At 63.7% G+C, this 54755-nt stretch carries 59 protein-coding genes (2 of these 59 only partly in view); 31 read left to right on the top strand and 28 right to left on the bottom strand.

Annotated features, from left to right (window positions below):
- Positions 1-2045: the 3' portion of an NADP-dependent malic enzyme gene (locus EN869_RS13440; RefSeq protein WP_127226148.1), read on the top strand. Its footprint begins 277 nt before the window's first position; the window shows 2045 of its 2322 coding nt (coding positions 278-2322); the start codon falls outside the window, past its left edge; it ends in the stop codon at positions 2043-2045.
- 9 nt (positions 2046-2054) lie between these two features.
- On the opposite strand, the gene EN869_RS13435 is transcribed toward EN869_RS13440, so the two are convergent.
- On the bottom strand, positions 2055-2609 hold the full coding sequence (locus tag EN869_RS13435) for a DUF1287 domain-containing protein (protein WP_245489425.1): 555 nt from the start codon (positions 2607-2609) through the stop codon (positions 2055-2057).
- A 316-nt stretch (positions 2610-2925) separates the two neighbouring features.
- Here EN869_RS13435 and EN869_RS13430 point away from each other — a divergent pair, with 316 nt between their 5' ends.
- On the top strand, positions 2926-4161 hold the full coding sequence (locus EN869_RS13430) for a DUF2865 domain-containing protein (RefSeq protein ID WP_127226147.1): 1236 nt from the start codon (positions 2926-2928) through the stop codon (positions 4159-4161).
- Here the strand turns inward: EN869_RS13430 and gltX are convergent.
- Positions 4079-5452: a glutamate--tRNA ligase gene (gltX, locus tag EN869_RS13425; RefSeq protein ID WP_127226146.1), complete on the bottom strand. Its 1374-nt coding sequence runs from the start codon at positions 5450-5452 to the stop codon at positions 4079-4081. The genes EN869_RS13430 and gltX overlap by 83 nt on opposite strands.
- 712 nt (positions 5453-6164) lie before the next feature.
- Between gltX and EN869_RS13420 the strand changes: the two genes are divergently transcribed.
- The 3 genes from EN869_RS13420 to EN869_RS13410 all read left to right on the top strand — a co-directional run bounded on the left by EN869_RS13420 (position 6165) and on the right by EN869_RS13410 (position 10643).
- On the top strand, positions 6165-9941 hold the full coding sequence (locus tag EN869_RS13420) for a vitamin B12-dependent ribonucleotide reductase (protein ID WP_127226145.1): 3777 nt from the start codon (positions 6165-6167) through the stop codon (positions 9939-9941).
- A 78-nt stretch (positions 9942-10019) separates the two neighbouring features.
- On the top strand, positions 10020-10400 hold the full coding sequence (locus EN869_RS13415; RefSeq protein ID WP_127226144.1) for a VOC family protein: 381 nt from the start codon (positions 10020-10022) through the stop codon (positions 10398-10400).
- Between the two features lie 30 nt (positions 10401-10430).
- Positions 10431-10643, top strand: coding sequence for a type II toxin-antitoxin system HicB family antitoxin (locus EN869_RS13410; protein ID WP_127226143.1), 213 nt, complete (start codon positions 10431-10433; stop codon positions 10641-10643).
- A 207-nt stretch (positions 10644-10850) separates the two neighbouring features.
- On the opposite strand, the gene EN869_RS13405 is transcribed toward EN869_RS13410, so the two are convergent.
- The 3 genes from EN869_RS13405 to EN869_RS13395 all read right to left on the bottom strand — a co-directional run bounded on the left by EN869_RS13405 (position 10851) and on the right by EN869_RS13395 (position 13867).
- Positions 10851-12005 (bottom strand): GH25 family lysozyme, encoded by a 1155-nt coding sequence (locus EN869_RS13405; RefSeq protein ID WP_127226142.1) that lies wholly within the window; start codon positions 12003-12005, stop codon positions 10851-10853.
- A gap of 155 nt (positions 12006-12160) precedes the next feature.
- Complete coding sequence (locus tag EN869_RS13400; RefSeq protein ID WP_127226141.1) at positions 12161-12946, bottom strand: phosphodiester glycosidase family protein; 786 nt, start codon at positions 12944-12946, stop codon at positions 12161-12163.
- A 48-nt stretch (positions 12947-12994) separates the two neighbouring features.
- Positions 12995-13867, bottom strand: a complete 873-nt coding sequence (locus EN869_RS13395) for an undecaprenyl-diphosphate phosphatase (RefSeq protein ID WP_127226140.1) — start codon at positions 13865-13867, stop codon at positions 12995-12997.
- 202 nt (positions 13868-14069) lie between these two features.
- On the opposite strand from EN869_RS13395, the gene EN869_RS13390 reads away from it, so the two are divergent.
- A complete protein-coding gene (locus EN869_RS13390) occupies positions 14070-15002 on the top strand; it encodes a hypothetical protein (protein ID WP_127226139.1) in 933 nt (310 codons plus the stop codon).
- Between the two features lie 119 nt (positions 15003-15121).
- Here the strand turns inward: EN869_RS13390 and EN869_RS13385 are convergent, their stop codons facing one another.
- The 3 genes from EN869_RS13385 to EN869_RS13375 all read right to left on the bottom strand — a co-directional run bounded on the left by EN869_RS13385 (position 15122) and on the right by EN869_RS13375 (position 16365).
- Positions 15122-15334, bottom strand: coding sequence for a hypothetical protein (locus EN869_RS13385; RefSeq protein ID WP_127226138.1), 213 nt, complete (start codon positions 15332-15334; stop codon positions 15122-15124).
- Between the two features lie 276 nt (positions 15335-15610).
- Positions 15611-16006: a GFA family protein gene (locus EN869_RS13380; protein ID WP_127226137.1), complete on the bottom strand. Its 396-nt coding sequence runs from the start codon at positions 16004-16006 to the stop codon at positions 15611-15613.
- A gap of 110 nt (positions 16007-16116) precedes the next feature.
- Positions 16117-16365 carry a ParB N-terminal domain-containing protein gene (locus EN869_RS13375; protein WP_042644583.1) on the bottom strand — a complete coding sequence of 83 codons (249 nt, stop codon included), beginning with the start codon at positions 16363-16365 and terminating at the stop codon, positions 16117-16119.
- Positions 16366-16515: 150 nt separating this feature from the next.
- On the opposite strand from EN869_RS13375, the gene EN869_RS13370 reads away from it, so the two are divergent.
- From EN869_RS13370 to EN869_RS13350, 5 genes are read left to right on the top strand one after another with little or no spacing between them, the layout of a single operon-like run.
- Positions 16516-18168, top strand: coding sequence for a N,N-dimethylformamidase beta subunit family domain-containing protein (locus EN869_RS13370; RefSeq protein ID WP_127226136.1), 1653 nt, complete (start codon positions 16516-16518; stop codon positions 18166-18168).
- Positions 18165-19532 (top strand): aspartate aminotransferase family protein, encoded by a 1368-nt coding sequence (locus tag EN869_RS13365; RefSeq protein WP_127226135.1) that lies wholly within the window; start codon positions 18165-18167, stop codon positions 19530-19532. Before EN869_RS13370 ends, EN869_RS13365 begins: the two co-directional genes overlap by 4 nt.
- Before the next feature lie 23 nt (positions 19533-19555).
- On the top strand, positions 19556-20065 hold the full coding sequence (locus EN869_RS13360) for a DUF523 domain-containing protein (RefSeq protein ID WP_127226134.1): 510 nt from the start codon (positions 19556-19558) through the stop codon (positions 20063-20065).
- A gap of 3 nt (positions 20066-20068) precedes the next feature.
- Positions 20069-20569, top strand: coding sequence for a GNAT family N-acetyltransferase (locus EN869_RS13355; protein ID WP_127226133.1), 501 nt, complete (start codon positions 20069-20071; stop codon positions 20567-20569).
- 2 nt (positions 20570-20571) lie between these two features.
- A complete protein-coding gene (locus EN869_RS13350) occupies positions 20572-21600 on the top strand; it encodes a histone deacetylase family protein (RefSeq protein WP_127226132.1) in 1029 nt (342 codons plus the stop codon).
- A gap of 1 nt (position 21601) precedes the next feature.
- Here the strand turns inward: EN869_RS13350 and EN869_RS13345 are convergent, their stop codons facing one another.
- The 3 genes from EN869_RS13345 to EN869_RS13335 form a co-directional block, all read right to left on the bottom strand.
- Positions 21602-22870, bottom strand: a complete 1269-nt coding sequence (locus EN869_RS13345; protein WP_127226131.1) for a cysteine desulfurase-like protein — start codon at positions 22868-22870, stop codon at positions 21602-21604.
- Between the two features lie 37 nt (positions 22871-22907).
- The gene (locus EN869_RS13340; RefSeq protein ID WP_127226130.1) at positions 22908-23975 is read right to left on the bottom strand and encodes an aldo/keto reductase; all 1068 of its coding nucleotides are present in this window, start codon (positions 23973-23975) and stop codon (positions 22908-22910) included.
- A 108-nt stretch (positions 23976-24083) separates the two neighbouring features.
- Entirely contained in the window at positions 24084-24602 is a 519-nt protein-coding gene (locus EN869_RS13335) for a hypothetical protein (protein WP_167507032.1), read from the bottom strand.
- A gap of 338 nt (positions 24603-24940) precedes the next feature.
- Between EN869_RS13335 and EN869_RS13330 the strand changes: the two genes are divergently transcribed.
- Entirely contained in the window at positions 24941-25105 is a 165-nt protein-coding gene (locus EN869_RS13330) for a DUF1127 domain-containing protein (protein ID WP_112098519.1), read from the top strand.
- A gap of 59 nt (positions 25106-25164) precedes the next feature.
- On the opposite strand, the gene EN869_RS13325 is transcribed toward EN869_RS13330, so the two are convergent.
- Positions 25165-25671 carry a DUF1993 family protein gene (locus EN869_RS13325; RefSeq protein WP_127226129.1) on the bottom strand — a complete coding sequence of 169 codons (507 nt, stop codon included), beginning with the start codon at positions 25669-25671 and terminating at the stop codon, positions 25165-25167.
- Positions 25672-25813: 142 nt separating this feature from the next.
- Here EN869_RS13325 and EN869_RS13320 point away from each other — a divergent pair, with 142 nt between their 5' ends.
- A complete protein-coding gene (locus EN869_RS13320) occupies positions 25814-26863 on the top strand; it encodes a DUF1176 domain-containing protein (RefSeq protein WP_127226128.1) in 1050 nt (349 codons plus the stop codon).
- A 57-nt stretch (positions 26864-26920) separates the two neighbouring features.
- Here EN869_RS13320 and EN869_RS13315 read toward each other — a convergent pair whose 3' ends face one another.
- The 7 genes from EN869_RS13315 to EN869_RS13285 all read right to left on the bottom strand — a co-directional run bounded on the left by EN869_RS13315 (position 26921) and on the right by EN869_RS13285 (position 33272).
- Positions 26921-27802, bottom strand: a complete 882-nt coding sequence (locus tag EN869_RS13315) for an alpha/beta fold hydrolase (protein ID WP_127226548.1) — start codon at positions 27800-27802, stop codon at positions 26921-26923.
- A gap of 33 nt (positions 27803-27835) precedes the next feature.
- Positions 27836-29452: a molybdopterin-binding/glycosyltransferase family 2 protein gene (locus EN869_RS13310; RefSeq protein WP_127226127.1), complete on the bottom strand. Its 1617-nt coding sequence runs from the start codon at positions 29450-29452 to the stop codon at positions 27836-27838.
- Positions 29449-30153, bottom strand: a complete 705-nt coding sequence (locus EN869_RS13305) for an XdhC family protein (protein ID WP_127226126.1) — start codon at positions 30151-30153, stop codon at positions 29449-29451. Before EN869_RS13305 ends, EN869_RS13310 begins: the two co-directional genes overlap by 4 nt.
- A gap of 6 nt (positions 30154-30159) precedes the next feature.
- A complete protein-coding gene (locus EN869_RS13300; protein ID WP_127226125.1) occupies positions 30160-30498 on the bottom strand; it encodes an XdhC family protein in 339 nt (112 codons plus the stop codon).
- 70 nt (positions 30499-30568) lie between these two features.
- Entirely contained in the window at positions 30569-31819 is a 1251-nt protein-coding gene (locus EN869_RS13295; protein ID WP_167507031.1) for a VWA domain-containing protein, read from the bottom strand.
- Positions 31820-31824: 5 nt separating this feature from the next.
- A complete protein-coding gene (locus tag EN869_RS13290; protein ID WP_095818559.1) occupies positions 31825-32748 on the bottom strand; it encodes a MoxR family ATPase in 924 nt (307 codons plus the stop codon).
- A 29-nt stretch (positions 32749-32777) separates the two neighbouring features.
- On the bottom strand, positions 32778-33272 hold the full coding sequence (locus EN869_RS13285; protein ID WP_127226124.1) for a flavin reductase: 495 nt from the start codon (positions 33270-33272) through the stop codon (positions 32778-32780).
- 192 nt (positions 33273-33464) lie between these two features.
- Here EN869_RS13285 and EN869_RS13280 point away from each other — a divergent pair, with 192 nt between their 5' ends.
- Entirely contained in the window at positions 33465-34535 is a 1071-nt protein-coding gene (locus EN869_RS13280; protein ID WP_127226123.1) for a branched-chain amino acid ABC transporter substrate-binding protein, read from the top strand.
- Positions 34535-35551 carry a P1 family peptidase gene (locus tag EN869_RS13275; protein ID WP_127226122.1) on the top strand — a complete coding sequence of 339 codons (1017 nt, stop codon included), beginning with the start codon at positions 34535-34537 and terminating at the stop codon, positions 35549-35551. Before EN869_RS13280 ends, EN869_RS13275 begins: the two co-directional genes overlap by 1 nt.
- A 53-nt stretch (positions 35552-35604) precedes the next feature.
- On the opposite strand, the gene EN869_RS13270 is transcribed toward EN869_RS13275, so the two are convergent.
- Complete coding sequence (locus EN869_RS13270) at positions 35605-35862, bottom strand: DUF2171 domain-containing protein (protein WP_127226121.1); 258 nt, start codon at positions 35860-35862, stop codon at positions 35605-35607.
- 277 nt (positions 35863-36139) lie between these two features.
- Between EN869_RS13270 and purB the strand changes: the two genes are divergently transcribed.
- The gene (gene purB / locus EN869_RS13265) at positions 36140-37447 is read left to right on the top strand and encodes an adenylosuccinate lyase (RefSeq protein WP_127226120.1); all 1308 of its coding nucleotides are present in this window, start codon (positions 36140-36142) and stop codon (positions 37445-37447) included.
- 191 nt (positions 37448-37638) lie between these two features.
- Here the strand turns inward: purB and EN869_RS13260 are convergent, their stop codons facing one another.
- Complete coding sequence (locus EN869_RS13260) at positions 37639-38451, bottom strand: VOC family protein (RefSeq protein WP_127226119.1); 813 nt, start codon at positions 38449-38451, stop codon at positions 37639-37641.
- Between the two features lie 198 nt (positions 38452-38649).
- Here EN869_RS13260 and EN869_RS13255 point away from each other — a divergent pair, with 198 nt between their 5' ends.
- Complete coding sequence (locus EN869_RS13255; protein ID WP_127226118.1) at positions 38650-39207, top strand: alpha/beta hydrolase; 558 nt, start codon at positions 38650-38652, stop codon at positions 39205-39207.
- Positions 39208-39220: 13 nt separating this feature from the next.
- On the opposite strand, the gene EN869_RS13250 is transcribed toward EN869_RS13255, so the two are convergent.
- Together EN869_RS13250 and EN869_RS13245 are read right to left on the bottom strand one after the other, a co-directional pair.
- On the bottom strand, positions 39221-39994 hold the full coding sequence (locus EN869_RS13250) for an HpcH/HpaI aldolase/citrate lyase family protein (RefSeq protein WP_127226117.1): 774 nt from the start codon (positions 39992-39994) through the stop codon (positions 39221-39223).
- Positions 39995-40213: 219 nt separating this feature from the next.
- Entirely contained in the window at positions 40214-40534 is a 321-nt protein-coding gene (locus EN869_RS13245) for a DUF1476 domain-containing protein (protein ID WP_127226116.1), read from the bottom strand.
- A 274-nt stretch (positions 40535-40808) separates the two neighbouring features.
- Between EN869_RS13245 and purC the strand changes: the two genes are divergently transcribed.
- The 5 genes from purC to EN869_RS13220 all read left to right on the top strand — a co-directional run bounded on the left by purC (position 40809) and on the right by EN869_RS13220 (position 43696).
- The gene (gene purC / locus EN869_RS13240) at positions 40809-41603 is read left to right on the top strand and encodes a phosphoribosylaminoimidazolesuccinocarboxamide synthase (RefSeq protein WP_040995384.1); all 795 of its coding nucleotides are present in this window, start codon (positions 40809-40811) and stop codon (positions 41601-41603) included.
- Between the two features lie 66 nt (positions 41604-41669).
- Positions 41670-41909 carry a phosphoribosylformylglycinamidine synthase subunit PurS gene (gene purS / locus EN869_RS13235; protein ID WP_040995386.1) on the top strand — a complete coding sequence of 80 codons (240 nt, stop codon included), beginning with the start codon at positions 41670-41672 and terminating at the stop codon, positions 41907-41909.
- Between the two features lie 2 nt (positions 41910-41911).
- The gene (gene purQ / locus EN869_RS13230) at positions 41912-42580 is read left to right on the top strand and encodes a phosphoribosylformylglycinamidine synthase subunit PurQ (RefSeq protein ID WP_127226115.1); all 669 of its coding nucleotides are present in this window, start codon (positions 41912-41914) and stop codon (positions 42578-42580) included.
- A 38-nt stretch (positions 42581-42618) separates the two neighbouring features.
- Entirely contained in the window at positions 42619-43026 is a 408-nt protein-coding gene (locus EN869_RS13225) for a hypothetical protein (RefSeq protein WP_127226114.1), read from the top strand.
- Between the two features lie 7 nt (positions 43027-43033).
- On the top strand, positions 43034-43696 hold the full coding sequence (locus tag EN869_RS13220) for a Pr6Pr family membrane protein (RefSeq protein WP_127226113.1): 663 nt from the start codon (positions 43034-43036) through the stop codon (positions 43694-43696).
- A gap of 3 nt (positions 43697-43699) precedes the next feature.
- Here the strand turns inward: EN869_RS13220 and EN869_RS13215 are convergent, their stop codons facing one another.
- Positions 43700-43948: a DUF1127 domain-containing protein gene (locus EN869_RS13215; protein ID WP_127226112.1), complete on the bottom strand. Its 249-nt coding sequence runs from the start codon at positions 43946-43948 to the stop codon at positions 43700-43702.
- Positions 43949-44038: 90 nt separating this feature from the next.
- Between EN869_RS13215 and EN869_RS13210 the strand changes: the two genes are divergently transcribed.
- From EN869_RS13210 to EN869_RS34385, 7 genes are all read left to right on the top strand, one after another.
- Positions 44039-45448, top strand: a complete 1410-nt coding sequence (locus EN869_RS13210) for a PLP-dependent aminotransferase family protein (protein ID WP_127226111.1) — start codon at positions 44039-44041, stop codon at positions 45446-45448.
- Between the two features lie 145 nt (positions 45449-45593).
- On the top strand, positions 45594-47825 hold the full coding sequence (gene purL, locus EN869_RS13205) for a phosphoribosylformylglycinamidine synthase subunit PurL (RefSeq protein ID WP_127226110.1): 2232 nt from the start codon (positions 45594-45596) through the stop codon (positions 47823-47825).
- Entirely contained in the window at positions 47822-48346 is a 525-nt protein-coding gene (locus tag EN869_RS13200; RefSeq protein WP_127226109.1) for a hypothetical protein, read from the top strand. Before purL ends, EN869_RS13200 begins: the two co-directional genes overlap by 4 nt.
- A 75-nt stretch (positions 48347-48421) precedes the next feature.
- A complete protein-coding gene (locus EN869_RS13195; protein ID WP_006206026.1) occupies positions 48422-48655 on the top strand; it encodes a BolA family transcriptional regulator in 234 nt (77 codons plus the stop codon).
- A 151-nt stretch (positions 48656-48806) separates the two neighbouring features.
- Positions 48807-49142, top strand: a complete 336-nt coding sequence (gene grxD / locus EN869_RS13190) for a Grx4 family monothiol glutaredoxin (protein WP_059185116.1) — start codon at positions 48807-48809, stop codon at positions 49140-49142.
- Between the two features lie 205 nt (positions 49143-49347).
- Complete coding sequence (locus EN869_RS13185) at positions 49348-50547, top strand: multidrug effflux MFS transporter (RefSeq protein WP_167498566.1); 1200 nt, start codon at positions 49348-49350, stop codon at positions 50545-50547.
- 290 nt (positions 50548-50837) lie between these two features.
- Positions 50838-50996: a hypothetical protein gene (locus EN869_RS34385; protein WP_167498552.1), complete on the top strand. Its 159-nt coding sequence runs from the start codon at positions 50838-50840 to the stop codon at positions 50994-50996.
- A 42-nt stretch (positions 50997-51038) separates the two neighbouring features.
- Here the strand turns inward: EN869_RS34385 and EN869_RS13175 are convergent, their stop codons facing one another.
- The 3 genes from EN869_RS13175 to rpsD all read right to left on the bottom strand — a co-directional run bounded on the left by EN869_RS13175 (position 51039) and on the right by rpsD (position 53467).
- Positions 51039-51866 carry an inositol monophosphatase family protein gene (locus EN869_RS13175; RefSeq protein ID WP_127226106.1) on the bottom strand — a complete coding sequence of 276 codons (828 nt, stop codon included), beginning with the start codon at positions 51864-51866 and terminating at the stop codon, positions 51039-51041.
- Complete coding sequence (gene ttcA / locus EN869_RS13170; RefSeq protein ID WP_189341238.1) at positions 51856-52734, bottom strand: tRNA 2-thiocytidine(32) synthetase TtcA; 879 nt, start codon at positions 52732-52734, stop codon at positions 51856-51858. The genes EN869_RS13175 and ttcA overlap by 11 nt, the downstream gene beginning before the upstream one ends.
- A 115-nt stretch (positions 52735-52849) precedes the next feature.
- The gene (gene rpsD / locus EN869_RS13165; RefSeq protein WP_040981269.1) at positions 52850-53467 is read right to left on the bottom strand and encodes a 30S ribosomal protein S4; all 618 of its coding nucleotides are present in this window, start codon (positions 53465-53467) and stop codon (positions 52850-52852) included.
- Positions 53468-53835: 368 nt separating this feature from the next.
- Here rpsD and EN869_RS13160 point away from each other — a divergent pair, with 368 nt between their 5' ends.
- Positions 53836-54039 carry a hypothetical protein gene (locus EN869_RS13160; RefSeq protein WP_127226104.1) on the top strand — a complete coding sequence of 68 codons (204 nt, stop codon included), beginning with the start codon at positions 53836-53838 and terminating at the stop codon, positions 54037-54039.
- Positions 54040-54208: 169 nt separating this feature from the next.
- Here EN869_RS13160 and EN869_RS13155 read toward each other — a convergent pair whose 3' ends face one another.
- On the bottom strand, positions 54209-54388 hold the full coding sequence (locus EN869_RS13155) for a DUF3008 family protein (protein ID WP_127226103.1): 180 nt from the start codon (positions 54386-54388) through the stop codon (positions 54209-54211).
- Positions 54389-54613: 225 nt separating this feature from the next.
- On the opposite strand from EN869_RS13155, the gene EN869_RS13150 reads away from it, so the two are divergent.
- A protein-coding gene (locus tag EN869_RS13150) for an RNB domain-containing ribonuclease (RefSeq protein WP_127226102.1) crosses the window boundary here: on the top strand, positions 54614-54755 show its beginning. Its footprint extends 1244 nt past the window's final position; only the first 142 of its 1386 coding nucleotides appear in the window; the start codon lies at positions 54614-54616; its stop codon lies beyond the right edge, outside the window.

Below are 54755 nucleotides of genomic sequence, written 5' to 3'. Positions count from 1 at the left end.
TCGCCTCCAAGCCGGTGATGGAAGGCAAGGCGGTGCTGTTCAAGAAATTCGCCGGCATCGACGTCTTCGACATCGAGATCGACGCGCCCGGAATCGAGCGCATGGTCGAAACCGTCGCAGCGCTCGAACCGACCTTCGGCGGCATCAACCTCGAGGACATCAAGGCGCCGGAATGTTTCGAGGTCGAGGAGCGGCTGAAAGCCCGCATGCGCATTCCGGTTTTCCACGACGACCAGCATGGCACCGCGATCATCGTCGCCGCCGCGGTGCTCAACGGGCTGGAACTGGCCGGCAAGACGATTTCCGACATCAAGATCGTCACCTCCGGCGCGGGTGCCGCCGCACTCGCCTGCCTCAACCTTCTCGTCTCGCTCGGCGCCAGGGTCGAAAACATCTGGGTCACCGACCGCTTCGGCGTCGCCCACAAGGGCCGCGTCGAGGAAATGGATCGCTGGAAGGACGCCTATGTGAAGGACACCGAGGCGCGCACGCTGGCCGATGTCATTCCCGGCGCCGATGTCTTCCTCGGCCTTTCCGCTGCCGGCGTTCTGAAGCCGGAGCTGCTCCAGCACATGGCGCTGAAGCCGCTGATCCTGGCTTTGGCCAACCCGAATCCCGAGATCATGCCGGAGGTGGCGCGGGCCGCCCGACCGGACGCCATGATCTGCACCGGGCGTTCCGATTTTCCCAATCAAGTCAACAATGTGCTGTGCTTTCCTTACATCTTCCGTGGCGCGCTCGATTGCGGCGCGAGCGCCATCAACGAGGAAATGAAGATGGCTGCGGTCAGGGCGATCGCCGCCCTTGCCCGCGAGGAGCCTTCGGATGTCGCGGCGCGCGCCTATTCCGGCGAGACGCCGATGTTCGGCCCCGATTTCTTGATCCCCTCGCCCTTCGATCCGCGCCTCATCCTGCGCATCGCGCCGGCGGTGGCGAAGGCCGCCTGCGACACCGGCGTCGCGACGCGGCCGATCGCCGACTTCACCGCCTATATCGACAAGCTCAACCGGTTCGTCTTCCGCTCCGGCCTGGTGATGAAGCCGGTGTTCTCCTCGGCCAAGGCCTCGAGCGCCAAGCGCGTCATCTATGCCGACGGCGAGGACGAGCGCGTGCTGCGCGCGGCGCAGGTTGTGCTGGAGGAAGGCATCGCCGAGCCGACCCTGATCGGCCGCCCGCATGTCGTGGAAGTCCGCCTGAAGCGTTACGGCCTGCGCATCCGGCCGGGTGTAGATTTTGCCCTGATCAATCCGGAAGACGATCCGCGCTACCGCCACTATGTCGACCTCCTGATCGAGCTTGCCGGCCGCCGCGGCGTGACGACGGAAGCCGCCCGCACCATGGTGCGCACCGACAACACGGTGATCGCGGCACTGGCGCTGAAGCGCGGCGACGCCGATGCCATGGTCTGCGGCCTCGAAGGCCGCTTCGAGCGGCATCTGCGCAATGTCAGCCTTATCATTGGCCCCCGCGCGGGCATCAAGGACCGGGACCTCTCGACGCTGTCGATGCTGATCTCGCAGCGCGGCATCATCTTCCTGACCGACACCCATGTGTCGGTCGATCCGACGGCGGAGGAGATCGCCGAAATGACGGTGCTGGCGGCGGAGGAGATCCAGCGCTTCGGCATCGAGCCGAAGGCCGCACTCCTGTCGCATTCGGATTTCGGCTCGCGCGATTCTCCAAGCGCGCTGAAGATGCGCCGGGCGGCCGAAATCCTCGGCCGCATCGCGCCCGACTTGCAGTGCGACGGCGAGATGCATGCCGACACGGCGATCTCGGAACATCTGCGCCAGCGCGTCTATCCGCACTCGCGGCTGAAGGGCGAGGCCAACCTGCTGGTGTTCCCGAACCTCGATTCGGCCAACATCACGCTGACGGCTTTGCGCGCCATGATGGACGCGCTGCATGTCGGGCCGATCCTGCTCGGTACCGACAAGCCGGCGCACATCTTGACGCCGTCGGTGACCTCGCGCGGCGTCGTCAACATGACCGCGCTTGCTGTCGTCGAGGCGGCGCACAAGGCGCAGGCGCTCGCTCCGATCTGAGTTTGTTGCTCAGATTGGCGCGAAGCGGAAATGGCCCAGATGCCTGAAGGCGAACAGTGTGTCCTCCTCACGGGCCCCCCAGCCGATATTGTGGATGACCATCGGCCGCTCCGGCGCCTCGGTTGAGCGGTTGGACGAGACGATGGCGATATGCGTCAGGTTGCCGGGCAGCATCTGCGTGACGAGATCGCCCGGCTGATAGTCGGCGGAGTCCTCGCTGACGGCCAGGGAAGCGCCTCGCCGTTCGAAGAACACGGCGAGATTGGGCACGCGGCGGTGATCGATGTTGGTGTCCGTCGATTTCATGCCCCAAGCCTTCGGATAGGCGGCGAAATTGGCCGCCATGTCCTCATGCACCAGCCTTTGCAGATCGAGCTTGAAGGCGTGCCGATAGGCGCGGATCACGACATCCGTACACACACCGCGGTCCTTAGCGACATCGCCGCCGGGATAAGGAATACGGGTATAGGTCGGATCGTAGAGCGTGGTGACGCCGATCTGCTCACGCGCGGCATCGACCAGCCTGCCAGGCCAGTCTGGCAAGGCCCGCGGTTTAGCGGCCATGGCGGCGGGCATCGCCGCGCACAAGAGGCCGAGTTGTAGTGCGGTTCGACGGGTGATCGCGATCAACTTTGGCCTCGGCATCGCTGGAGCCAGAAGATTTTCGAAGCCGAATACGTCTTTTTTGCTCCTTTCTCGTGCAACTTTCATGCACAGGAGGCCTCGCCTGCTCCGTGCAGCGGCGCCAGCACCGCTCGGACCATTTTGTTCAAGATCGCCTTTGGCTGTGATCAAGGTCGCCTTTGGCTGTAAATTTGAGGGAACGGTTAACCGGGAATCCGGTAGCATCCCGACAGACTGGTGAGCTGGGTCTGGGCACATGAAGGGCGGAGGGCTGAAGCTGACGCATCTTGTGGCGCTGCTTGCGGCGCTTACAGCTACAGCCCTTGCCGCGACCGAATCCCAAGCCACTTCGCGTACGTGTCGGCAGCTCGAAGCAGAACTCGCGGCCGCGCGCGGCGGCGGCGGAGGCCCCGGCCTCGTCCGCAAATATGACGATGCGATCGCGCGCCAGCGCGAGCAGCTTGCCAAGGCTCGCGGCCGGGCAAGCGATGCCGGCTGCGGCTTCACGCTGTTTTCGCGCAATGTCAGTCAATGCGCGGCGATCAATGCCTCGATCCAGCGCATGAACGCCAATCTTGACACGCTTCAGGCCAAGCGCGAGCGGCTGTCCGGCGGCGGCACGCGGCGCGACCGCGGCCGCATCCTGGCGGCGCTCGATGCCAATGGCTGCCGCGGCGACGAGATCGCGCCTCGCCCTGCGCCGCTTGAGGAGGCCTCCCGCGACAATGGCGGCGGCAATCTGTTCGAGCAGCTTTTCGGCCGCCAGGATCAGCAACTCGAAACACCGGAGGCTCCCGACAGCCCGGATATGGCGGATGTGCCGCTCGATGATCCGAGCGTGCGCAACATCCGTCGCGTCATCAACCAGCCGGACGGCATGGACCTGCCGCGCCTTGGCGGCGAATTCCACACAATGTGCGTGCGCACGTGCGACGGTTATTTCTTCCCGATGTCCAACGCCGCCTCCGCGGGCGACTTCGAGCGCGACCAGAAGAATTGCGAATCGAGCTGCCCGGGCACCGAGATGCAGGTCTTCTATTCGCGCGGAATGGACGACGATTCCGGGTCGATGACCTCGTCGGTCACCGGTCAACCCTACAGCGAGCTGCCGACCGCCTATCTCTACAAGCAGGCCAATTATTCGCGGCCGCCGAGTTGCGGCTGCAACGCGCAAGCCGGCAATGGCAATTTCACGATCATCGGCGGCAACCCGCCCAATCCCGAACAGTCTCAGCCGGAGAGCGGGGCGACGCCCTTCATCCCCATGCCGGCGACCAAGCCCGATCCGGGCGCGGACCCGGAAACGCTTGCCAACGCCAAAGGCGGGCTCGACCAGGACGCGATCAGGCGGCTGACCACCAAGGTACCGGTGTCGCCGGTCTCGATGCTGCCGCCGGATCAGCGCAAGGTCAGGGTCGTCGGGCCAGCGTTCCTTCCCGACCCATCAGCGGCAATAGATCTGAAAGCTCCGGCCCCGAAGTCCGCCCAGTGAGCGCCAGCCGCAGCGGCATGAACAGCGGCTTGCCCTTGCGCCCGGTCGCTTCCTTGATCTTGCCGGTCCAGTCCTTCCAGACCGTGCCGTTCCACGGCTCCTCCGGCAGCACGTCGAACGCTTGATTGAGGAAGTCGCGGTCCTCGCCGGAAAATTCCGCCGGCTCTTGCGGGCCGTCGCTCAGGATACGCCACCAGGCGAGCGCGTCCGACAGGCGGTCGAGATTGCCGCGCACCGCCATCCAGAACGGCTCTGCCTTGTCGCCGGAAATGCCCAGCACCATCAGCCGATCGCGCGCTTCCTCGAACGGCATGTGATGGATCAGCGTGCGGTTGAGCACGAAAAGCTCGTCCGGATCGAACTTGGAGGCGGACTTGGAGGTCGCCGCCGGGTCGAAATGGCCCGCAAGCTCGGCGAGGTCATGCGCGGCCGTGACATTCTCCGAGGTGCCGACGAGCACTGCCAGCGAAGCGACCGCCATCGGCTCGATGCCGTCCTCGCGCAGGCTTTCGATCGACAGCGCGCCGGTGCGCTTAGACAGCCCCTCGCCCGTGGTCGTGGTGAGCAGATTGTGGTGGCCGAAGACCGGCGGCTCGGCGCCGAGCGCCTTGAAGATCGCAATCTGCACGCCGGTGTTGGTGACATGGTCGTCGCCGCGAATGATATGGCTGACGCCCATCTCGATATCGTCGACCACCGAAGGCAGCGTGTAGAGATAGGTGCCGTCCTCGCGCACCAGCACAGGGTCCGACAGCGAGGCGAGATCGACCGTCTCTTCGCCGCGCACCAGGTCGTTCCAATGCACGTCGGTGCGCTCCGGCTGCAGCGGATCGCTGGTGAAATTCGGCAAAAGGAAGCGCCAGTGCGGCTTGCGTCCGTCCGACTGGTATTCGGCCACCTGTTCCGGCGTCAGCGTCAGCGCCTCACGGCCATAGACCGGCGGCAGCCCGCGCGTGCGGCGCACCTTGCGGCGCAGGTCGAGCTCTTCCGGCGTCTCGTAGCAGGCATAGAGCACCCGCGCCGCCTTCAGCCGCTCAACCGCCGCGTCATAGATCTCGAAGCGGCGCGACTGGTATTCGGTGACATCCGGGAAAATGCCCAGCCAATGCAGGTCGTAAAGAATGGAATCGGCGTATTCCTGCCTCGAGCGGGCAATGTCGGTGTCGTCGAAGCGCTGGATGAAGCGTCCCTTGTTGTTCATGGCGAAAAGCCAGTTGAACAGGGCCGTGCGCGCATTGCCGATATGGATGCGGCCGGTCGGCGATGGGGCAAAACGTACGGTGACTGTCATGAGCGGGGCGTAACGGATGCTTTTGGTGTTGACAAGCGCGCCCCCCGCGCGAACGCAACAGATAGTGCAAGCCAGCTAAAATGAAAAGCCGCCGGCCCAGCACGCTTCGCGGCAGGCTGACAAACCGCGTCAAGTGCCTGCGAAGCCGGGCTTCTCATGTCCCCGTTATCCACATGTGTGACACACAAGATGTTGGGGTCATAAAAGCTACGCAAACGAATCCTTGACGGGTCGGAACGAGTCGCTTTTTATAGGCCATGCGCTCCTGTTGCGGGCGCGACCGGAGAGTTTTGAGGCCGGTCTTTTTTCCCGGATTTTGTGCGTTTTGCCCGAATTTCCGCCTGTTCACGAGGCCGGCGGAAGCGTTGGGGTCGTAGGGGCTTGGGTGGGCGAAAGGGAGAATTGTCGGTCTGGAAAAAATGATCTGTTAACACTATATTTAGTGTTTGCAGGCAGGCTCGACGCTAGATAGTGTGAAGCTCCCTCTATCGAGGGAATCGACAAAAGTTTCAGTCTTGAGGGACCCGCGGGTCGGCCGGCAACCTGGGTAAGCGCCTGGAAAGGCGTTTGCTTGTCTGCTTGGTGGCGCCCGCGACGAGGAGAATGTCGGCGTCGCCCGTGATGCCGGCAAACGGCGGGCTGCGCTTTTCGCCATGTGGGGCAGAAATCCCCGGGGAAAGGCGCTATATGTAGACACAAAGGGATCGGACCAATGCGCATCGAGCGTCGCTTCACCAAGCCGGATCAGTCAGCCTATGCGGAGATCGAATTTCGCAAGGCCCTGTCGGAGATCAAGAATCCCGACGGCTCGGTGGTGTTCCGCCTGGACAACATTGACGTGCCGGCTCAGTTCAGCCAGGTCGCGGCCGACATCCTGGCCCAGAAGTATTTCCGCAAGGCCGGCGTGCCGGCGCGGCTGAAGAAGGTCGAGGAGAACGACGTTCCCTCCTTCCTGTGGCGCTCGATCGCCGACGAGGCCGAGCTTGCCAAGCTGCCCGAGGCAGAGCGCTACGGTTCGGAAACCGACGCTCGCCAGGTCTTCGACCGTCTGTCCGGCACCTGGACCTATTGGGGCTGGAAGGGCGGCTACTTCAAGTCCGAGGAAGACGCGCGCGCCTTCCGCGACGAGCTGGCCTATATGCTCGCCACCCAGCGCGTTGCGCCGAACTCGCCGCAGTGGTTCAACACCGGCCTGCACTGGGCCTATGGCATCGACGGCCCGAGCCAGGGCCACTTCTATGTCGATCCCTTCACCGGCAAGCTGACCAAGTCGAAGTCGGCCTACGAGCATCCGCAACCGCATGCCTGCTTCATCCAGAGCGTGCAGGACGATCTCGTCAACGAGGGCGGCATCATGGATTTATGGGTGCGTGAGGCGCGCCTGTTCAAATACGGCTCCGGCACCGGCTCGAACTTCTCCATGCTGCGCGGCGAAGGCGAGAAGCTTTCCGGCGGCGGCCGCTCGTCCGGCCTGATGAGCTTCCTCAAGATCGGCGACCGCGCGGCGGGCGCCATCAAGTCGGGCGGCACGACGCGCCGCGCCGCAAAGATGGTCATCGTCGACGCCGACCACCCGGATATCGAGGACTTCATCGACTGGAAGGTCAATGAGGAGCAGAAGGTCGCCTCGCTGGTGACCGGCTCGAAGATCGTCAAGAAGCACCTCGAAGCCATCATGAAGGCCTGCGTCAATTGCGAAGGCCATGACGACGACTGCTTCGACCCGGCGCTGAACACCGCGCTGAAGCGCGAGATCAAGGCGGCCAAGAAGGACGCCGTGCCGGAGAACTACATCTACCGCGTCATCCAGTTCGCCCGCCAGGGCTACACCTCGATGTCGTTCAAGACCTACGACACCGACTGGGATTCGGACGCCTACCTCACCGTCTCCGGCCAGAACTCCAACAATTCGGTGTCGCTGAAGGATAATTTCCTGCGTGCCGTGGAAGCCGACGGCGACTGGCAGCTCACCGCCCGCAAGGACGGCAAGGTGCTGAAGACGCTGAAGGCGCGCGATCTCTGGGAAAAGATCGGCTACGCCGCCTGGGCGTCGGCTGACCCGGGCCTGCACTTCAACACGACGATGAACGACTGGCACACCTGCGCCTCCGCCGGTGCGATCCGGGCCTCGAACCCGTGCTCGGAATACATGTTCCTCGATGACACGGCCTGCAACCTCGCCTCGATCAACCTTCTACCCTACCGCAAGGAGGACGGCACGATCGACATCGCCGCTTATGAGCACACCGTTCGGCTGTGGACCGTCGTGCTCGAAATCTCGGTGATGATGGCGCAGTTCCCGTCGAAGGAGATCGCCAAGCTTTCCTACGACTACCGCACGCTCGGCCTCGGCTACGCCAATATCGGCGGCCTGCTGATGACCTCGGGCATCCCCTATGACTCCAACGAGGGCCGCGCCATCTGCGCCGCGCTCACCGCTATCATGACCGGCGTCGCCTACTCGACCTCGGCCGAAATGGCCGCCGAGCTCGGCGCCTTCCCGGACTATGACCGCAACGCCCAGAACATGCTGCGCGTCATGCGCAACCATCGCCGCGCGGCTTACGGCGACAAGGACGGCTACGAGAAGCTCGCCGTCAACCCGGTGCCGCTGGTCGCCTCCGACCTGAAGCAGCCGGCGCTCGCCGAGCATGCCCGCGCCGCCTGGGACCGCGCTATCGAGCTCGGCGAGGAGCACGGCTACCGCAACGCGCAGGCGACCGTGATTGCGCCGACCGGCACGATCGGCTTGGTCATGGATTGCGACACCACCGGCATCGAGCCCGACTTCGCCCTGGTGAAGTTCAAGAAGCTCGCCGGCGGCGGCTACTTCAAGATCATCAACCGCGCCGTGCCGGAAGCGCTGCGCACGCTGGGCTATTCCGAGAGCCAGATCGCCGAGATCGAGGCCTACGCCGTCGGCCACGGCAACCTCAACCAGGCGCCCGGCATCAACCCGTCCTCGCTCAAGACCAAGGGCTTCACCGACGAGAAGATCGCGGCGCTGAACGCGGCGCTGAAGTCGGCCTTCGACATCAAGTTCGTGTTCAACCAATGGACACTCGGCGCCGACTGGGTGAAGGACACGTTCGGCTTCACCGACGAGCAACTCGGCGACGTCTCGTTCGAGATGCTGCCGGCGCTGGGCTTCTCGAAGAAGGACATTGACGTCGCCAACATCCATGTCTGCGGCGCCATGACACTCGAAGGCGCGCCCTTCCTCAAGGCCGAGCACCTGCCGGTGTTCGACTGCGCCAGCCCCTGCGGCAAGATCGGCAAGCGCTCGCTGTCGATCCAGAGCCACATCCTGATGATGGCGGCGGCCCAGCCCTTCATCTCGGGCGCCATTTCCAAAACCATCAACATGCCGAACGAGGCGACCGTCGAGGACGCGAAGAACGCCTACATGCTGTCCTGGAAGCTGGCGCTGAAGGCGAACGCGCTTTATCGCGACGGCTCGAAGCTGTCGCAGCCGCTCAATGCCTCGCTGCTCGCCGATGGCGAGGAGGACGAGGACGAGGCGGTCGAGCAGCTGATCGCAGCGCCCGCCGCGCAGCGCGCCGTGCAGGTGACGGAAAAGATCGTCGAGCGCGTGGTGGAACGTCTCTACCGCGACCGCGAAAAACTGCCGAACCGCCGCAAGGGTTATACGCAGAAGGCCGTCGTCGGCGGCCACAAGGTGTATCTCCGGACCGGCGAGTTCGACGACGGGCGTCTCGGCGAGATCTTCATCGACATGCACAAGGAAGGTGCTGCCTTCCGCGCCATGATGAACAACTTTGCCATCGCCATCTCGCTCGGCCTGCAATATGGCGTGCCGCTCGACGAATATGTCGAGGCCTTCACCTTCACCAAATTCGAGCCGGCCGGCATGGTGCAGGGCAACGACGCGATCAAGAATGCCACGTCGATCCTCGACTACGTGTTCCGCGAGCTTGCGGTCTCCTATCTCGGCCGCCACGACCTCGCCCATGTCGACCAGTCGGACTTCGACAAGACGGCGCTCGGCCGCGGCATCACCGAAGGCAAGGCGACGCCCTTCTCCAAGGGCCTCTATCGCGGCGCCTCGCCGGTGAAGCTGGTCTCGGCTGCCGGTTCAGACCCGAAGGGTTTTGGCGGCTCGGCCCCGACGACGGCCCCTGCCCGCGCCGCACCGACCGCCTTCGCCGGCTCCAACGTGCTGGCGCTGAAGCCGGCCAGCGACGAAGCGCTCGCCTACAAGCGCGACTATGAGGAGCGCGCCAGGGAACTGGCCGAGGAAATGGTGGAACAGGAAGCCGAAGCCGCCGGTGGCGCGGAGGCGCTCTTCACCGATGCCGCCGCCAACGAAGCGGCCGAGGCGAAGAAGCTCGCCGCGACAAGGCGCCAGCAGTCGCTGCTACAGGGCTACACCGGCAACGAATGCTCCGAGTGCCACAACTTCACCATGGTGCGGAACGGCACTTGCGAGAAGTGCGACACGTGTGGAAGCACGAGCGGGTGCAGCTGATATCTGAAACCTAGACGTAACATTATCGGCCCGGTCGCAAGATCGGGCCGATTTGCGTAGACGATCACCGAGCACAAGATGATCGACCACATCACCATCGAAGTGAGCGACCTGGGTAAGAGCAAGCTCTTCTACGAAAAGGCTTTTGCCCCCCTGGGCTACAGCCTCGCCTTCGGCAAGGAAGGCATCTTCTGGGCCTTCGATGTCGGCAATGGCTGCCTGTTCGAGATCCAGAGCACGGGTGAGACACCGCCGCTCACCCATCTGCATGTCGCCTTCCGGGTGAAGAGCAAGGCGGAGGTCGATGCGTTTCATCGTGCGGCGCTCGAGGCGGGCGCCACCGACAATGGCGCGCCCGGTCCGCGGCCGGATTATGCGGAGCACTACTACGCCTGCTTCGTGCTCGATCCCGATGGTTATAACATCGAGGCGATGATCAACGAGGCGGCGAAGGCCTGAGCCTCGACTGGTAGGCAAGGACATAGTGCAATGCTTTATGCTGTGATCATCGAAAAAGCCGGAGACAAGTTTTCTGCATATGTGCCGGACCTGCCGGGCTGCATTCCAACCGGCGCCACGACGGCGGATGTGAAGATCGCAATCCGTGAAGCAATGCGCTTTCACATCGAAGGCCTGCGCGCTGACGGGTTTGAGGTACCCGAGCCCGAAGCCGTGGCGAAGTATGTTGAGGCGCACGAGTGAAGCGCGCCCTCTCCTTCTCCCCTTGCGGGAGAAGGTGGATCGGCGCGTTAGCGCCGAGACGGATGAGAAGTGTTCCAGCGGAGTGAGACGCTAGCGATCCTTGCTGCAGTACCCCCAGCTGGCAAAGGTTTCCGTCAAGCTGGAACACCCCTCATCCGGCCGCTTCGCGGCCACCTTCTCCCGCAAGGGGAGAAGGTAAAGACGCGCTCAATCCGCGTCGGCCATCATCTGCCCGCCGCCGCCCAGCCATGCGCGCCATTGCCGCTCGTCGCCGCGGAAGACGTTGAGGTCGATGCGTCCCGTGACGCCATGCGACAGGCCGGAGCCGGAATACTGCCAGAACAGCCATTTGCGGCCCGGATAGACCTTCGAGGGATGCGCCGCCACCGCGCGCAGCCAGAACGGGTAGTCCGGGAAGGCGCCGCGCAAATTGTCGCGATAGAAGTCAGGGCTGGTGTAGATGATGGGGCGCTGGCCGTAATGGCGCTCAAGCTTGTCCATGAACACCTGCATCTTCTCCAGCACTTTTTCGCGCGACGGCTTGCGTGTGCACGAAGAGTCGCCGTTCCACTCGACGTCGATGACCGGCGGCAGCGCGCCGTCGACCTTCGGCACGTTGCGGATGAACCAGTCGGCCTGCTCGCCGGCGGTGCGGCACCAGTAGAAGAAATGATAGGCGCCCCGCTTCAGCCCCGCGGCATCGGCGTTACGCCAGTTCTTCATGAACATCGGGTCGAGATGGTCGCCGCCGTCGGTCGCCTTGATATAGGCGAAGTTGGCGCCCTGGGCGCGCAGCTTGCCCCAGTTGATGTCGCCCTGCCAGCGCGACACGTCGACGCCGTGCACGGCCAGATGGCGCGGCGAGGCGCGGCCGAAATTGATCGGCTTGGCGTCGCGGAACGCATAGCGGGTGACCGGGCCGGCAAGCATGGCGGGCGCCGCGCGCGACAACCGCTTCGGCGGCGAGACAAGCGCGGCCTCCTGCACCGGCGGCTCGACGCTGTCCGGGAGACCCTGCGGCGGGAAGTTCACCGTCTCCTCCTCGGCAAGACCGAACGGGCGCGAGTTCTCGTCGCCAAGGCGCGAATTCTCGTCGCTGGCGCCCGCGTCCGGGCTGGCATTCCCCTCGTCGAGCAGCGGCGCCGGCGGCTTGAAACGTGAAGCGCCCGACATCGACGCGGTCTCGACGGTTTTCTCCGTCGCGGCGGTCCTCACGCCCTTCGGCACCGAAGCGCTCGGCCGCACAACCGAGCTCGTCGTCTCGCTGGACGGCATCTGCATGGCATCGACGCCCGACGTGGACGAGCAGCCGGCAAGGCAAAGCGATGCAAATAGGAAACCGACGACCCCTGAAATCCGCATCTTGACCTGTACGCAATACAAAACAGACCGAAGGCAGGAACGGCGCCGCCGGACAATCAGGCCATTCCTAACGAGAAATTACCAACAAAGTTTGAATCAAAATTTACCTTTGATCGGACCGGGCGATTCGCGACGGTTGCCGAAGAGGTTGCCGGTCAGCGCCTGAACACGCCGATCATCGGCCCGAGATTCCAGAAATCGTCATTGCGGCCGATCGCGGGTGCATAGAGGCTCGAAATCGAACCATCGAGGAAAAGCGCGTTCGGGCAGCCGAGCTGGTCGCGGAACAGCCGCGCGAATTCGTGAAAGGTCACGGCATCGTCCGATATCGCGAAGACCGCCACGCCATCGGCGCGCACGCCCACGCCGTCGCGGATCTTGCGCGAGGTGCCGTCGGCCTGGAATTTCGGATGCAGCTTGCCGTCGATGACCAGCATCGGCCCGGACTGCGTGGCGTAGTCGACAAGCGGCGGTCGCTTCAGATAGTCCTTGGTCGCACGCACGCCGGCCTTGCCGGCGCTGAGGTAGAAGATGCCGTTGGGCTGCATGGAGAAATTGCCGGTTCCCGATCCGGTCTTGGCCGGGGTGACCTGTTCGCCGCGTTCGACATAGAGCCCGACCGGCGCGAGGTCGGGATGATACATGCCGGCATTGATGCCGAAGAGCATGGTGCGCCCGGCCGCCTGCTGCGCGCTGCGCAAATTGTGCAGCGACCGGTAGAGTTCGCCATCCTTGTTCTTCCAGAACAGCTCGATGGAAAAATGCTTCGGATCGGTCTCGCAGACGAGATAGGTCGCGTTCTCGAAAGTCTGGTTGCGGCAGGGCGGCAGCGCCGCCAGCCATTGGCCAAGGCCCATCCCGGCGCCGACGGCCGCGGGCACCGCCGATTTCACCAGCGTCACCAGCAAGGGTACCGATTGCAGCAGGGTCACGAGATCCATCAGCCCACCCGAGGATCAACTGTCGATATAGCGGATAACGGAAGGCCTCTAGGTGAGCCAGCCGGCGGCGACGCTGATCAGCAGCACCACGCCGAGCAGGCCGCGATAGATGACGAACGGCCAGGCAGAAAAGCGTTCGAGCACCCGCATCAGCCCCCAAATGGCGAAGAAGGCCGAGATCGAGGCGACGATCAGGCCGACGGCCAGGACCGACCAGCCATGCGCGTCGAGATGCACCTTGTGCAGCTCCCAGATCTCCTTCAGGCCTGCGAGCGCGATTGCGGGAATGCCGAGCAGGAAGGAAAGCCGCGCCGCCTCGGGCCGGGCGAAACCCAGCCCCATCGCCGCCGTCAGCGTCGAGCCCGAGCGCGAGACGCCCGGAATAAGCGCGCCGACCTGGGCGACGCCCACCAGCAGCGCGTCAAGGATCGATGCCTGGCGCAGCACGAGCTTGTGGCTGGCGAAGATCTCGGCGAGCGCCAAGAGGATCGCCATGGCGATACAGGCCCAGCCAATGACCACCAGACCGCGCAAAGGCGAGTTGCAGGCGTTGAGGACGCCGGAAAGCGCGAGGCCCGCTATGATGATCGGCACGGTGGCAAGCACGATGCTGGTCGCGAGGCGGAAATAGCGGTCGCTGAAATCGCGGCGCGAGATCGCCGACAGCGAGCCGAACACAACGTCCCTGACATCGCTCCAGAAATAGCTGACCACCGCCGCCAGCGCCGCCAGCTGCATGGCGGCGGAGAAGGCCGATCCGGGATCCTGCCAGCCGAGCACGGCCGGCACGATGCGCATATGCGCCGTCGACGAGATCGGCAACAATTCGGTGATGCCCTGCACGATGCCCAGGAACGCCACCTTGGCATAACCCAGGCCGACAAAGCCGGTATCCAACCCTTGAGTGCAGACGTCGGTCATCTCAATCCTTTTCCCAGCGCCCCGGCCCTTGCCCGGGGCAAAAGTGAATCGTCATTCGAAAGCCCTAGGACAGGCTTAGCCTCACGATAGCGTGATTCCAACTCACGGATTTGTAAGGTGCCGCTAATCCTGCTTGACAACCGGCGTCGTCATATTATTCTGTGCTAATCTTACACTGTAAGGCAATCGGAGGAACATCATCATGTCGACTGCCGCCCTCTCGGAACTCGAGCCCGTCGCGCCGCCGCAAACGCATGTCCCGGAAATCGCGATCGAGGAGGTATCGCGCGAGATAAGCCGTGCCATCGAGCACGCCGAAGTCGCTGCCTGGCTCGATCTCTACGAGGCGGCGCCCAAGGATTTCGCTGCGCGACACGGGCTGTCGATCTCAAGGGACGGCGACCTCGTCTGGACCACCTGCACGACAATCCCGTTCATCCATTTCAACTGCGTGAAGAACATCGGTGTCGACAGCCCGGTGTCAGAGGCTCAGCTCGACGCGCTGCTCGCGCATTACCGCGATGCCGGCATCAGGCGGCCGTGGTTCTATACCAATCCGCACACCGAGCCGTCGCGACTGAGGTGCTGGCTGGAAGCGCGCGGCCTGCAGCACCAGGGCGGCTGGGAACGCATTTTCCGCGACGCGACGCCGCTGGCGGCCGAACCGCTCTTCCCGGCCGACCCACTCATCCCGGTCGACGATCTGGGGGTCGAGGAGGTCACGCCCGGGACAGCTTCGGATTGGGCTTCTTTCATCGATGGCAAATACAGGCTTCCCACCACGCCGTGGCTGACGGCGCTTGTCGGCCGTAAGGGCTGGCATCACTACATGCTGAAACGCAAGGGCGCGGTCGCCGCGGTGCGCTCGCTTTTCATCGGCCCTGACGGCGCCGCCTGGAGCGGCATCGACGCGCCGGTGCCCGGCATCATGGCGCCGAGCTTCGATCTTGATGCCATGCTTGGGGAGCGGCTGGTTCGCGACGGCATCGCCGCCGGCGCGAAGCTGTTTGTCGCCGATATCGAGGCGCCGCTCCCCGACCGCGACGGACCGGCCTATCGCAACTACGATCGGCTAGGCTTCAAGCTCGCCTATCTACGCAACCACTACGCTTACCTGCCTGCGTATTCGAGCTGACCATTTTTCCAGCAATTCCAGGAAAAGTGTGAGCGGTTTTTCCGTCAGGAATTGCGTCAAAGCAAAAAGATAGAGCGGTTTGCCCTTTCCTTGAAACGGTGAAACGCTCTTGAGCTGCCTCAGCGGTACAGCCACTGCCTAAGGCAGCTTCTTGCCACGACATGCGCGGGCGGCACCGAAGCCTGGTCGATGCGGGAATCGTCGCCGGCCCTGTCGCGCGCCTGTTCCAGAAGCAGGCGCAACTCGGCCGGGCGCACGCGGTCGCGCGCCATCACGAGCTGGATCATCGGGTCGTTCAAAAGCTCGTCCAGGGTGTTGATGCTCTCGCTCATCCGTCGCCTCCTCGATGCCTGCCCGCATGACGCTTAGATAGGCAGCCAATGATGGCCCGCCAATGACGCTTTGCCGGCTATCTCGTGAATCGAAGATGAAATTTTTGTGCAGGCATTCTTCCTTCTCCCCTTGTGGGAGAAGGTGGACCGGCGCGATAGCGCCGAGACGGTTGAGGGGTGTTCCAGCGGAGTGAGACGCTGGCTTTCCCTGGAGCACCCCTCATCCGACCGAGCTTCGCTCGGTTTCCTTCTCCCACAAGGGGAGAAGGAAAAGTGCTACGCCGGCGGCGTGCCTTCATATTGCGGCAGGCCGTCGTCGAGCATCAGCCAGGGTTGCTTCGAGCCGGTCCAGAAATGCATGTCGGGCTTGAATAGCGACGGGTCGTCGAGCGAGCCGGATGTGACGCCGAGAATGCCCCTGGAATCGCGCCGCGAGAACATCGTCGTGCCACAGACCGGGCAAAAGCCGCGCTGGAGGTCAGGCGTGGAATTGATCGTCGCCACCGGCCCCTCGATGGTCACATCGTCGATGCGGAAGAGCAGGCGGGCATTGAAGGCCGCGCCGATTGCCTTCTGGCAGATCCGGCAATGGCAGACGCGCTCGTTGATCGGCGCGACCTCGGCCTTGTAACGCACCGCGCCGCACAGGCACCCGCCCTCATATTTCGTCATCACCGACACCCGTTTAGAGGAAATGCCGGCAAGGTAGTGGCCGGCATGATTGGGTCAAACAAAAAACATTGATCGGATGCGATCGGTTGAGGTGATGGGCACCGACCAGATCAATGGCGCTTGGCCTGGACGAGATAGGCGTCAATCATCGTCTCGCCCAGCCATTTGGCGGCTTCTAGCCGGTGCAGCCCCTCGACCAGTATGTGGCGCTTGCCGTCATGCCGCACCTGGATCGGCGTCTTCATGCCGTTCTCCAGTATGTCCTCGGCAAGATGGCGCACGGTTTCGGGATGCAGCGTCTTGCGCCGCGCCGTCGGCACGTAGATGTCGTCGACCTTGACCTTTTGTACCCGCAGCATGTCGGCTCCCGGCGTTGGAACGTCGCCCGAAGTTGAAATAGTCCGTTTGCCGGATATCGCCAAGCGCAAGCGCCTGCTGGCCCGATGCTTTCCATTTGACGCTTGGCCGGCCGATGGTCTCAATGACGGCTTCGTGATCTCAGGTGTTCCTTGACGCAACTGCCCACCGAATTTCCCGATTTCGGGCTGACGCCCGAACAGCGCCGCGAGGCGGTGCGCGGCCATTATTACGAATGGCCGGGCATGGATGGTGAGCGAGGTGAAATCTGGGGCTACAGCGACCGCTTTTCCTACCGTCCGGGCGAGACGGTGACGCTCCATGTGAGCTCGACGGCGCCGCAATTCGGCATCGCCATCATCCGCGACGGTGCCACCGAGACCAATATCTTCGAAAGGACCGGCCTGTCGGCACGCTGGCAGCACACGCCCGACCAATGCTCGGTCGAAGGCTGCGGCTGGGAAGCGTCGTTTGAGTTCCGCGTCGGCGACGACTGGCCATCCGGCGGCTATCGGGTCACGCTTTCGGCGGAAGGTCGCGACGGCAGGCCGATCCACAGCCACCACCTCTTTATCGTCGCGCCGCTGCCCGGCAAAAAACCCGGCCGCCTGCTGCAGGTCGCCGCGACCGGCACCTGGCTCGCCTACAACACCTGGGGCGGTTCGAACCACTATCAGGGCATCACCGGCCCGAAGCGCGATCAGTACGCCACCATGGTATCGACGCAGCGCCCCTGGTGCCGCGGCTTCGTGGTGCTGCCCAAGGAGGCGCCGCGCGTGCCGCTGGAAGTCGCCGTGCTGCCGAAAACCGTGCCGCGCTATCCGCATATGGAATGGGCGTTCGCCACGGGACATTCGAAGAAATACGCCTCTTCCGGCTGGGCAAGCTATGACAGCCATTTCTTCCGCTTCGCCGAGCGCGTCGGCTATCAGATCGACCTGGCGAGCCAGCACGAACTCCATTTTTCGCCCGAGATTCTCAACGGCTATGACTGTGTCGTCTTCGTCGGCCATGACGAATACTGGACCTGGGAGATGCGCGACGCTGTCGACAATTACGTCGAGCATGGCGGCCATGCGGCGCGGTTCGCCGGCAATTTCATGTGGCAGACGAGACTGGAGGACGAGGGCCGCCGCCAGGTCTGCTACAAATACAAGGCGCGGGCGGAAGATCCCGCCTATCGCGCCGGCGACGTCACCCGCGCCACCAACTCCTGGGAAGCACCCGAGATCGGCCGCCCGGGCAGCGCAACCTTCGGGCTCAACGCCACCAGGGGCGTCTATGCCGGCTGGGGCGGCTGCGCGCCGCGCGGCGTGCGCGGCTTTCCCGTCTACCGTCCCGAGCATTGGGCCTTTGCCGGCACCGGCATCTACTATGGCGACCTGCTTGGCGCCGACAGCCATGTCTATGGCTATGAGGTCGACGGGCTCGATTTCGAGATTCGCAGCGGCCTGCCCTACCCGACGGCGCAGAGCGGCGCGCCGGACGGCCTGCACGTGCTGGCCGTCGGCATGGCGAGCCAGGTCGAGGAAAGCGCCGATATCCCGATCGAGGACCAGTTCCTCACCGACGAGGATGGCCGCTTCACCGCCGAGACCTTGTTCGGCGAGGCAAGCGACGCCAATCTCGACAAGGTCAAGCGCGGCAACGGCATGATCGTCAATTTCCCGCGCGGCAAGGGCGAGGTGTTCCACGCCGGAAGCTGCGAATGGGTCGCCGGCCTGCTAAGGCAGGACGCGATGGTCGAACGCGTGACCAAAAATGTTCTCGACCGCTATCTCGGCCGCGACGAGAGGGGCCTATGAGCACTGCGCAGTCCGTCGAAACCGTCAGCCGGCCGAACCTATTCCACTTCACACGCCGGCCCCAGCCGATGGTGGATCGCGCCGACGGCATCTATTTGTGGGACAAGAGCGGCCGCCGCTACATCGATGGGTCGAGCGGCGCGGTCAACGTCAATGTCGGTCACGGCAATAGCAACGTCATCGATGCGATGAAGCGGCAGCTCGACCGCGTTAGCTTCGCCTACATCTTTCAATTCGAGAACGAACAGGCCGTCGCGCTGGCGCGGGAGCTTGCCGATCGGCTTCCGAACGGGCTCGAACGCATTTATCTCGTTTCCGGCGGTTCCGAGGCGGTCGAGGCCTGCCTCAAGCTCGCGCGCCAATGGGCGGTCGCGACAGGCCAGGAGAAGCGCTGGAAAATCATCGGTCGCATGCCCTCTTATCACGGCATCACGCTCGGCACGCTTGCCGTCACCGGCGACGATGTGCTGACCAAGACATTCGACCCGCTCGGAAGGCCGATGCCGTTGGTGCCGGCCCCGTTTGTCCATCGCGACCAAGATAATCTGTCGCTGGAAGAGCGCGGCATCCGCTACGCCGATATGCTTGAGGAAAAAATCCTGGAGCAAGGCCCCGAAAGCGTCCTGGCCTTCATCATGGAGCCGATTGGCGGCGCGGCGACCGCCGCACTGGTGCCGCCCGACAGCTATTTTGTCCGGATCCGCGAGATCTGCGACCGCTACGGCATCCTGCTGATCCACGACGAGGTGATGACCGGCATCGGACGCACCGGCGAGTTCCTGGGCGGCGACCATTGGAGCTGCCGGCCGGATATCGTCGCACTGTCGAAAGGGTTGAGCTCCGGTTATGCGCCCTTGGGGGCGCTTGCCGCGACAGAGAGGATCGTCGGGCCGGTCGTTGCGGCCGGCGGCTTCCTGCATGGCCACACCTATGGCGGTAACCCCGTCGCCTGCGCGGCCGGCGTTGCCGTTCTCGGCGAAGTCGACCGCCTTGGCCTGGTCGAGAATTCCGCGGTCATGGGCGAAGTGCTGAGGGGCGAACTCGAAGCGTTGTCGGGTCGCTTTCCTTTCATTGCCGACGTGCGGGGCAAGGGGCTGTTCATGGGCGCGGAGCTCTATGCCGACACCTTGACCAGGACACCATTGCCACAGAATCTCAACGCCAATTTGCGGCTCATCGATCTGGCCTTCGAGCGCGGACTCATCATCTACTCGCGGCGCGTGCGCGGCGGGCCGGTGAGTGATAATTTCATGGTCTGCCCGCCTTTGATCACAACCCGCGAACAGATTGGCGAGATTATCGCGGTGCTTGGCGATACGCTGGAGGCCCTGGCCGCCGAACTTGACCTGCCGGTCAATCACTGAGCCCTCGCCAAGGAGGAGCCGATATGGAGAGAGTGCTTGTCTCGACCTGCCTGCTCGGCAGCAAGGTGCGCTACAACGGCTCGTTTCGGCTCGACCACCATCCCGTATTGGCACGGTGGCAGTCGGAAGGCCGGATCGTGCAGATCTGTCCAGAGGTTGCGGCAGGTTTTTCGACGCCGCGTCCGCCGGCGGAAATTCAGGGCGCGGTTGACGGCCATGCGGTCCTGCAGGGCCATGGCAGAGTGATCGAGCAAACCGGCAGCGATGTCACCCACCTTTACCGCGAAGCCGGGCAGATGGCGCTCGACCTCGCCCGGGAAACCGGATGCCGCTATGCCGTATTGACGGATGGCAGCCCATCCTGTGGCAGCAGTTTTATTTATGACGGGAGCTTTTCAGGGGCCCGCGTGGCTGGCCAAGGCACGACCACCGCGCTGCTCGAGGAAAACGGTATCCGTGTCTTTTCCGAAGACAGGATCGGCGAGCTTGACGATTTGTTGACTGGCTCCAACACCGCCGGACATGCGGGCTGACCGATGCGGCAGCAGGCCACCGACTTTCTGCTCCGCCCCGGCACCATCGACGACGTCGAAGTGATCTACGCCGCCCTGCTCCGTCTCAGCACCCATATCGGCGCACATCAGGAGATCAAATCCACCGCCGACGATCTCCGCCGCTACGGCTTCGGCGAAAAACCTGCCTTCGCGACGCTCATCGCCGAGGTCAGCGGCGAATTCGCCGGGCTTTGCCTGCATTTCCCGATCTTCTCGACCTGGATGGGCCGTCCGGGCGTCTATGTGCAGGACCTTTATGTCGAGGATCGCTTCCGCGGCCGCCGCATCGGCGAAAAACTGCTGCGGCGCGTCGCCAAAGAGTGCCGCGCCGCCGGCGGCGTTTATCTAAGGCTCTCCGTCGACACCGACAACGAAACGGCCAAGGCCTTCTACGAAAGACTGGGCATCGGCTGGTCGAGTTACGAGCAGGTGCAGAAGATCGTCGGCGACGCTTTCTTCGCCTTTGCCGACGGGGAGGAATGACGATGAAAGCTTTCTACGCCGAAGAGCAGAAACGCCACGATCCCAGAGCTTTCCTGTCCAGCGGCGCCCCGCAGCCCAACCCGGAAAAGCCGGAGCGAATCGAACGATTATTAGCCGGCGCAAGATCGGCCGGCTTGACGGTGGAAGGTCCAAAAAATCATGGGCTTGGCCCGATCGCGGCGGTGCACACGCCCGAGTATCTCGACTTCCTCGAGCACATTTTTTCGCGCTGGCAGCGCATTGAGGGCGCCTCGGCGGAAGTCATCCCGAACATCCATCCAATCGCTCGCAATGGCTCGTACCCCGCCTCGGCGGGCGGCCAGGCCGGCTACCATATGGCCGACACTGCTTGCCCGATCTCGGCCGAGACCTGGAACAGCGCGCTGTGGAGCGCCTGGAGTGCGGTGGAAGCCACTGAGGAGGTGATGGCGGGCGCGCCTTCGGCCTATGCGCTCTGCCGCCCGCCGGGCCACCATGCTTTCGTGGACGTGGCCGGCGGCTTCTGCTTCATCAACAATTCGGCGGTCGCGGCGCAGGTGCTGCGTAGACAAGCCGCGCGCGTCGCCATCCTCGATGTCGACCTGCACCATGGCAACGGCACGCAAGGCATCTTCTACGCCCGCCCCGATGTGCTGACCGTCTCGCTGCACGCCGATCCGGTGCGCTTCTACCCCTTCTTCTGGGGCTATGCGGACGAGCGTGGCGAAGGCCCCGGCCTCGGCTACAATCTTAACCTGCCGCTGCCGCGCAAATCCGGCGACGCGGCCTTTCTCGAGGCGCTTGCCGCAGCCTTCCAGCGCATCCGTGCCTTCGCGCCGGAAGCGCTGGTCGTGGCGCTGGGCCTCGACGCGTTCGAAGGCGATCCGTTCGGCGGACTTTCGGTGACGACGCCCGGCTTCTCGCGCATCGGCGAAGCGATTGCCGGGCTTGGCCTGCCGACCGTCATCGTCCAGGAAGGCGGCTATCTCTGCGATGCGCTCGGCGACAATCTCACCGCTTTCCTGACCGGTTTCGGCAGCAAGAAGGACTAACTCAGGAACGTTGCTGCCGCAGCATAGCGATCACGCGGTGCACGCTTTCCAGCGTCTCCTCGATCTCGGCTGCCGTATTGTAATGCGCAATGCCGATGCGCACGACGCCCTGCTCGGCCGGGATGCCCAGCTGATGGACGATCTCCCACGCGTAATTGTGGCCCGACCACAGGAAGATGTTTTCGGCATTCATCTGCCGCACGATCGTTTCCGGCGCGATGCCCTCGACCGTGAAGGAAACGGTCGGCACCCGCTCGGCAAGGCGTTCCGGATCGGTGATGCCGCGGATGATCAGACCCTCGATATCTGAGAGACCTTCGATCAATTGCCGGGCCAGCGCATTCTCGTAGGCGATCGACACCTCGAAGGCCTTGGCGATCCGCTGCCGGCGCAATCCGCCCTCGCCGGCAGCGGCGCCGAGATCGGCAAAATAGTCGACTGCCGCCGTCAGCCCGGCCATCAGCTCGATCTGCGGCGTGCCAAGCGCGAACCGCTCCGGCAACCCGTTGGACGAGCAACGGCATTTGTAAGGCCTGAGACCGTCGACAACGTCGCGGCGCCCCCACAATATGCCCATATGCGGCCCGAAGAATTTATAGGCCGAGCAGATCAGGAAATCGCAGCCGAGCGCCTGCACGTCGATCAGCCCGTGCGGCGCCAACTGCACGGCATCGACATAGACCAGCGCCCCGGCCTTCTTGGCGATTGCAGTCAGCGCTTTCACCCGGTTGATCGAGCCGGTGAGGTTCGAGGCGTAATTCAGCGCGACGAGCCGCGTCTTGTCCGAAAGCAGCGCTTTGAGAGCTGCCTCCTCGACCTGCCAGCTCTGCTCGTCGAAGGGCAGGAAGCGCACGACAAGACCGAGATCCTCGGCAAGCTGCAGCCAGGGCGAGACATTGCCCTCATGGTCCATGCGCGTGACGATGATCTCGTCGCCGGCCTTCATCGTGCGGCCGAGCGTGCGCGACATGTGATATGTCAGCGTCGTCATATTGGCGCCGATGACGATTTCTTCGGGGCTGGCGGCGTTGAGGAAATCGGCCATCGCGGCATGCGCTCCATCGACCACCCGCTGCGCCGCGACCGTGGTCTCGAAGAAGCCGCCGAGGTTAGCATTGGTGGAGAGCAGGCAGTGCGACACCGCATCCGCCACCGCTTGCGGCACCTGCGTGCCGGCGGGATTGTCGAGATAGATGCGGCGGCGCCCTTTGTCGGTCAGCGAAAGTGCCGGAAATTTGCCGCGCACGGCCTCGATCGGAAAATCTGCCATCGTCTCCCTCCCCTTGTCTTTCCTCAACGATTTCCGATCACGGGCACGGATTGCCGACGCGCTGGTGGACGGCGTCGACCGCTTTTTGCATCTCCTCCGTCCAGGTGACGTCGGCCGAGGACAGCGCCATATCGAGCTGCGCGACGCTGGTCGCGCCGACGATGTTCGAGGTCACGAAGGGCCGGCTCGTCACATAGGCGTTGGCAAACAGCGCTGGCTCCATGCCGAAGGAGCGCGCCAGCTCGGTATATTCCAGCAGCACCTCCGCCGCATTCGGCGTCTCGTAGCGCTGGCCGCGATTGAAGAGCTGCGAGCGCGAACCTTGCGGCCGCGCGCCATGATTGTATTTGCCGGTGAGGTAGCCCTGGGCCAGCGGCGAATAGGGAAGGAACCCGATCTGCTCGCGCTCGCAAACCTCGGCGAGGTTCACCTCGAAAGTGCGGTTGACGAGGTTGTAGGCGTTCTGCAGCGACGCGACGCGTGGGCCGGTCCCCTTCTCGGCCTCGAAGACAAAGCGCATGACGCCCCAGGAGCTTTCGTTCGAGAGGCCGAGATGGCGGATCTTTCCGGCTTTCACCAGTTCCTCGAAGACGGCGAGCGTCTCGGCAATTGGCGTCTCGCCATCAGGCACAGGTGCGGCGTCGGCCCGGCGCGCCGGCGCCCCGACGCGTGTCGGATTCGAGCCCCACGGAATGTCCCGGTCCGGCCAGTGGATCTGATAGAGGTCGATATAGTTGGTGCCGAGCTTTGCCAGCGATTTCTCGACCGCGTCGAAAATATCGGCGCGCACCAGCTTCGACGGACGGTCGCCCCGGAACCATGTGTTGGCGGTGCGGCCGACCACCTTCGAGGCAAGGATGACCTTGTCGCGGTTGCGGTTGGCCTTCATCCAGCTGCCGATGATCCTTTCGGTCCGCCCCTGCGTCTCCGCCTTGGGCGGAATCGAGTAAAGCTCGGCCGTGTCGATGAAATTCACCCCGCGCGAGAAAGCCAGATCCATCTGCGCATGGCCTTCGGCCTCGGTGTTCTGCTGACCCCAAGTCATCGAGCCGAGGCAGATTTGCGAAACAAAAAGATCGGTCCGACCGAGGCGGCGTTTTTGCATGAAATGTCTCCGGCGGAAGGTTTGCGCGGCGGCGCGGGGAGGAAAGCCAAGCATAAAGCAAAGGCTTGGGGTTCTCCAAGCCCGCTGTCTTCGACTTTTGCGTGACTGTTATCGACGGGTGGCTGCCAAAGCCCGCCGCTTCGCCTCATCGATCAGCATGTTGGCAACCTGCATGCGGATCATGGCGCGCTGGCGCAGATGCGGCGCGACCCGGTCCGGGTGGTTGACAAAGGCGAAGTTGCGGCGAATGCGGCCGAAATCGGCATTCTTGGCCGGACGGTCGAGGCCGAGCTCGCCGGCGATCGCTTCGGGATCGATCGGCGGCAGCTTTTCCTCCGGCCGGTGCTCTTCGCCGGCGAGCGCCAGTTTCGCCTGGTCGAGAAGCGCCGCGAACTCCGCTGCGAGGTCGGCGCCAGCCTCGCGGTATTCGGCGGCGACGCTTTCACCGGCGACCTTGATGCGGCCGGAATGCAGTTCGTCGGCAACCGACAGATAGTCGAATGGGATGGACGGCCGGGCGCCCTCTTCCTCGCCTTTCTCCGAAGCGACGATCAGGTCGTCGAGCAACGAAGCGAAATCGAGCTTGTTCCCGGTGCCGATCTCAGCCTCCTCCTGTGGTGACGGCATGCATTGATGCCGCTGAACATAGGACGCTCTCGTTAAAAATGAATTCTGGCGATATTTAACAATTGCCGGTTTTAGACCCCGAAAAGACTCCGGCCACATCGAATAAAAAGCCGGACTGCATCTCGTGCAGTCCGGCAAGGTCGCCAGGAGTGGCGAGGAAAAAGCCAGCCATGAGCCGGCATGGTGCCTACGGTTAAGCCTGCCGAAAAGTTTCACGAAAAATCAATATCGGCGGAAAAAATTTGTTCGGCATAGCAGCCATGCAATTGCTGCACTGCACAATTTTAGCAAATCGATTATATTCTGAGGTCGGGAGGACCAATAGGGGCTATTGAGTCATGGGGTTCTTCACTGAAATGTTCGCACGGCCAAGGCCGCAGGAACACCAGCGTTACCGCGCGGCGCTCGCGCTTCTGAACGCGATGAGCAACACCGACCGCGCCGATATCGGCATCAAGCCAGCGGATTTTCCACGCATCGCGCGCGAAATGTCGATCCGCTGAACTGAGCTGAACCAAAGAGGTTTCCCGGGCTGCTGGGAAACCTCCAAGCCGTTCAAAAGTCAGCGATTTCCGAGGAAAGTCTGCTTGCCAAGCGGCACGCCATTGTGGCGCAGGATGTCGTAGGCCGTGGTGATGTGGAAGTAGAAATTCGGCATTGCCACATGCAGCAGGTACTGCAGGCCGGGCAGCGTGGTTTCGCGCCCGCCGAGCCTCACCTGGACCGCCCTGTCCTCTGATCCTTCCAGATCGGCCGTCGAGAATGACGCCAGAAGATCGAGCGTCTTGGCGATTCGAGCCTGCAGCTCGGCGAAGCTCGCTTCATTGTCCTCGTATCTCGGCACCTCGCGGCCGGCGAGCCGCGACGGCGCGCCCTTGGCATGGTCGGTGGCGATCTGGACCTGCCTCGTCAAAGCGAACATGTCGGGCGCCAGCCGCGCCGTCAGAAACACCTGCGGATCGATCTTGCGCTCGCCGGCATTCTGCTCCGCCGCCGTCAGCACGCTGGCCAGCGCCTTCAGCCGAGCGGAAAAGACGCCCACTGATATGTCGTACATGGAAATGGTCACGGGTAATCTCCCAAGGCGGCCCCAGCGCCGCGGGCCGTGACCTAGCGCCTCCGGCCACGATTCTTCAAGCGTTCATGCCTCCGCGTCACCGCGCCGCCGCAATCGCGATGGTAGTATTTTCGTTATCGAGCGGAGATTCCCGATGAGACTTGTCCTTCTCGCTGCGGCTGCCTTGTTCTCTCTCATCAGTATCGGCCAGTCGGCGCTCGCAGCCGACGCCCCCTATATCGATGACAGGTCCACGGCCGACGCAGTCATCCGCTCGCTCTACAGCGCCATCAATCGCCACGAATTCGCACGCGCCTGGGGATATTTCGGCGATACTAAGCCGGCAAAGGATTTCAACACCTTCGTCAAGGGTTACGACGGCACCGACGCTGTCGACGTCAAGACAGGCGCCGTATCGGAAGAAGGTGCCGCCGGCAGCATCTATTACAGTGTACCGGTCGCCATCCAGGCGACCGACAAGAAGGGCGAGGCCAAGGTTTTCGCCGGCTGCTACACGGTGCGCCAGGTCAATGCGCAGATCCAGGAGCCGCCCTTCCAGCCGATCTTCATCGACAAGGGCGCGCTTAAGCCGTCGACCGAGGATTTCGACAGCGCCGTGCCAGCAAGCTGTGGCGACGGCCCCCCGCCACCGCAGAGGGACGAAGCGCTGGAGCAGGCCAAGAAGGCGTTTCTCGCCACCTATGGCGGCCAGTGCGACAAGGAGAATCCGGACGGTAAGCCGATCGGCGAGCCCGAGGCTCATTCCATCCATTACAAGGACAAGGACGCTCAGCCCAGCGATCCGGAGCGCGAGACGCGGCTGTTCCGCTTCTTCTGTTCGATGGCCGCTTATAACGAAACCGCGGTCTATTACATCGCCGACGATGTCAACGGCGTGACCCAATTGCAGTTCACCGAGCCGGAACTCGACATCCGCTATGAGAACAACAACAGCGAAGGCAAGGTCGAGTCGATCCACATCATCGGTTTCAAGACCAGCGGCTGGGCGACCAACTCGGACTATGACGAGAACACAAAAACCATCACCACATCCGACAAATGGCGCGGTGTCGGCGATGCCTCGTCATCGGGAACCTATCTGTTCCGCAACGGCGATTTCTCGCTCGTCCAGTACGACGTCGATGCGTCTTACGACGGCGAAATCAATCCGCAGACGATCATCGATTACAACACCGCGCCCTGACACCGAGCATTAATGCATGTCGCGCAAAAGTGCGCAGCGGTTCAGATGCGACGCGCTTCAGGGCGCCTTCGTCAGCATCCAGTTCAGCGTGCCGCGCCAATCGACCATGCGGATCGGCGTGCCATGCGTGCCGGTCTCGAAGCGCACGAACCGGGTCGGATATGACTTCCTGGCGAGGATCGAGCGGAAGAAGGCTTCCTGTTTCTCCACCGGAAAAACCACGTCATGGCTGCCTTGTCCGAAGAACACCGGCACGCGGCGCTTGAAGGCAGGGCTGGTCAAAAAGCTGTCGTCCCAGAGCGAACCGAGCAGCAGCAGGCCATTGATGCGGCCGCCCGTGTCATTTCGCGCGGCAAGCTTCCAGCAGATCATGCCGCCCATCGAGCCGCAGGCGACGAAGATCTTCGCGCCCGGCGATTGCTGCGCATAGTGATCGATCAACGCGGCCACCTGTGCCGCGCCCTTGTCGCCGAAATCGGGAAAATCCGGCGATAAATAGAGGCCGTTGTTCGCGGCCATCAGGTTCTTGATGCGGTTGAAATTGCCGCCGAAGGTGAAGTCGTCGACGCCCTGCTTGCGGCTGCCGCCCTGCCCATGCAGGTAGAGCACGATGATCGAAGCGCCTTGCGTCTTGCCGACCGCGACGTGCCTGATATCGCCGGCATCGGACTTCAGCATCAGATCCTGCTGCACCTTGCGCACGCCGGGGTCGGTATATTGGGCGCGCACACGCTTTTCCGGTACCTCGTCGCGCTGGTTGATGTCGCGCATCTCATGATAGTCGAGCACCGTGTAGGCACCGTTATCGCCGGTGGACAGCGCCGCCGGATAGGCGAAGAGGTCGTCCTTGAACGGTTTTAGCGAAAGCGTCTGGCTATGAGCAGCCTGGACGGCAAGACCGGTTGCAACGAGCAGGGCGAAGAGGAAGCGGAAAGACATGCCGAGAGGCATGCGAAATTCAGCTTCGGTTTGTCAATCCTGCAGGACGCCGCCCGCGCCTTCCACCGCCTCGCGCGTATCGACATCGATCGAGGCGCCCTGCCCGATCTCGACATCGATGACGTCGAGACCCTCGGCTTCGACCAGATGGCGCGCGCCGGTATCGCCCTCAAGTTGTGCAACCGCCGCGAAAAGCGATCGCGGCAAAAGCACCGGGTTGCCGCGCTTGCCCTGGTGCGAGGCGCGCACCACGGCATGACCACCGGAGCGGCGGAACGCGTCGATCAGGCTGTCGAGGTCCTTCGACGAAACGCCCGGCATGTCGCCGAGCACGATCATCGCGCCCGCCGCGTCGGGCGCGACTTTGGCAATGCCTGCTTTCAACGACGATGCGAGACCATCGGCGAAATCCGGATTGTCGGCGAGTTTCACCTCGAGGCCGGCTAGCGCGGAACGCACGCGCTCGCGCTGATGGCCGGTGACGACGATGGTGCTGGCCGCCTTCGAGCCCAACGCCCGGGCGGCGGTGCGGCGCACCAACGGCTCGCCGTCGAACAGTGCGAGAAGCTTGTTCGGCCCGCCCATGCGGCTCGAACGGCCGGCGGCCAGAAGCACGATATCGACTTTCGCCGCCGACCTTGCCGGCTGCGGCGCCGGTTCCCGCGGCTGCGGCCTGGTCGGGATTTCCATCAGAAGCCCGCCGACGCCCATGCCGGCAATATCGCCCGCCGTTACATCGAGCCCGGCAATCAGGCGATCGAGCACCCAGTCGAAGCCGTTCTCCTTCGGGCTGCGCGCGCAGCCAGGCGCGCCGACGACGCGCTTGCCGTCCAGTGTTCCCAGCACCAGGAGATTGCCGGGATCGACCGGCATGCCCGCGCGGATGACGGTACCGCCTGCGCGTTCGATCGCGGCCGGCACGACATCGGCGAAATCACTCATCGCCGACGCGCCGAAGATCACCACCATGTCATTGTCGCGCGCCAGCGCGGATGCGGCCGCCGCGACCGGCGCCACCTCATGCGGCGTGCGCCGCTCGGCCGTCAGCCGGCCGCCTGAGCGCGCCAGCCGCGCCTCGGTGACGCGCAGCGTCTTGTCGAGCACGCTGGGCTTGATGCCGGGAAGCACAGTCTGGATAACGCCGACATTGCTCGGGCGATAGGTGTTGACGGCAAAGATCTCGCGGCCGGCGCAGATCTTCACCACCCTGTCGACCAGGCTTGCGGCGACGGCGAAAGGAATGATCTTCACCGTTGCCACCATCTGGTCCTGCTCGACCGGCGCGTACTGCGCCAGAGTCGCGATGGTGATGGCCGGATCGACGGCGTTGATGGCGTCGATCATCGCGGCATCGACGGTGAAGACGCCAGCGGCCGCCGCATGCAGGTTCACCCGTCCGGTCGCCGCCGGCTTCACCTCGATATTGCGGTGGCTCATGCCGGCGGCAATCTTTGCGGCGGCGGCATCCTCGCCGAGATCGTCCTTGGCGAGAACCGCCGCAACGACTTCACCGATGCCCGCCGCCTTGAGCGCCGCGACATCCTCGCCGCTCAGCCGGTGCGCCTTTCGGAACCGTTTTTCCCCGGCGGCGGTCGCATGCGCCAGCACCGCGCCTTCCGCTTCATCAATCGGAACCGGCCCGAATTTCACGCCACGGCGCCTTTGGCTTCGAGACCGCGCGAGCGGAAGGCGTGAATGGTCTGCGCAAGGACGGCGACAGCGATCTCGGCCGGGCTGGCGGCACCAATATCGAGGCCGATCGGCGCATGGATGCGGGCGATCTGATCGGCGCCTGCGCCGAGCGCCAGCAGGCGTTCGACACGCTTGGCGTGGGTCTTGCGGCTGCCGAGCGCCCCCACATAGAAGCACCGGGCATCGAGCGCCGCTTTCAGCGCGAAATCGTCGATCTTCGGATCATGGGTGACGGCGGCAAGCGCGGTGTAGCTGTCGAGCGGCGCGCGCTTCAGCACATCCTCCGGCCATTCGGCATGCAGCGTGACATCGGGAAAGCGTTCCGGCGTGGCGAAAGCGGTGCGCGGATCGATGATCTCGACCGGATAGCCGGCGATCCTGGCCATCGGCGCCAGCGCCTGGCTGATATGCACGGCACCAATCACCACGAGGCGCGGGCGCGGCAGATGCGCATTGAGGAAGAAAGTCCGCCCTTCCGCCTCCACCGACCTCGAATTGCCGGTGCGGAACGCATTGGTGATCGCCGTTCCGAGATCGCCCGCGACAGGGTCGCCCTCGCGCACGATGCGGTCCCGCCCGTCGCCGAGATCGGTGACAAGCACCGCGGCGCGGCGGGAGCGGCGTTCCTCGTTCAGCGTCTTGAGAACGTATGGATCCATGAATGATCAGCCCAGACGTTCGACATAGACCTTGATGCGGCCGCCACAGGAAAGGCCCACCTGCCAGGCGGTTTCGTCGGCAACGCCGAACTCCAGCATCCTGGCCTTGCCCGAGCCGATCACGTCGATCGCCTCGGTCACTACGGCGCCCTCGACACAGCCGCCCGAGACAGAGCCATGGAAGTTCCCTTCGGCGTCGATGACAAGATGGCTGCCGACCGGACGCGGCGCCGAACCCCAGGTCTCGACCACGGTCGCGATGGCGACATCCTTGCCCTCCTTCATCCAGCCCTCCGCGATGATCAGCGGATCGCGGGCCTCATCGAGATAAATGCTCTCATCCATCTCCGCTTCTCACAAAGTCGGTTTTTCCCGGGGAACATTCCCAAGAAATATATGGCTGCAAAACATATGGCTACGCCGCGCGCCTGTCGCCAGTTCGCAGCCAGCGGCGCGGATCGACCGAAGCCGCCGGCCGCTGGTCGAGCGAGGCGCAAAGATCGGCCAGCGCGTCCAGATTATGCACCGCGCGGAACTCGTCGACATGCGGCAGCATCGCCTTGACGCCGCGGGCCCGCGCCTCGAAGCCGTCGAAGCGCAAAAGCGGATTGAGCCAGATCAACTGCCAGCAGGATTTATGCAGCCGCTCCATCTCCTCCGACAGGCCGGTGACGTCGTCGCGCTCCAGCCCGTCGGTGATGAGAAGCACGACGGCGCCCTGCCCCAACACGCGCCGCGACCACAGCCGGTTGAACTCGGCGAGCGTGTCGCCGATTCGGGTGCCGCCCGACCAGTCCTGCACCGCGGCCGAGCATTCGGCCAACGCCTCGTCGGGATCGCGGTGGCGCATCTGGCGGGTCAGGTTGGTCAGCCGCGTGCCGAAGACGAAGGCATGCACGCGCCGGCGCTTCTCGGTCAGCGCATGCAGGAAATGCAGGAAGATGCGCGTGTACTGGCTCATCGAGCCTGAAATGTCGGCCAGCACGACCAGCGGCGGATGCACTTCGCGCTGCGAGCGGAATTTCGGCAGGACAAGCTCGCCGCCGGTGCGCGCGGCCGAGCGCATCATGGCGCGCGGATCGATGCGGCGCCCCTGCGCGTCCACCTTGAAGCGCCGCGTGCGGACAAGGTCGAAGGGCAGCCGCAAGGCCGCGATCGCCTTCTTGGCCTCCGCCATCTCGCCGGCGTCCATCTGGGCAAAATCCTTGGCCCGCAGCACCTCATTGCCGGAAAAGGTCAGCCGCGCGTCGATCTCGATCTCGGGCACTTCGCGCACAGGCTGGTTCTTCTGATGGCCCTCGAACATCGCCTGGCTGACGCGGTTTTCCGCCGTCCGGGGCTTCTGCTTTTCGCTTGTGTCCGGCGCAACCGGCGAAAACATCGCCAGCAGCTTCTCGATCAGCTCGCGCGATTTCCAGAACAGACGGAAGGCCTCGTCGAAGACCGGATGGTCCTCGTGCCGCGAGACCAGCACCGCATGCAGCGTCCAGTAAAAATCGTCGCGCGAGCCGATGCCGGCGGCAAGGACTGCCTCGATGGCGTCCTTCACCGAGGCCGGGCCGACGCGCATGCCTGCCTTGCGCAGCGCCCGAGCGAAATAGACGATGTTGTCGGCGATGCGCCCATCGGCGGTCGCCTCTCTGGGTTCCGGGCTCGGCACGGGCATCGCGCCTACTCCGCCGCCGAAAGCTCGGCCTTCACCTCATTGAGGATGCGCCGGCCCTCGCCTTCGCCGATGCGGGCGATGTCGTCCTGGTATTTGAGAAGGACGCCGATCGTGTCGGACACGGTCTCGGGATCGAGCGCCACCTTGTCGAGCTCGGTCAGAGCGCCGGCCCAATCGATTGTTTCGGCAACGCCGGGCGCCTTGAACAGCTCGACCTGGCGCAGCTTCTGGATGAAGGACACCACCTCCGCCGACAGCCGGCGGTTCGCCTGCGGCACCTTGCGCCGCACGATCTCCAACTCGCGCTCGGCATTCGGATAGTCGACCCAGTGATAGAGGCAGCGCCGCTTCAGCGCGTCATGGATCTCGCGCGTGCGGTTTGTGGTGATGATTACGATCGGTGGCTCTTCCGCCTTGATCGTGCCGAGCTCCGGCACGGTAACCTGGAAGTCCGACAGGATTTCCAGCAGAAACGCCTCGAACGCCTCGTCCGTGCGATCGAGTTCGTCGATCAGGAACACCGGCGCGGCGCCCGCCTTGCCGGTCAGCGCGTCGAGCACCGGGCGACGGATCAGGTATTTTTCGGAAAAGACGTTGCGCTCCATGTCGGAGCGCACGACCTTGCCCGCCGCCTCCTCCATGCGGATCTCGATCATCTGCGCGGCGTAATTCCACTCATAGACGGCCGAGGAGACGTCGAGCCCTTCATAGCATTGCAGGCGGATCAGCCGGCGTCCCAGCGCGTCGGCCAGCACCTTGGCGATCTCGGTCTTGCCGACGCCCGCCTCGCCCTCGAGGAACAAGGGCCGCTTCATGCGCAGCGAAAGGAACAGCACCGTCGCCAGCGAACGGTCCGCGACATAGTCCGCGCCGGTCAAAAGTTCGAGCGTTTCGTCGATCGATTTCGGCGCGGGCCGCGGCGCGGTCATCTTGTCTCCGTGGATCCCGCTCGCCCGTTTCAAAGAAAATGATAGCCGCGGTTGTGGTAGATCAGCGGCCGCAAATTATCGCCGATGCGCAGGCCTGTCACCTTGCCAAAAAGCACACGGTGGGTGGCCAGGTCCTTGGTGTCGATGATCTCGCAATCGAACACGGCAAGCGCGCCCTTCAGCGTCGGCGCGCCGGTCGATATCACGTCCCACTCGGCGAGCGCAAAGCGCTCCTCCACCGGCAGGCCGGTGACGCCGGAAAAGCCGACCGACACGGCTTCCTGGTCCGAGGCGAGCGTGTTCAGCGCGAACTTGCCGTTTTTGACGAACGCCTCGTTCTTGGCGTTCTCGCGGTTGAGGCAGACCAGCACTATCGGCGGCGTGTCCGAAACCGAGCAGGCGGCGATGACCGTCGCGCCGCGCTTGCCGCCCGGCCCGTCCGTCGTCACCACATGAACATGGCCGGCAAAATGCGCCATCGCATCGCGATAGTGCTGCGGCCCGATGTCGTTGATCTTCAGCAACCGATAATCCACCTGTCTGGACAAGCCCGTTATATATGGCGGCATATTGCACGTCACAAGCTGCCTGGCATAGGCGAAGTGCTTGACCGCAATCCGCAAATTCGCGTGTTGCGCGGCGCTTAGCCAGCCTTTAGGCATTTCTTGGAATAGTGTCGGGACTGTATTCCCGGCATGGAGGATCTCTTAGCCCGAATGCGTCTTCTCACGACGACATCAGCCGTGCTGCTCTGGCTGTCGCTGGCCGCGAACGCCGACGCCGAGACGCTGGTCGGCGTTGCGGCGCCGCTCTCCGGTCCGTCGGCGATCCTCGGCAAGCAGGTCGAGGCTGGCGCAGCCCTGGCAGCGGAGGCGAACGGCCTTGCGATCAAGACCGCCGACGATGCCTGCACGGCCGAGGGCGGCGCCGCGGCGGCAAAGGAATTCGTCGACGCCAAGGTCAATATAGTCGTCGGCTTTCTCTGCACCGAGGCGATCGAGGCCGCGCTGCCGATCCTGAAAGACGCCAACATTCCGGTGATCACGGTCGGCGTGCGCACCGAAAGCCTGACCGACCGACGCGCCAAGACCGGCTGGCCGGTCTACCGGCTCGGCCCGCGCGGCGACGATGAGCGCAATGCGGTTGCCGCGAAGCTCACCCAACTCTGGCGCGACGACCTGTTCGCCATTGTCGATGACGGCACCATCTACGGCCGCGAGATGGCCGAGACGTTTCGCGCCGCCGCCGAGCAGGCGGCGCTGAAGCCGGTCTTCGTCGACACGTTCCGGCCGCAGCTCGACAACCAGATCGGTCTGGTCGGCCGTTTGAAGAAGGCCGGCGCGACAAAGGTGTTTGCCGGCGGCGACGGCGACGACCTCGCGATCATGGGCCGCGATGCCGCCCAGCTCAATGCCGGCATCACCTTCGCCGGTGGCGAAAACCTCCGCACGCCGCAGGGGGACGTCCCCTACGCCGTTGGCACGCTGATGATCGCACCGCCGGAATGGTCGGAGATCGCCGACCCCAAAATCGTGCAGGCTTTTGGTGCGAAGACCATCGTGCCGGACGGCTACACGCTGCCGGCCTATGCGGCGGTCGAGATCGCCAAGGCCGCGACTGCTGATGCGGAAAGCGCCGGCAAGCCGCTTGGCGAGGCGCTGACCGGCCATGATTTCACCACCGCGATCGGCACCATCCGCTTCGACGACAAGGGCGATCTCAGCCAGAACACGTTCCGTGTCTATCGCTTCGACGGCACGCATTTCGTGCCGCTGGAGGACAAGTGATGTTCCGCACCGGACCGCGCAACCTTATCACCGACGTCGCCGGCTTGCGCGTCGGCAATGCCGCCGACGCCAGGCTGAAATCCGGCGTCACGGTGGTGCTTTGCGATGAGCCTGCCGTGGCCGGCGTCCAGGTGCTGGGCGGCGCGCCAGGGACGCGCGAGACCGACCTGCTCGAGCCGCAGAATTCGATCGCCGCGATCCATGCCGTCGTGCTGTCCGGCGGCTCGGCGTTTGGCCTCGATGCCGCGTCTGGCGTCCAGGCGGCGCTGCGCGAGAACAACATCGGTGTCGAGGTGGGCGGTTTTCGCGTGCCGATCGTGCCGGCCGCGATCCTGTTCGACTTGCGCAATGGCGGCGACAAGAATTGGGGCCGTTATCCGCCCTATCGCGAACTCGGTTACCAGGCCGTGCAGGCGGCAACAGCGGATTTCGCCATCGGCACGGCAGGCACCGGCACCGGCGCGCTGACCTCCGGATTGAAGGGCGGCCTGGGCTCCGCCTCGACGTTGCTCGACAGCGGCGTCACAATCGGCGCGCTCGCCGCCGTCAACCCGACCGGCTCGGTGACGGTCGGCCGCGGCCGTCATTTCTGGGCGGCACCCTTCGAGATCGGCGACGAGTTCGGTGGCTTGGGCTATCCCGAGCCTATGCCGCAAGACGCCCGGAAGATCCTGCTGAAATACCGCGACAGGCAGGTCGGCGGCGAGGCCGAGGGCTCCAACACCACCATCGCCGTCATCGCTACCGACGCAATCCTGACCAAGGCCGCGGCCAAGCGGTTGGCGATTTCAGCACATGACGGCTTCGCCCGCGCCATCTGGCCGACGCATACGCCGGCGGATGGCGATCTCGTCTTCGCCCTGGCGACCGGAAGCAGCGGCATCGAGCTCGGCGCCGATGCCGCGATCGACCTGTTCGCGGCCGCCGGCGCAACCATGGCACGGGCCATCAGCCGAGGCGTTTATGCCGCGACGCCCGCCGACGGCGATTTGTTCCCTGTCTGGTCGTCGCGCTGACTGGAGCAATTCCAGGAAAAGTGTTTTCCGTCCGAAAATGCTCAAAAACAAGATCAGGTTGGATCGGATTTTTCTTCCTCGAAGGTGACGGCGACATCCGAATTCGCCGAAAGCCATACCTTCTGCCCGTCGATCTCCGCGACCAGGGCGAGCGAAATGTAATGGTGATGTCCCTTATGCGAGCCCATGCCGCTGTCGGCCTTGGTCAGCTTGATCCGATCACCTTCGACCTTGTCGACGGTGCCGATATGGACGCCATCGGCGCCGATCACTTCCATATGTCCGCGTACCTTGCTGATGTCGGTGCTCATGCTGGTCCTCCGCTGGATGGGATTTGCCCTTTCGGATGCGAGAGGGCCGACAATAACAAATGAACGCCGGATTGGATGCATCGCGCGGCGCGTATTCGCCTTCACCATGCTGACCGCTCTACCAGTTCGTCGTGCTGGGCTTGCGGCTCTATTTTCCGCTGGGTTTTGCCGCACTGGTGGCAGCGAGCGTCTGGTTTGCGCGGCAGCGGCGTTGAGCATCGGGCCTGCCTCTGTTAGGACGCGGCCAACACTTCTCCAGGCAGGACTTAGAAAACGGATGATCCCTCGCTATTCCCGACCGGAAATGGTCGCCATCTGGTCGCCCGAAACCCGCTTCCGCATCTGGTTCGAGATCGAGGCGCATGCCTGCGATGCGCTGGCTGAACTGGGTGTCATCCCGAAAGAAGCGGCAAGGACGATCTGGGAAAAAGGCGGCGCGGCCAAATTCGATGTCGCCAAGATCGACGAGATCGAACGCGTCACCAAGCATGATGTCATCGCTTTCCTGACTCATCTCGCAGAGTTCGTCGGACCGGACGCCCGCTTCATCCACCAGGGCATGACATCGTCGGACGTGCTCGACACCTGCCTTGCCGTGCAATTGACGCGCGCCAGCGACATCCTGCTTGCCGACATCGACGCCTTGCTTGCGGCCCTGAAGCGCCGCGCCTTCGAGCACAAGGATACCGTCACCATTGGCCGCAGCCACGGCATCCATGCCGAGCCGACCACCTTCGGCGTCAAGCTGGCGCAGGCCTATGCCGAATTCTCGCGCTGCCGCGAGCGGCTGCTGAACGCGCGGGAGGATATCGCGACATGTGCGATCTCTGGCGCCGTCGGCACCTTCGCCAACATCGAGCCCTATGTCGAAGAGCATGTGGCGGAAAAACTCGGGCTGAAGCCTGAGCCGGTATCCACTCAGGTGATCCCGCGCGACCGGCACGCCATGTTCTTTGCCACGCTTGGCGTCATCGCCTCGTCGGTCGAACGCCTCGCCATTGAGATCCGCCATCTGCAGCGCACCGAAGTGCTGGAGGCGGAAGAGTATTTCTCGCCGGGCCAAAAGGGCTCGTCGGCGATGCCGCACAAGCGCAACCCGGTCCTGACCGAAAACCTCACCGGCCTCGCCCGTATGGTGCGCGCCTATGCCATGCCTGCGATGGAGGACGTGGCGCTGTGGCATGAGCGCGACATTTCGCATTCCTCGGTCGAGCGCATGATCGGGCCAGACGCGACGGTGACGCTGGATTTCGCGCTGGCGCGCCTCACCGGCGTCATCGACAAGCTGCTCGTCTATCCCGAGAATATGGAGAAGAACCTCAACAAGTTCCGCGGGCTGGTGCATTCGCAGCGCGTGCTTCTGGCGCTGACCCAGGCCGGCCTGTCACGCGAGGATTCCTATCGGCTGGTGCAGCGCAACGCCATGAAAGTGTGGGAGCACGGCGCCGATTTCCTCGAGGAATTGCTGGCCGACAAGGACGTGACGGCCGCCCTTTCCGAAGCCGAAATCCGCGAGAAATTCGATCTCGGCTACCACACCAAGCATGTCGACACGATCTTCAAGCGGGTGTTCGGAGAAGCTTGAGTTTCCTTCTCCCCGCTTCACGGGGAGAAGGTGCCCGAAGGGCGGATGAGGGGCGGCGCCGACTTTGGCGATCATCGCCCCATGGGCTCTGCGGCTGAAGAGACAATCACGCAACCTCGGCGCTGCCCCTCATTGCCCTGCCGGGCATTTCTCCCCGTAAACGGGAGAAAGCGGCTGTCGCCAACGCTGGCTCAAGCCTTCCCGGGCACAGTCCTGATCACCGTGCCCCACGGATCCTCGCGGCTCGTCTCGGCCTTCACATTGTCCGAGCGCATCTCGACCCAGGCGAGGCCCGAGCGGGACGGATCGCGGCGGCCGGCGCCGGCGCTTTGCCAAGCATTGGCGCCGATATGATGATGATAATGGCCGGACGACAGGAACACCGCCTGGCCGCCATATTTGGCGACGGTGTCGAAGCCGAACTCGCCATGCCACCAGGCTTCCGCGTCTTCCGGCCGGCCGACGCGCAGATGCACATGGCCGACGATGGTGTTTTCCGGCGCGCGCTGCCAGCCGGCGTCGTCCGCGGGCACACTGCCGACCACCGCCGGCAGGTTCAGCCGCTCGGTGGCCATGGCGATCTTGTCGCCGTTCCATTTCCAGTCCTGGGGGCGGCGGTCGGCATAGATTTCGATGCCATTGCCTTCCGGATCGGTCAGATACAGCGCTTCGCTGACCAAGTGGTCGGAGGCGCCCTCAATGCCGATGCGGTTGGCGGCGGCGTGGTTGATCCAGCGGCCGAGATCAGCGCGTGACGGCAGGAGGAAAGCGGTATGGAAAAGGCCGGCGCTGCGCGGATCGTCGGGCTTGGCCGAAGCATCCTGTTCGAGCACCAGCAGCGGGCGGTTGGCTGCGCCAAGGGTGATCGCGCCGTCGGCGCGGCTCAGTTCCTGCAAGCCGACAACGGCGCGGTAATAGGCGGCCAGGCTCTCGGCGTCGCGCGCCTTCAACCCGACACGCGACACGCTGACCGGGGTGGTCGCGGCAAAAGGCAGTTCGCTCATCAAGCTCTCCATTCGGGCAGCGCCTCCCGATATGGGATTTTCCAGGCCGCCAGCTCTTGTTCCTTGTTCCCTCTGCAAATCGTCGATTGCGATCGTTCACACAAGACAGCAAGAATCGAACAGGTTGTTCACAGTTGCGGCCATGCCGATATTTCCGACGGGGTTGCGGGCGAGAAGGCCACTCGCTACATCGGCGCGATGAAAGTCAAAGACGCAGATATTCTGATCGTGCCGGGCTACACCAATTCCGGCCCCGAACATTGGCAGACGCGCTGGCAGTCGAAACTGTCGACGGCGCGCCGGGTCGAGCAGACGGAATGGACGAAGCCGGTGCGCGAGGATTGGACGGCAAGCGTGGCGAACGCCGTCAACGAAGCCGAGCGGCCGGTGGTGCTCGTCGCGCACTCGCTTGGCGTCGCGGCGGCGGTGCAGGCCATCCCGCAATTCAGGAAGCCCATCGCGGGCGCCTTCTTCGTGGCGCCGCCGGATGTCTCCAATCCTGAAATCAGGCCACGGCATCTGATGACCTTCGGCCCCTATTCCCGCGACCCGCTGCCCTTTCCGTCGATCGTGATTGCCAGCCGCAACGATCCGTTCTGCGCCTTCGACGTCGCCGAGGACATTGCCGCCGCCTGGGGATCGCTGTTCATCGATGCCGGCGAGGCCGGCCATCTCAACCAGGATGCAGGCTTCGGCCCATGGCCGGAGGGCTCGATGACTTTCGCCAAATTCCTGACGGAGCTGAAAGAGCCTTGAGTTCAGCGCCGCGTTAGGCGCCGATCGAATCCCGCATGCTCTTCAGCAGCGTCTTGGCGCCAAGCGAAATCAGCGTGTGGTCGGAGCCCATGGCAAGCAGCCGGTAGCCCATCGACACGACGCGGCCGGCGATTGCCGGCTCGATGACGTAGATGGCGGCATGCTTTCCGGCCTTGCGCGTCCGCTCGGCGATCGACGCCACCGTCTCCATCATGCTTTCCAGCGTCGAATTGACGGTGGTGCCGTTCGACCAGGCGATCGAGAAATCCGACGGGCCGACGAAGATGCCGTCGATGCCGGGCGTGTCCAAAATGCCGTCCAGCGCCTCGAATGCCGCCCGCGTCTCGACCATCGCGAAAGCCATGGTGCGCTGGTTGGAATCGCGCAGCCATTCGGCGTGGTCGCCCTTACCGTGGCGCGGGAACGCGTAGGTCGGCCCCCAGGAGCGCTCGCCCAGCGGCGGATATTTCATCGCGGCGGCGAACTGCCTCGCGTCGGCCACGGAGTTCACCATCGGCGCGATCACCGCCTCGGCGCCGAAATCGAGCGCGCGGCTCGCCATGTCGAAGCGGCCGACCGGAATGCGCACCAGCGCCGGCTTGCTGGCGGCGAGCACCGGCACCAGTCCGCGCAGCACGCTGTCCTCGTGGTGGCCGCCATGCTGCATGTCGAGGGTGACGGCATCAAAGCCTTGCTTGGCGATGATTTCGACCGTCAGCACGTCCGGCACGCCGGACCAGGCCGTGAACAGCGTTTCGTCGGCGGCCAGGCGGGACTTGAGCGACATCGGAACTTTCCTTGTTAACAATCCGCAGTTTCAGCCGGAAACGGCGGCAAGGCAAAGAAAAACCGCCCGGCTAGACCGGGCGGTCGATTGGTCCAGTCAGAGCAATTCCTGGAAAAGTGTGTAGCGGTTTTCCGCCCGGAATTGCCTAAAAACAAAGAGATAGAGCATGATGCCGAAAAGCGTGAAGCGGCTTTCGGGCGACATCCTGCTCGTCCAGCCTCAGCTGTTCTTGATCTGCTCGATCGCCTGCGCCATCAATTCATCCATGGTGCGGCGGATCTGATGGTCGGACTGATTGACGCCGGCGGCATCGAAATCCTGGCGGATCTTGCGGAAGACGTCATGATCGCCGGCTTCCTCGATATCCGAGACCACCACCTCTTTGGCGTAGGCTTCCGCATCGTCGCCGGATTTGCCAAGCTTTTCAGCAGCCCAGAGGCCGAGCGCCTTGTTGCGACGCGCCGCGGCCTTGAAGCGAAGTTCCTCGTCGAAGACGAATTTGCGCTCAAAGCCCTCTTCGCGGTCTTTCATGCTGCTCATGACGTCCCTCCGATCAATCCGATTCGCGTTCGCGGTGAATATGTGTGATGGGCAAGCACAAATCAAAAGGCCGCGAGCCGGTCAATATGCTTCGTCGCATGCTGCGCTGCGGCATTTCGATCCCGAAAGCGGTTGATTCGCGGGATTTGGCGATTGAGCAAACAGGGCGATTGCGATAACACCGGCATTGAACGCCGCCGTCGCCATACTAATTTAGGCAGACGGACAGGAACCGGTCACTTGCCGCCTGCCGCAGATCCAGAGAAAAAATCAGATGAAAAATCGCCGCCGCATTTACGAAGGCAAGGCCAAGATCCTCTATGAGGGACCTGAGCCGGGGACGCTGATCCAGTTCTTCAAGGACGACGCCACCGCCTTCAACAAGAAGAAACACGAAGTGGTCGATGGCAAGGGCGTGCTCAACAACCGCATTTCCGAGCACATCTTCAACCACTTGAACCGCATGGGCATTCCGACCCACTTCATCCGCCGGCTCAACATGCGCGAGCAGTTGATCAAGGAAGTCGAGATCATCCCGCTCGAGGTCGTCGTGCGCAATGTCGCCGCCGGCTCGCTGTCCAAGCGTCTCGGCATCGAGGAAGGCACTGTGCTGCCGCGCTCGATCATCGAGTTCTACTACAAGGCCGACGCGCTCGACGATCCGATGGTGTCGGAAGAGCACATCACCGCCTTCGGCTGGGCGAGCCCGCAGGAAATCGACGACATCATGGCCTTGGCCATCCGCGTCAACGACTTCCTCTCCGGCCTGTTCCTTGGTGTCGGCATCCAGCTCGTCGACTTCAAGATCGAGTGCGGCCGCCTGTTCGAGGGCGACATGATGCGCATCGTCGTCGCCGACGAAATCTCGCCGGATTCCTGCCGGCTGTGGGACGTCGCCACCCAGGACAAGCTCGACAAGGACCGCTTCCGCCGCGACATGGGCGGCCTGGTCGAAGCCTATCAGGAGGTTGCCCGCCGTCTCGGCATCATCAACGAGAACGAGCCGCCGCGCCCGACGGGTCCAGTGCTCGTCGCCTCTTCCGAGGCGCCCAAAGGCCTGAAGCACTGAATAGTGACGGGCCTGCAGGACGATGGCGGGCCCCTTTCCCAAACGACCATCTGCCCAGGAGTATCGATGAAAGCCCGCATCACCGTGACCCTCAAGAACGGCGTTCTCGACCCCCAGGGCAAGGCGATCGAGCACGCACTTTCCGGGCTGGGCTTTGACGGCGTCGGCCAGGTGCGCCAGGGCAAGGTGTTCGACATCGAGCTCACCGGGACCGATAAGGCCAAGGCCGAAGCCGATCTCAAGGCCATGTGCGACAAGCTTCTGGCGAACACGGTGATTGAGAACTACGCGGTGGAGATCGCCTGACAATGAAATCAGCCGTCGTCCTCCTGCCTGGCCTCAACCGCGACCGCGATATGATCGCGGCGCTGACCAAGATTTCCGGCCAGGCGCCGGCGACGGTGTGGCAGACCGACACCGAAATCCCCGATGTCGACCTGATCGCCATTCCCGGCGGCTTCTCCTTCGGTGACTATCTGCGCTGCGGCGCGATCGCGGCGCGCATGCCGGTGATGCGGGCGGTCGCCGAAAAGGCGGCCAAGGGTGTCACCGTCATCGGTGTCTGCAACGGCTTCCAGATCCTGGTCGAGGCGGGACTGCTGCCCGGCGCCTTGATGCGCAACGCCTCGCTGAAATTCGTCTGCCGGCAGATCAAGCTCGAGATCGCCAACGCCAACACCATGTTCACGCGCCGCTACCAGCCCGGACAGGTGATCCGCTCGCCCGTGGCGCATCACGACGGCAATTATTTCGCCGATGTCGAGACGCTCGCCCGTCTCGAAGGCGAAGGCCAGGTGGTGTTCCGCTATGCCGACGGCACCAACCCCAACGGCTCGATGAACGACATCGCCGGCATCGTCAACGACAAGGGCAACGTGCTCGGCCTGATGCCGCATCCGGAGAACCTGATCGAGGCGGCGCATGGCGGCAATGACGGGCGGGCGCTGTTTGAAAGCGCACTCGGCATCGCGGCTTGATCTTCAAAATCTATCGGAACGCGGGGGGCGGACTGACCATGAGACCGACGATTGCTCGCCTTGCTCTCGTGGCCGCCGGGCTTGCCCTGGCTTCCTGCCAATCCAGCCCCAAGACGACGCCGGTTCCATCAGGCAAAAGCGCCTCGCTGCTGGCCATGGAACAGGTCGCCATCTCGGCGCATAAATGCTGGATCGCCAGCAAGGATCCGGCCTTCAAAGCCTACCAGATGGCCAATGAGCTCAATTCTTACAGCGGCACGCCGCGCTTCCTGCTGGTGCCCGCCAAGCATTATGGCGGCAAGCCGCTGCTGGTCGTGCAGGCGCAGGGCAATTCCAGCCGCGTCGATGTGTTCGGTCCGCTGATGAACGAGCCGCTCGGCGCGCGCATCGGTTCCGACATCGCCCGCTGGCAGGCCGGCAACCCGTCCTGCGCGGCAGCCGCCTGAGGTCGCCATGGGCCGGTTCCTGCAAATGGCGGGACTGGTCATCGGGCTGATCGGGCTCGTCCTGCAGGCCGCGATCACCATTCCGGCGGCGATGGCGGCAGGGCGCAGCCTCCTCAGCTCGATCGTCTTTCTCTTCAGCTTCTTCACCATCTTGACCAACATCGCGGCTGTGATGGTGCATGCTTCGCTGCTGTCACCCGCCGGCTACGCCTGGTTTCCCGCTTTTGCCAGCCAGCGCCTGCGCGCCGGTATCGCCGTCGCCATCACACTGGTCTTTGTCGTTTACGTGACTGTGCTGTCGAAGCTCTGGCAGCCGCAGGGCCTGTTCCTGCTTTGCGACATCCTGCTCCACTATGTCACGCCGTTTATCTTCGTCACGTGGTGGCTCATTGCAGGCGCAGACGGCAGCACGCGCTGGCGCGATATCTCCTGGTGGATGGTCTATCCGCTCGCCTATCTCGCCTATGCGCTGATACGCGCGCCCTTCGCCGGCGAAGTGCCCTACCCGTTCCTGGACGTGGCCAAGAACGGCGCGGCGAGCGTCGCCATTTCGGCCTCGGGTGTGACTGCCCTGTTCATCGGATTGAGCGTGCTTGCCGTACTCGTCGATCACGGCATCGGCCGGTTGCGAGGAAAGCCCGCGGCCCGCGTCCAATCGAGCCGCCGATAGGCATCACTCCCAGAATGCCCTGATGCCTTCGCGATGGGCGTCGCAGCGCGAGATGCCGATATCCTTGAGCTGCTCGTCCGTCATCTCCAGCAGTGCCAAGCGACCACGCCGGCGGTCCAGCATGCGGTTGATCTGCCGTGCGAGAGAACGGAGCACGACCAGCACGCGACCGACGAAGCCGCGCTGAATCAGCAGATCGGCCTGTGCACCAAAAGCCGGCCCGGCATGGCGAATTGTCTCGATTGTATCCATTGTCGTTCTGCCTTGTCTCGATTGTACCTTGCAATCGCGGGTTCGATATGGATTGACTCATCACGCGGTGCAATATAGAAAATTGTCACCATGACAAATTGGCTCCCTGACCTTTCCACTGGCTCCGGTCCGCTTTATCAGCGCCTTGCTGACAGCATTGAGTCAGATATCGATAAGGGCGTCATCGATGCCGGTGCAAAACTGCCGCCGCAGCGCGACCTCGCCTACGATATCGGCACGACGGTCGGCACGATCGGCAGGGCCTATCAGTTGCTGCGCGAACGTGGCCTGGTAAGCGGTGAGGTCGGTCGCGGCACCTATGTGCTCGCCCAGCGCGCCGAAACGCCGAAACCCGAGGTCGAACCGGGCTTGCAAGGCACGCGCCCAATCGACGCCCCGAGCGGCAAGCTGCGCTTCGACAGCACCGCCGCGCCCGATGTCGGCCAGGGCGCGGTGATTGCAGACATCCTGGCGCGCACGGCGCAGGAACACCCGCACGACATTTCGAGCTACACGCGTGATTTTCCCGAGCGCTGGTACGAGGCGGGCAGCCGCTGGCTTTCGCGCAACGCTTTCCGCCCCTTGCCCGATTCGATCGTCCCTACGCTGGGCACCCATGCCGCGGTCATGGCGGCGATCGCGGCGCTGACCATGCCCGGCGACTACGTGGTTTTCGAGCATCTCACCTATTCGCAGATCGCGCGCAGCGCCGGGCTGATCGGGCGCCGCATCGCGCTGGTCTTGACTGACGACAACGGCATCGACCCCGATGATTTCGAGCACGTCTGCGCGCAGAAACATCCAAAAGTGATATTCCTGATGCCGACCGCGAAGAATCCGACGCTGGTGACGCTGTCGGCGGAGCGGCGCCAGGCGATCGCAAAGATTGCGCGCGAATACAATGTCGCGCTGATCGAGGACGATCTTTACGGCGAGCTCACCGACGACCCGACGCCGCTGCTGGCCGAATATGCGCCCGAGCGTACGATCGTCGCCGGTGGCCTGTCGAAGTCGGTCGCGGCAGGCGTGCGCGGCGGTTGGCTCTCCTGCCCGCCGGCCTACCGCCATCGCATCCGCGTCGCCCACAAGATGATGACCGGCGGCCTGCCCTTCCTGCTGGCCGAGGTCGGTACGAGGCTGGTGATGTCGGGCCAGGCGGGCGAAATCCGCAAGCGCTGCATTGCCGAAATTCAGGCCCGCCTCGCTATCGTGCGCGACGTTATGGCGGGATTCGACTTCAAGGCAAGGGATAACGTGCCCTTCGTCTGGCTGACCTTGCCGGACCCGTGGCTGTCCGGCACTTTCAAGAATGCCTGCCTGGCGCAGGGCGTGCTCATCGACGACGAGGACGAGTTCAAGGCCGGCCGTTCCGAGCAGGTCTTTCACGGCGTGCGCTTTGGCGTATCGCAACCGCGCCAGAGCAAGGATGTCGCCGATGGCGTCGCCGTCATTCGCCGCTTGCTCGACGAAGGCCGCGCCGGCTACGACAGTTTTTCCTGACCAAGCCCACAGACCCGGGCTGAGCATCACCGGCAGGGGCAGTTTTCCGGCATTTTCGTTGTCCGATGGGGTGTATCGCGCGAAAAGCTTGCGATAAGAGGAGGACTCGAAAACTCCCCTCTCTCACGGACAAAAATCGCCGCTCATGACCATTTCCAATTCCGTGCCGATCACCCCTGAGCTCGTCGCCGCGCATGGACTGAAGCCCGACGAATACCAGCGCATCCTGGATCTGGTCGGCCGCGAGCCCAGCTTCACCGAGCTCGGCATCTTCTCTGCGATGTGGAACGAGCACTGCTCCTACAAGTCCTCCAAGAAATGGCTGCGCACCCTGCCGACCAGCGGTCCGCAGGTCATCCAGGGCCCGGGCGAGAATGCCGGCGTGGTCGATATCGGCGACGGCGACTGCGTGGTCTTCAAGATGGAGAGCCATAACCACCCGTCCTACATCGAACCCTATCAGGGCGCGGCGACCGGCGTCGGCGGCATCCTGCGCGACGTCTTCACCATGGGTGCAAGGCCGGTTGCGGCGATGAACGCGCTGCGCTTCGGCGCGCCGGACCATCCCAAGACCCGGCATCTCGTCGCCGGCGTGGTTTCGGGCGTCGGCGGCTATGGCAATTCCTTCGGCGTGCCGACCGTCGGCGGCGAGGTCAATTTCGACGCCCGCTACAACGGCAACATCCTGGTCAACGCCTTTGCGGCGGGGCTCGCCAAGACCAACGCCATCTTCCTGTCGCAAGCCAAGGGCGCCGGCCTGCCGGTGGTCTATCTCGGCGCCAAGACAGGGCGTGACGGCGTCGGGGGCGCCACCATGGCCTCGGCCGAGTTCGACGACAAGATCGAGGAGAAGCGCCCGACCGTGCAGGTCGGCGATCCCTTCACCGAAAAATGCCTGCTGGAAGCCTGCCTCGAGCTGATGGCGTCGGGCGCTGTCATCGCCATCCAGGATATGGGCGCGGCCGGGCTCACCTGCTCGGCCGTCGAGATGGGCGCCAAGGGCGATCTCGGCATCGAGCTCGACCTCGACCAGGTACCGGTGCGCGAGGAGCGCATGAGCGCCTACGAGATGATGCTGTCGGAAAGCCAGGAGCGCATGCTGATGGTGCTGCGCCCCGAGAAGGAAGAGGAAGCCGAGGCGATCTTCCGCAAATGGGGTCTCGACTTTGCCATTGTCGGCAGGACCACCGACGATCTGCGCTTCCGCGTCATCCATCAGGGCGACGAGGTCGCCAACCTGCCGATCAAGGAACTGGGCGACCAGGCGCCGGAATATGACCGCTCCTGGGTCGAGGCGAAGAAGCCCGCGCCGCTCGCCGCCAACGATGCGCCGAAGGCCGACGTCGCGGACGCGCTGCTGAAAATGCTCGGCGGGCCGGACCTCTCTTCCCGCCGCTGGGTGTGGGAGCAGTATGACACGCTGATCCAGGGCAATTCGCTGCAGCTTCCCGGTGGCGATGCCGGCGTCGTGCGCGTCGAAGGCCACCCGACCAAGGCGCTCGCCTTCTCCTCCGACGTCACGCCGCGCTATTGCGAGGCCGATCCTTACGAGGGCGGCAAGCAGGCGGTGGCCGAATGCTGGCGCAACCTGACCGCCACCGGCGCGCTGCCGCTCGCCGCCACCGACAACCTCAATTTCGGCAATCCTGAGCGGCCTGAGATCATGGGCCAGTTCGTTGGCGCCGTGAAAGGCATAGGCGACGCCTGCCGCGCGCTCGGCTTCCCGATCGTCTCCGGCAATGTCTCGCTCTACAACGAAACCAATGGCCGCGGCATCTTGCCGACGCCGACCATCGGCGGCGTCGGGCTGATCGCTGACTGGTCGAAGATGGCACGCATCGGCTTTGCCGCCGAAGGCCAGATGATCGTGCTGGTCGGCGCGCCTCCGAGCTGGGGCAGCCATCTCGGCCAGTCCGTCTATATGCGCGACATCCACGGCCGCGCCGACGGTCCGCCGCCGCCGGTCGATCTCGCGCATGAGAAGCGCGTCGGCGACCATGTGCGCTCGCTGATCGCTTCGGGCATCGTCACCGCCGCCCACGACGTCTCCGACGGCGGCCTCGCGGTGGCGCTCGCCGAAATGGCGATGGCCTCCGGCATCGGCGCCGCCATCCCCGGTCTCACCGGCGCCGATCCGATCCCGGTCTGGTTCGGCGAGGATCAGGGCCGCTATCTGCTGACGCTTTCGATCGACCCGCAAAGCGGCGAATGGGACAGGATCCGCGAGGAGCAAAGCAAGCTCGGCATCTTCGCGCCCTGGATCGGCACCACAGGCGGACACGAATTGAAGCTGGGCGGGACACGGCCGATCCCGGTCAGCGAGCTGAAGACCGCCCATGAGGGCTGGTTCCCGCGCTTCATGGACCAGGCCAGTTGACGAGGCTGACCGCGAAGGCGCTGGTTGCAGTCGTCTTCTGGCCATCCCTGTTCTTCTGCTGGTTTCTCGGGCCCTTTGCCTTGTTCCTGCTGTCGACGACCTCAAGTGAGGTCTGCCCGCGGCTGGAAACCCGCGCCGAGTTCCTGGCCGCTGCCAACGGCACGCTGCCGATGCTCATCGCGCAGAACCTGATCTACGCGGTTCCGATCGCCTGCCTTGTGTTGTGGAACAGGCTTTCTCCGGAGCCGACGCGGGCAAGGCACATCGCGACCTGCATCAAGCTCTTCATAGTCGCCGCGGTGATCGGGGCGGTCTGGGAATACGGCTCGTCCTTGACCTGCGACGGCTACGGTCAGCGCTTTTTCTCAACCGCATGGCAGATGGCGAGCTATCTTCCCATCGTCATCCTGTTGTTAAACATCCCGCTCTACGTGCTGGTCTTCAGCCTCGGCCGCGCCTATTCGACGCGCGACGACATTAGCGAAGACGGCCTGGTTCATTCCGAGCGGGACAACCCTTAGGCTTCAATCCGGGCCGGAAACGCTTTAGGCTCAGCCCGAGTCACATAGCGTGCCCGCTTGAAACAGGATTTTGCCATGGCAATGGATGCCCACGACATCGAAAAACTGATCAAGGAAGGCATTCCGGACGCCAAGGTGACGATCCGCGATCTGGCCGGCGACGGCGACCATTACGCGGCCGAGGTCGTTGCCGAAAGCTTTCGGGGCAAGAGCCGGGTCCAGCAGCACCAGATGGTCTATGACGCGCTGAAGGGCAATATGGGCGGCGTGCTGCACGCGCTGGCGCTGCAGACCAGCGTTCCGGACTGAGCGCTACGCCACTTAGGGCTTGGCCCAAATTCGCGTTATCCCTTGCGCCATCGCGGTAGCGTCGCGGCTAACGTCTTGTTTCAGCCACCCTATGGGTCTATTTGAAGGACATGCTTCGAGCCTGACTCCCACAGGCGTGAAAGGATCCTCCATGACCGGCATCAACGACTACATCGACAATGAAGTGAAGAGCAACGACGTCGTGCTCTTCATGAAGGGCACGCCCGGTTTCCCGCAATGCGGCTTCTCCGGCCAGGTAGTGCAAATCCTCGACTATATCGGGGCTGACTACAAAGGCGTGAACGTGCTCGACTCGGCCGAACTGCGCCAGGGCATCAAGGATTATTCGAACTGGCCGACGATCCCGCAGCTCTACGTGAAGGGCGAATTCGTCGGCGGTTGCGATATCGTGCGCGAAATGTTCCAGGCCGGCGAGTTGCAGGACTTCCTGGTCGAAAAGGGTGTCAGCGTTAAAGGCGCCGCTTGATTTTCAATTTTGCTTGCCGGCGCGGAGACCAACCCTCCGGCCGGCAAGCATCGCCCGGGGCTGCCCCCACCTCGGCAACTATGAACCCGTATCTCGGGAATGAAACGAACGAGCGCGCCGGCTAGCCGGCGCTTGTTCGTTTGAAAGATCGGACTTTGCCGTGGACAAGCAGGTAGAAGCGTCGCAACGGGCAGGCAGCTTGCCCATTCCGCGCTGGGAATTCATTGCGCTCTGCGCGGCGCTCATGGCGCTCAATTCCTTGGCCATCGACATCATGTTGCCGGCACTGCAGCAGATCGGCGCCTCGCTCGGCGTCGAAAACGAAAACCACCGCCAATACGTCATCACAGCCTATATTCTCGGCTTCGGCACCGGGCAGCTTTTCTTCGGCCCGATCTCCGATCGTTTCGGCCGCCGGGCGCCGCTGGTCGCCGGCCTGATCATCTATGTCGCGGCGGTTGCCGCCGCCGCCGTCGCGCCCACCTTTGCGGTCCTGCTCGCCTGCCGTACCGTGCAAGGCATCGGCGCCGCGGCGACACGCGTTATCGCCGTCTCGATCGTGCGCGACACGTTCGAGGGTCGCCGCATGGCCGAGGTGATGTCGCTGATCTTCATGGTGTTCATGGCGATCCCCGTCGTCGCGCCTGGCATCGGCCAGTTCATCATGCTGTTCGCCACCTGGCACTGGATCTTCGTCACCATGGCCATCGGCGCGCTGATCGTGTCGGCATGGTCGCTGCTGCGCCTGCCGGAGACGCTGCATCCGGAATACCGCCGGGCACTGACCCTCAACGCGATCGTCGGCGGCTTCCGCATCGTGCTCACCAACCGCGTCGCGGTTTGCTATGCCTTTGCCAGCACCTTCATCTTCGGCGCCATGTTCGGCTTCATCAATTCGGCGCAGCAGATCTATCTCGATGTCTTCCATGTCGGCGAGCTGTTCCCGCTGATCTTCGCCGGCGTCGCCGGCGTGCTCGCCTTCTCGAACTTCCTCAACGCGCGCCTCGTTGGCCGGATCGGCATGCGCCGCCTGTCGCAAAGCGCGCTGCTGCTGTTCCTCGCAATCAGCCTGACATGGCTTGTCGTCTCGCTGGAGATGCAAATGCCGCTCTGGCTGTTCATCGCATTCTTTGCCGGCGCGATGGTGCCGTTCGGCTGTCTCGGCGCGAATTTCAACGCCCTTGCCATGGAACCGCTCGGCGCGCTCGCCGGCACCGCGTCATCCATCCTCGGCTTCATGCAGACCTTTCTCGGCGGCATCCTCGGCACGCTGATCGGCCAGGCCTATAACGGTACGGTCACACCTCTGGCCGCGGGCTTCTGCAGCGTCTCGGTCGCCGCCTTGCTGATGATCCTGATCGCCGAAGGCGGTCGGCTGTTCCAACCTCACAACCCGCCGGTGTGAGACCCGGGAAAGCGCCCAGTTAGGATCTGCCTTCCTCCGCTGCCGCAAAGTGCGGGGAAAGCAAACGCCCCGCGATCGCGCCGCCCATGCTGTCGGTGAAAGGCACCGGCAAGGCCTTTTCAAGCGCCTCGAGCACGGAAGCGACGAAAGCTCTGTTCAAACTGTCGTTCGGCCCGAGTTTCGAGAAAGTGGCGCGAGGCTTGCCGATAAGCGTTCCGTTCCGGCGAAGCGAGAACCGCAACGTCGGCGCCAGGCCGCCGGTCCCCGGTGGCGGCTGCCAGCAAGCGTAAATGGCATCGAACATTGCCGCTATGGTGTTGACCGGCTGGCGTCTGCCGCAGGCGCGCTTCTGCGCCAAGGCTTGCCCGCAACTCGCGTTCATGAAAGCGGCGCAGGCAACGGCGGCCATCGCATGGCGGAAGTTCGCGCGCATCCCGGACCTTCGATGAAGTAACAGAACAGGTCGACCTGCCTTCACAAGGGAGCCAATCCTAATCGGCCCAGAGTTCGCGGCGCAACTCGTCCCAGCTTTGCTTGTCAGGCGCGACAAGCAATCCGCCATCGACATGCGACGGCAGATAGGCGCTGCCGTCGACGCGCGCGGCATGGCCGCCCGCTTCCTGATGGATCAACGCGCCGGCCAGATGATCCCAGGGCATCAGCTTGTTGTAGAGGACGAAATGGGCGTGGCCGCTGGCCAGCAGCCGGTACTCATGCGCGGCGCAGCGATAGGCAAATTGCGACAGCGTCTTGGTCTGGTTGCGAGCGAGCCGCGAGCGTTCGGGCTCCGCGAGAAACTGCCAGGACACCGAGCCGGTCATCTGCGACATCGGCACCGGCGCCGCGACACGAACCTTCTCCAGCGCGCCATGCGCGTGGCGGATATGGCTGCCGGCGCCCTTGGCGCCGATCAGCCAGTCCTTGCCGACCGGATCGTGGATGATGCCCGCGACGGTCTCGCCATTGACGACGACGCCGGCCATGACGCCGAACAACGGCACGCCGGAGGCGAAGTTGAAGGTGCCGTCGACCGGATCGATGACGAAGGCAAGCTCGGCATCGCCGAGGCCGCCAAGCAGCGCCGGATTGTCGGAGCAGGCCTCCTCGCCGACCACCATGGCGTCGGGATAGCGCTCGTGCAGCCTGGCGGTGATCAGCCTTTCAGCATTCACATCCGCTTCCGTCACGAGGTCCGCGGCGGAAGTCTTCTGGCGGACGTCGCCTTCGCCCAGCCGGCGGAAGCGGGGCATGATTTCGCTCCTGGCGGCGTCGGCGAGAAGCTCGGCCAGCCAGTCGATCGAACGGTCGTCAAATTTCATCGGAATTGTCTCGTGCTGCGTCGAGCCCCGCGAAGTCGAACAGCTTCCTGTCCAGCAGATGCGAGGGCCGCACATTGGTCATGGCGCGGATCATCGTATCCTTGCGGCCCGGCATGCGCTTCTCGATGTCGTCGAGCATCGCCTTCATGGCGTTGCGCTGCAGCCCTTCCTGGCTGCCGCACAGGTCGCAGGGAATGATCGGGAATTTCATCGCGTTGGCGAATCTTTCGAGATCGGCCTCGGCGCTATAGGCGAGCGGCCGCAGCACCATGACGTCGCCCTCGTCATTGAGAAGCTTCGGCGGCATGGCGGCAAGACGTCCGCCATGGAACAGGTTCATGAAGAAGGTCTCGAGGATATCTTCGCGGTGATGGCCGAGCACCAGCGCCGAACACCCCTCCTCCCGCGCGATCCGGTAGAGATGGCCACGCCGCAGCCGCGAGCACAGCGAGCAATAGGTGCTGCCTTCGGGCAATTTGTCGGTCACCACCGAATAGGTGTCCTGATATTCGATGCGGTGCGCGATGCCGTTGGCGTTGAGATAGTCGGGCAGGATGTGCTTCGGGAAGTTCGGCTGGCCCTGGTCGAGATTGCATGCGAGCAGCTTTACCGGCAGCAACCCGCGCCATTTGAGGTCGAGCAGCAACGCCAGCAGGCCGTAAGAATCCTTGCCGCCGGAAAGCGCCACCAGCCAGCGCTCGCCGGGCTTGACCATGGCAAAGTCCTCGATCGCCTGGCGCGTCAGCCTCAGCAGCCGCTTGCGCAGCTTGTTGAACTCGACCGAGGACGGCACGTCGCGAAACAGCGGATGGAAGCCGCCCTCGGTCTCGTCGTCGATCGGCTCGAGCGTTTTGCCATCTGGCAGCATGTTCATGGCGCTGATGCCCCACGGGTCTCGTTGCCGCCCGGCTTACCGGACGCGGCCGATAAAGAAAAGGCCGCCCCGAAAGGCGGCCTTGGATGTTGCGGCTGATTGATGTCGATCAGCGCGAGTAGAATTCGACGACCAGGTTCGGTTCCATCTGCACGGCGAACGGAACGTCCGACAGGCCCGGAACGCGCGCGAAGGTCGCGGTCATCTTGTTGTGGTCGGCTTCGATGTAGTCCGGCACGTCGCGCTCGGCGAGAGCAACCGACTCCAGCACGATGACGAGCTGCTTCGACTTCTCGCGCACCTCGATCACGTCGCCCGGCTTGCAGCGATACGAACCGATGTTGGTACGCTTGCCGTTGACGTTGACGTGGCCGTGGTTGACGAACTGGCGGGCGGCAAAGATCGTCGGCACGAACTTGGCGCGATAGACAATCGCGTCGAGGCGCGACTCCAGCAGACCGATCAGGTTCTCGGAGGTGTCGCCCTTGCGGCGATTGGCCTCTTCATAGACCTTGCGGAACTGCTTTTCCGAAACGTCGCCATAGTGACCCTTCAGCTTCTGCTTGGCGCGCAGCTGCAGGCCAAAGTCGGAAAGCTTGCCCTTGCGGCGCTGGCCGTGCTGGCCGGGGCCATATTCACGCTTGTTGACCGGGGACTTCGGGCGGCCCCAGATGTTTTCGCCGAGACGGCGGTCGATCTTGTATTTCGCGGATTCGCGCTTGCTCATCGCATTCCCTTTCAAAACAATATACCCGGAACCCCATGGCTCCGGGCGAAGGAAACGCGCCCTCCTCTGGCCTCCGTTTTCGAGACCTGACAGGGCTTTCCACGCAAAGCGACGGAAAGCCCACGGGACACGTCAAAAGAAACCACCGGGCGTCGCCACCCGGTGTTGGTGGGCCTGTTAAACACAGATTTAACCGCTGTCAAGCTTGTGGCTGGCGGCATCAAGGGCAACCCTATACCATTCCTTGCATGCGGCGCTGGATGTGGCGGCAAGTTGCACCCGACGGCATCGGGGCGGAGCTGGCCACCTTGGACGCAAACCCGCCTTATACTCAATGAAGGGACTGGAACAGAGGAGTCCGAATTCCCATGAAGAAGTTCTTCCTTACCCTCACCGGCGCCGCTGTTTTGGCCGGATCGATGGCGGTCATGACGCCTGAACCGGCCCTGGCCAGGCATTGGCATGGCCACATGCAGGTCTGCCGCGTCGTGGTGAAGAAAAGAGTAGTCTGGCGTCACGGCCACCGCTACGTCGTCCGCTATAAGACCAAGCACTGCTGGTGGCGCCGCTAAAGCATGTCTCCCGAAAGTGGGTTTCGGGACAAAGACATGCGCAAATCAAAACACTGAAGCGCATGCAGCGAATCTGAAAGATCGCGACGCGCTTTAGGGTGTTTTGCAGCGAGGGATTGACGAGCCCACCGCCGGCGCCGCAGGCTCTTTCGTTCGACCTCGCGATCTATCACTTCTTGCCGGGAAGGCCCTTGCGCTTGGTCTCGGCGAATTCCTCGAGCTGCTTCTCGCTCATCGATTCGTACATCTCGCGCGAAGCGCCTTTGAGCTCACTTTTCTTGATCTCACCGCGTTTGGCGGAAAGCGCTGCGCCGGCGGCTTTTTGCTGGGCCTGTGATGTGGCGGGCATGGCGGTTTCTCCTTTGCTGGGGAGCAATTCCAGGAAAAGTGTGAAGCGGTTTTCCGTCAGGAATTGCGTAAATCAGATAGAGTAGAAACGCTGCGCTTCGGTGCCAGTTCCAGCGACGGCGGCTCCGTTTCTCGGCCTTCTTGCCGTGGGCCGTCAGACCCACCGGCTTTGGCGATTCCGGTCGTCAGCCTTCCCGGGGTTGGAACGCCAGTGTAGGACGATTGCATGAAATCGCTGACCGACCCTTCACAAGCGCTTGCCGTCGGCCTCACGAAAATCCGCACCGAATTCCACGTGCCGGATGGATTTCCGCCTGGGGTGGTGGCCGCGGCACAGGCGGCTGCCAGGCGTGCGCCTGGCCAGCATG

The organism is Mesorhizobium sp. M2D.F.Ca.ET.226.01.1.1 (assembly GCF_004022705.2).
Taxonomy (GTDB): Bacteria; Pseudomonadota; Alphaproteobacteria; order Rhizobiales; family Rhizobiaceae; genus Mesorhizobium.
This window is presented reverse-complemented; position numbering and strand designations above follow the sequence as displayed.

Excerpts from the sequence above, each read along its gene's own strand:
- EN869_RS13400 (WP_127226141.1), bottom strand. The coding sequence starts at position 12,946 with ATGGATCTCGTGACCCTGCTGCAATCGGTACCCTTGCTGGTGACGCTG.
- EN869_RS13250 (WP_127226117.1), bottom strand. The coding sequence starts at position 39,994 with ATGTCGCTCAAGTCCCGCCTGGCCGCCGACGAAACGCTGTTCACGGCC.
- EN869_RS13225 (WP_127226114.1), top strand. The coding sequence starts at position 42,619 with ATGAGACCGACGATTGCTCGCCTTGCTCTCGTGGCCGCCGGGCTTGCC.
- EN869_RS13345 (WP_127226131.1), bottom strand. The coding sequence starts at position 22,870 with ATGGCAGATTTTCCGATCGAGGCCGTGCGCGGCAAATTTCCGGCACTT.
- EN869_RS13335 (WP_167507032.1), bottom strand. The coding sequence starts at position 24,602 with ATGCCGTCACCACAGGAGGAGGCTGAGATCGGCACCGGGAACAAGCTC.
- EN869_RS13375 (WP_042644583.1), bottom strand. The coding sequence starts at position 16,365 with ATGCTGCGGGTACAAAAGGTCAAGGTCGACGACATCTACGTGCCGACG.
- EN869_RS13280 (WP_127226123.1), top strand. The coding sequence starts at position 33,465 with ATGCGTCTTCTCACGACGACATCAGCCGTGCTGCTCTGGCTGTCGCTG.
- EN869_RS13420 (WP_127226145.1), top strand. The coding sequence starts at position 6,165 with ATGCGCATCGAGCGTCGCTTCACCAAGCCGGATCAGTCAGCCTATGCG.
- EN869_RS13155 (WP_127226103.1), bottom strand. The coding sequence starts at position 54,388 with ATGCCCGCCACATCACAGGCCCAGCAAAAAGCCGCCGGCGCAGCGCTT.
- EN869_RS13355 (WP_127226133.1), top strand. The coding sequence starts at position 20,069 with ATGCGGCAGCAGGCCACCGACTTTCTGCTCCGCCCCGGCACCATCGAC.
- EN869_RS13415 (WP_127226144.1), top strand. The coding sequence starts at position 10,020 with ATGATCGACCACATCACCATCGAAGTGAGCGACCTGGGTAAGAGCAAG.
- EN869_RS13365 (WP_127226135.1), top strand. The coding sequence starts at position 18,165 with ATGAGCACTGCGCAGTCCGTCGAAACCGTCAGCCGGCCGAACCTATTC.
- rpsD (WP_040981269.1), bottom strand. The coding sequence starts at position 53,467 with ATGAGCAAGCGCGAATCCGCGAAATACAAGATCGACCGCCGTCTCGGC.
- EN869_RS13290 (WP_095818559.1), bottom strand. The coding sequence starts at position 32,748 with ATGACCGCGCCGCGGCCCGCGCCGAAATCGATCGACGAAACGCTCGAA.
- EN869_RS13195 (WP_006206026.1), top strand. The coding sequence starts at position 48,422 with ATGGCAATGGATGCCCACGACATCGAAAAACTGATCAAGGAAGGCATT.
- purL (WP_127226110.1), top strand. The coding sequence starts at position 45,594 with ATGACCATTTCCAATTCCGTGCCGATCACCCCTGAGCTCGTCGCCGCG.
- EN869_RS13360 (WP_127226134.1), top strand. The coding sequence starts at position 19,556 with ATGGAGAGAGTGCTTGTCTCGACCTGCCTGCTCGGCAGCAAGGTGCGC.
- EN869_RS13270 (WP_127226121.1), bottom strand. The coding sequence starts at position 35,862 with ATGAGCACCGACATCAGCAAGGTACGCGGACATATGGAAGTGATCGGC.
- purB (WP_127226120.1), top strand. The coding sequence starts at position 36,140 with ATGATCCCTCGCTATTCCCGACCGGAAATGGTCGCCATCTGGTCGCCC.
- EN869_RS13405 (WP_127226142.1), bottom strand. The coding sequence starts at position 12,005 with ATGCGGATTTCAGGGGTCGTCGGTTTCCTATTTGCATCGCTTTGCCTT.
- EN869_RS13305 (WP_127226126.1), bottom strand. The coding sequence starts at position 30,153 with ATGGATCCATACGTTCTCAAGACGCTGAACGAGGAACGCCGCTCCCGC.
- EN869_RS13215 (WP_127226112.1), bottom strand. The coding sequence starts at position 43,948 with ATGGATACAATCGAGACAATTCGCCATGCCGGGCCGGCTTTTGGTGCA.
- EN869_RS13300 (WP_127226125.1), bottom strand. The coding sequence starts at position 30,498 with ATGGATGAGAGCATTTATCTCGATGAGGCCCGCGATCCGCTGATCATC.
- EN869_RS13160 (WP_127226104.1), top strand. The coding sequence starts at position 53,836 with ATGAAGAAGTTCTTCCTTACCCTCACCGGCGCCGCTGTTTTGGCCGGA.
- purS (WP_040995386.1), top strand. The coding sequence starts at position 41,670 with ATGAAAGCCCGCATCACCGTGACCCTCAAGAACGGCGTTCTCGACCCC.
- EN869_RS13330 (WP_112098519.1), top strand. The coding sequence starts at position 24,941 with ATGGGGTTCTTCACTGAAATGTTCGCACGGCCAAGGCCGCAGGAACAC.
- EN869_RS13395 (WP_127226140.1), bottom strand. The coding sequence starts at position 13,867 with ATGACCGACGTCTGCACTCAAGGGTTGGATACCGGCTTTGTCGGCCTG.
- EN869_RS13295 (WP_167507031.1), bottom strand. The coding sequence starts at position 31,819 with ATGCCCGTGCCGAGCCCGGAACCCAGAGAGGCGACCGCCGATGGGCGC.
- EN869_RS13435 (WP_245489425.1), bottom strand. The coding sequence starts at position 2,609 with ATGGCCGCTAAACCGCGGGCCTTGCCAGACTGGCCTGGCAGGCTGGTC.
- ttcA (WP_189341238.1), bottom strand. The coding sequence starts at position 52,734 with ATGCTGCCAGATGGCAAAACGCTCGAGCCGATCGACGACGAGACCGAG.
- gltX (WP_127226146.1), bottom strand. The coding sequence starts at position 5,452 with ATGACAGTCACCGTACGTTTTGCCCCATCGCCGACCGGCCGCATCCAT.
- grxD (WP_059185116.1), top strand. The coding sequence starts at position 48,807 with ATGACCGGCATCAACGACTACATCGACAATGAAGTGAAGAGCAACGAC.
- EN869_RS13315 (WP_127226548.1), bottom strand. The coding sequence starts at position 27,802 with ATGTCTTTCCGCTTCCTCTTCGCCCTGCTCGTTGCAACCGGTCTTGCC.
- EN869_RS13385 (WP_127226138.1), bottom strand. The coding sequence starts at position 15,334 with ATGAGCGAGAGCATCAACACCCTGGACGAGCTTTTGAACGACCCGATG.
- EN869_RS13380 (WP_127226137.1), bottom strand. The coding sequence starts at position 16,006 with ATGACGAAATATGAGGGCGGGTGCCTGTGCGGCGCGGTGCGTTACAAG.
- EN869_RS13210 (WP_127226111.1), top strand. The coding sequence starts at position 44,039 with ATGACAAATTGGCTCCCTGACCTTTCCACTGGCTCCGGTCCGCTTTAT.
- EN869_RS13255 (WP_127226118.1), top strand. The coding sequence starts at position 38,650 with ATGAAAGTCAAAGACGCAGATATTCTGATCGTGCCGGGCTACACCAAT.
- EN869_RS13220 (WP_127226113.1), top strand. The coding sequence starts at position 43,034 with ATGGGCCGGTTCCTGCAAATGGCGGGACTGGTCATCGGGCTGATCGGG.
- EN869_RS34385 (WP_167498552.1), top strand. The coding sequence starts at position 50,838 with ATGGCATCGAACATTGCCGCTATGGTGTTGACCGGCTGGCGTCTGCCG.
- EN869_RS13260 (WP_127226119.1), bottom strand. The coding sequence starts at position 38,451 with ATGAGCGAACTGCCTTTTGCCGCGACCACCCCGGTCAGCGTGTCGCGT.
- EN869_RS13430 (WP_127226147.1), top strand. The coding sequence starts at position 2,926 with ATGAAGGGCGGAGGGCTGAAGCTGACGCATCTTGTGGCGCTGCTTGCG.
- purC (WP_040995384.1), top strand. The coding sequence starts at position 40,809 with ATGAAAAATCGCCGCCGCATTTACGAAGGCAAGGCCAAGATCCTCTAT.
- purQ (WP_127226115.1), top strand. The coding sequence starts at position 41,912 with ATGAAATCAGCCGTCGTCCTCCTGCCTGGCCTCAACCGCGACCGCGAT.
- EN869_RS13390 (WP_127226139.1), top strand. The coding sequence starts at position 14,070 with ATGTCGACTGCCGCCCTCTCGGAACTCGAGCCCGTCGCGCCGCCGCAA.
- EN869_RS13410 (WP_127226143.1), top strand. The coding sequence starts at position 10,431 with ATGCTTTATGCTGTGATCATCGAAAAAGCCGGAGACAAGTTTTCTGCA.
- EN869_RS13350 (WP_127226132.1), top strand. The coding sequence starts at position 20,572 with ATGAAAGCTTTCTACGCCGAAGAGCAGAAACGCCACGATCCCAGAGCT.
- EN869_RS13175 (WP_127226106.1), bottom strand. The coding sequence starts at position 51,866 with ATGAAATTTGACGACCGTTCGATCGACTGGCTGGCCGAGCTTCTCGCC.
- EN869_RS13320 (WP_127226128.1), top strand. The coding sequence starts at position 25,814 with ATGAGACTTGTCCTTCTCGCTGCGGCTGCCTTGTTCTCTCTCATCAGT.
- EN869_RS13275 (WP_127226122.1), top strand. The coding sequence starts at position 34,535 with ATGTTCCGCACCGGACCGCGCAACCTTATCACCGACGTCGCCGGCTTG.
- EN869_RS13340 (WP_127226130.1), bottom strand. The coding sequence starts at position 23,975 with ATGCAAAAACGCCGCCTCGGTCGGACCGATCTTTTTGTTTCGCAAATC.
- EN869_RS13245 (WP_127226116.1), bottom strand. The coding sequence starts at position 40,534 with ATGAGCAGCATGAAAGACCGCGAAGAGGGCTTTGAGCGCAAATTCGTC.